This is a genomic window from Flavobacterium cucumis (assembly GCF_900148835.1).
GTDB lineage: Bacteria > Bacteroidota > Bacteroidia > Flavobacteriales > Flavobacteriaceae > Flavobacterium > Flavobacterium cucumis.
The window spans coordinates 1-57671 of record NZ_FRYK01000005.1; the positions used below are offsets into that span (position 1 = coordinate 1).

The window sequence follows — 57671 nt, forward strand, 5'->3', positions numbered from 1 at the left end:
CCTCTTCTAAATCTTTATCAAATCATATCGAAATCCCCATAGTGGATAGACAGTAATCGGTTCCGTTCAACAGGAGTTTCATTGTTGGCTTTGCACGCAACGAAACTCTAGCTATTATAGGGCGTTTTTCTGTCCGTCACGCTATTGTTCTGTTTCATTGTCTGCGTATAAAATGTCTTTCGGTAAAAGGTCGTTCTGTAAATATTTTATATCCGCTTTCGTCCAAAAATTAAAGTTCATTAAGCCCATTGTCCCGTTGTCAAACCAGTTGCCTTCTCTGTCTTGGATTTGCAATGTCCACTTATAAGCTTTACCATTTTTGGAAAACTCTTTCAGTCTTGCTATTCCTGTCAAACCGAAAACGAGTTGATTTAACATTTCATTTGTTTCGTCTTCGGTGTTGTCAAAGTGCCAATGAAAAGTTTCAAAATGGAGTGTGTTCTCTCGTTGGTCGGTCTGCAACAAAATATCAAATCCATTGTCGTCACGGCAAAATATTTCGAGCTCGCTGTCACTTTTCTTGTCGAATTTAATGTCAGGATACTTATTTAGTTTCTCAACTACTGTGTCTATAATATTTTGTTCTGTCATTAGTTTACGGTCGTCTTTTAAAATGCTCTATAACTCGTTTATATATACGAAACTTCCTGACTAATATCATCCCTTATTGGCAAGATAGGCGAAAGTTTTGTGCGGTTTTTTATTTTCAAATATAACTATTTTTTCAAGTTTTAATTGTTATTGTCGCATCAATTCATGTTGTGTAGGATTTTGATAATTTTTCTTGTTTCATTTTCCATTGTCTGCCCAGGGATTGATTGGCGAACTTGATTTTGTTTTTGCCGTAGTATTTGTTTAGTTTATCTACAACTGACATTAAAGGCTGATGTTTTGGATTTGAGGTGTTGCATAATAATAATTGGGTTTGGTCGTTTGGTGTTAACCCCATTACTAAACCAGCTGCACAAAGTCTTCTGACTTTGCGCTAAAACACAAACTGTACAAAGTATCTAGCTGTGTAATCCCAAAAGCTTTCAGGATTGCAGAGCTGGAGCATTAAATTCCAAAACCAGTCTCAGTAAAAAAGCCTAGTGTACTTCGTGTCTGCTTTGTGCTCCTAGTGGCTAAAATCAGACTATCCAAAAATCAGAAAATCAGAAAATCAGAACATCCAAAAAACCTACCTAAAACTTCCAATTTTAGCTTGCTCCAAAACAGTTCTAACTTCATCAATAATCGCCTCATCATCAATAGTGGATGGAATTTGAAAGGGTTCTCCATCTGCTATACTGCGCATCATTTTTCTAAGAATTTTTCCAGAACGTGTTTTTGGCAAACGCTGCACAAGTACTACATCTCGTAATGACGCTACGGCGCCAATTTGTTCCCGTACTAAATGTACCACCTCATATTGCAATTGGAAATGGGCAATATCTTCTCCAGATTTTGCTACCACCAATGCTAAAGGAACTTGCCCTTTTAGTTCGTCATTTATTCCAATAACCGCACACTCAGCAACTGAGTGATGGGATGCTACTATCTCTTCCATTTCAGCAGTGGAAAGACGATGTCCCGCTACATTAATCACATCATCCACTCTTCCTGTAATATAAATATAACCATCATCATCTTTAAATCCGCCATCGCCTGAAAAATAATAACCTGGGAATTTATTCAAATATCCCGCTTTGAAACGGTCATTATCTTTCCATAAATCCATTAAGGTTCCCGGAGGTAATGGCAATTTAACCACTACATAACCTTCTTCATTGGGACCCAATTCTTGTCCGTTTTCTCCAAAAATTCGAATGTCATAACCGGTTACCGCTTTTCCTACGGAGCCGGGCTTTATAGGTAAATACTCCACTCCCATCATGTTGGCTATCATGGGCCAACCCGATTCGGTTTGCCACCAATGGTCGATTGCTGGAACAGGAATGTGTTCGCGATACCAATCTAATGTCGCTACATCACAACGCTCGCCTGCTAAAAACTGAATTCGCAAACTGCTTAAATCATATTGTTTTATGAATTCCCCATTTGGATCTTCTTTCTTAATAGCACGAATGGCTGTTGGAGCGGTAAACATCACATTCACTTTATGTTCCGCAATGACCCTCCAAAACGTACTCGCATCGGAAGTTCGAATGGGTTTTCCTTCGAATAAAACGGTAGTATTTCTGTTTATTAATGGTCCATAAACGATATAACTATGTCCCACTACCCAACCCACGTCAGAAGCGGCCCAAAAAACATCGCCTTCTTTTGCATCGTAAATATGTTGCATTGAAAATTTAAGTGCGGTTGCATAACCTCCTGTATCTCTGACAATTCCTTTAGGTTTTCCCGTAGTACCTGAAGTGTACAAAACATACAAAGGATGCGTTGCTTCAACAGGAATACAAGGGGTTTCTTCCGAACCATAAACCAAGGCATCGTAATCCACATCGTATTTTTTAAACGGCACTCTAGCTCCTAATTTTCTATTGAAAACGACTACTTTTTCAGGTTGGTGATGGGCTAATTCAATAGCTTCATCGACTAACGGTTTGTAGGCAATTAATCGATCAATTTCTATTCCAGATGAAGCGGTGATAATCGCTTTGGGTTCGCAATCATCAATACGAATGGCTAACTCATGTGGGGCAAAACCTCCAAAAACTACCGAATGCGTTACTCCTATTCGAGCGCAAGCCAACATAGCAAAAGCGGCTTGTGGAATCATGGGCATGTAAATGATAGCCGTATCCCCTTTTTCTAAACCAAGTGATAATAATCCGCCAGCTAACTTAGCTACTTCGGTTTTAATCTCGTTAAATGTATACTTTTTAACAGTTTGTGTAACGGGAGAATCGTAGATAAGAGCTACTTGCTCACCATAACCATCTTGTATGTGTTTATCAACGGCAAGATAACAAGCGTTTAACTTTCCATCAGCAAACCACAAAGGATAGCCATTTTTATCAGTAGATAAAATGTTGGAAGGTAAATTATACCATTCTAATTGATTAGCCTGTTCTTTCCAGAATTCTTCAATAGAAGTGATGCTTTTATTATAAATATCGCAATAATTCATTTGTATTATTCCATTTATGTTATTTATTTTCTTTAGTAAATGTAGAAAATAAAATCATGCTAAATGAATTAATATTGCTAAATAGATATAGGTAAAATCTTTATTTAATTTTTAATTTATTCTTTAATTCTTCAAAGCCAAACCATTTTGGACAACTTTCAGAATATTCAAATTTATGATTGCCGTATTTTATGATGTTTTGAGAAAAAGCAGTACAATTTATAGTAGAAAATTCATTATCCAAATTGATTAATTCAATTTCATAATCTTTAAAATAATCTAATTCTTTATTTTTTAACTTGCGTTGAATATTATTAAAGATGAGATAGAATTTGTTTTTCTTTCTTCTAACTTTAATTTTATCACCACCTTGATTAAAACAGCCTGAGTAATTATGAATTATCGTCAACTCTTCACTATCTTTAATCGAATATATTCCAAGATTATAAATATCAATTGGTTCAGGATTTAATACATCTAAACAAAAATCAAGGTAGTAGGTGTTGTTATTTCTTAGAAAGAAAGCAAGAGTAGATTTCCATCCATAATAAGTTTTGTATTCTACTCTGTACTTACCATCAGATAAATTATGTGTATCTTCGTTTTCAAATTTGCTGACTATGCTATCATTAAAAATTAATCTATACTCGTTACCATAGTTAATATAATTATGCTCATAATTACACAAATTAAAACTGATATATAATTTGTTTTGAGAAAACAATGAAATAGAATAAAGACTTAGTATTATAGTTAATAATTTCATATCAATGATCTTAACTTAACAACTCCTCCACTTTCTCCACCACTTTCTTAATTGAAAACGGTTTTGTTAAATAAGCATCCGCACCAAGGGCTAATCCTTTTTCCACATCACTTTCTTTATTTTTAGCAGATAAAAACATCACTTTTGTATGGTGTAAATTGGCGTCTTTTCTAATTTGTTCTAAAGTAGCAAAACCATCAACCATCGGCATCATAATATCCAAAATGATGATATCTGGAAAATTGGTTTTTAAAATATCCAAAGCTTCTTGTCCGTCGCGCGCTATAAAGACTTCGTAATTGCTTTTCTTGAAAGTATATTCAAGCGTCATTACGATATTTGGTTCGTCGTCTACTATTAAAATCTTTTTCATCGTCTCTTAATTTTCAATATTATTTATCGGTAATGTAAATACAATACAAGCCCCTTTAACACTGGGTTCTACCCAAATTTTTCCTTTGTGATGCTCAATAATTTGCTTACAAATGGCTAATCCTAATCCGCTTCCTACCGGTTTTTTAAAATTCTGATTGGAAGCTTGATAAAATTTGTCAAATATAACGTCAAAATCGTTAGGATTTATCCCTTTTCCATTGTCTTGAACTGAAGTTTCAATAAAATTGTCTTTCTTTTTCACTTGTATCGTGATTAAACCATCCGTTTCTGGACAAAATTTTATGGCGTTTGATAATAAATTCGTTACAACTTGCACTATTCTATCTTCATCGTAATAAGCCAAAACGGTGTCTTTACTTTCCACATAAACACTAATATTTCGGTTCTTAATTAACTGTTTCAAAGGTTCAATAGAATTTTCAATGGTATCGATTACGTTATGCAGACTGGGATAGATCGTTTGTTTACCCGTTTCAAATTTTTCCAAATCTAAAATTTTATCAATCAAGCGATTCAATCTGTCCGACTCTGAAATAATATTTTGTAAAAACTGTTTTCGCAATTCTTCTGGAATTTCGTCATCATCGTGTAAAATCTCGCTCGCCGCACGAATTGCGGTAATTGGTGTTCGGAGTTCGTGCGTTACCGTATCTAAAAATTCATCTTTCTGAATATCTTTTCGTACCAACGTTTCATTGGCTTTTTGCAACTCGGAAGTGATTTTTTGGAGTTGGTTTGAGGTTTCAGTCAATTTTTTATTAATCGAAATGTTCTCTTTTGATTCTTCTAAAATTTTCAACACTTCTGGAAGTGTAATTTTCTCTTCTTTAACCACACTCGAAATCAGTATCCTTGCGGAAGCTGTTCCAATATGCCCCGTCAATAAATTTTCTGCAAATTTCACCAAACGCGCATCTGCCAATTCTTGATCTTTATCCACATTATATTTTGTATTAAAGATGTTCATGGCACGCTTGGTACGTTCTTCTCCTAAAAATCGAATTAATACTTTTTTAATATCACGTGTATAAGCTGTCCCTTTCCACACAAAAGCATTCTCATGATTGGTGCTATACTTGTCAATATCAACATACATTTCGGCATAATTACGCTCCCGATAATTTCCTTTAAAACTTACCGAAACCGCAAAATAGGTTATGGTATTAAAAAGCATACTCCAAAAAAAGGCATGCGGTACTGGTTGTAAATAATCCAATCCGAAAAGTTGGAACGGCTTTAACAAACCAATTTTCAGGAAACCTTCCGAGATAAAGGAACTTTCATTGTTGGTTAACCCAATAGCATAAGGTAATAATAAAGTGTAGATACAAATTAAAAACCCAATTAAAATGCCGTAGATAGCTCCTAATCTTGAACCTCTTCTCCAGAAAATGGCGCCGAAAAAAGCGGGTGCTAATTGGGCAATAATGACAAACGAAATCAATCCAATCGAAACCAAACTATAATCCAATGCAAAAAAACGATAAATGAAATATGCCGCTATAATCAGGGAAAAAATACCAATTTTACGAATATTGACAATTTTTTTGTTGTTGATGATTTGTTCTTCATTTTTTAATTTACCTAAGAATGTATACGGTATTAATAAGTTATTACTCAACATTGTAGACAAACTGATACTTGAAACTACAATCATGGAAATAGCGGCTGAAAATCCGCCCAAGAAAACCAAAACAGTCAAGGTTTGATTATCAAAAAACTGTGGAATTAACAAAGAATAGGTATCCGCATTTACATTTTTTCCTTCAAAGAGTACGTTTCCACCCCAAGCAATTGGATAGACAAAAATATTGAACAACAACAAGTATAACGGAAACAGCCATATTGCGGTTTTTATGTGACGCTCTCTGTTGTTTTCCACTACCGCCATTTGAAATTGTCTAGGCAATAAGAAAATTGCAAAAAGAGAAACCATACTCAAAAAGAACCAATTCAAACCTTGCTCTAGCCCACCAATGGTGTTTTTTTCTTTGAAATTTTTTAAGAGCGATGCTTTGGCATACAAATCATCGTAACCCTCAAAAACAAAAAAGGTTACGTAAATACCAACAATAATAAAAAAAACTAATTTTAAAACACTTTCTAAAGCTACGGCAGTAACAATTCCTTTACGCTTTTCGGAGGCATCTACATAACGGGTTCCATAATAGGAAGCAAACAAAGCTAAAGCGACCGCGACATAAGTAGTGGTATCATCAAAAATATAAGAACTTGAATTCGTTTGCGTTACAATGTGAAAAGTTTCGGATATCGCTTTTAATTGTAGCGCGATGTAAGGTATAATTCCAGCCAAGCAAACTACAGTTACAATTGCCCCAAGAAAACGACTATTACCATAACGAAGCGAAATAAAATCGGCAATACTTGAAATTTTATTCACACGAGAAATGCGAATGATTTTCTTTAAAATGATAATCCAAGCGGGAATGATAATGATGGGTCCAATATAGATGGGCAAATACCCCATACCCGTATTAGCCGCTACTCCAATACTACCATAATAGGTCCATGCCGTGCAATAAACGGCAAGCGATAATGCATAAATATAGGCATTATTCGTCCATTTGATGTTTTCTTTTTTTTCAGCCCAATGCGCAATAAAAAAGAGAATACCCAAATACCCTAACAGAATAAGTAATAAGACAGCACTATTCATAATAACGTTGTACTACAATCCACGACATTAAAACGGAAAACAACCAGACAGAAAAAATGTAAATATAAATGACTGGTAAACCCAATACACTATCAGCACTATCAAATAATAAAAGAATGGGGAGATTCAAAACCAATAGCAGTAATAACGATAAAACAACCAATTTTTGTTGATGTCTTTTTTTCATATTGAAGGCTTATTTGCATTAGAGATTCTAAAAATACAAACTCTGCTCCCGAAAAACAAGAGCAGAGTTGTAAAATAGTAGGTCAATGGTAGTTGATTTTTTGTCTAGTGTGCAGCACCTGCTTCACCCGCTCCAGAAGGAATACGAATATTTTCAACAATATCTTGTACGTCTTGTGGGGGTGCTGGAGTAAATTTACTTACCACCAATGCTACAATGAAGTTGGCCACCATGGCAACGGTTCCAAATCCCTCAGGAGAAATTCCAAACCACCATTCTGATTTATCTGGTAAATCTCCTATCCATCCTAATTTGTATTTCGCCATATAGTATAACATTAACAACATCCCAACAATCATTCCTGCCACTGCACCTTCTTTGTTCATACGCTTATGGAAAATTCCTAAGATAATCGCAGGGAAGAAAGATGCTGCCGCTAGTCCGAAGGCCAGTGCTACTACTGCCGCCACAAATCCTGGTGGATTAATTCCGAAATAACCCGCAATCACGACAGCTACAGCTGCTGAAATACGTGCCGACCATAACTCGCCTTTCTCCGAAATATTTGGGTTTACCATTTTCTTAATTAAATCGTGTGATACCGCAGCCGAAATCACCAATAACAAACCAGCAGCTGTTGATAAAGCAGCAGCTAAAGCGCCCGCAGCAACTAATGCGATAACCCAGTTTGGCAATTTTGCAATTTCTGGATTCGCCAATACCATGATATCATTATCAATGTATAATTCATTAACACTTTCTGGATTTGGTTGGTCTTTTTGTGGTTTTCCATCTTTCAATACAAAGGCATCGCCTTTAACATACTGAATTTTACCATCTGCATTTTTATCATTGAACATCAAAAGACCCGTTTTTTCCCAATTTTTAAACCATTGAGGCATCTCAGCATACTCTTTATTGCTTACGGTCTCAATTAAGTTCGTTCTAGCAAAAACAGCTATCGCTGGTGCAGTTGTATATAAAATGGCAATAAAAACTAAAGCTAAACCAGCCGATTTACGGGCGTCTTTTACGTTTTTAACGGTAAAGAAACGAACGATTACGTGAGGTAATCCTGCAGTACCAACCATTAAAGCTAAAGTAATAGCGAAAACATCTAACATAGATTTTGAACCATCTGTATATTCCGCAAAACCTAATTCTGTTGATAAACCGTTTAATTTATCCAATAAATAAACATCTTCACCTGCAACGGTACTACCCATTCCTAATTGTGGAATTGGATTTCCTGTCATTTGAATCGAAATAAATATAGCAGGAACCATGAAAGCAAAAATCAATACACAGTATTGTGCTACTTGTGTATATGTAATACCTTTCATCCCTCCTAAAACAGCGTAAAAAAGAACGATAATCATTCCGATGATTACCCCCGTATTGATTTCAACTTCTAAGAATCTTGAAAATACAACTCCTACTCCACGCATTTGACCCGCTACATAAGTAAAAGATACAATCAAAGCACAGAAAACAGCTACCGAACGTGCAGTTTTTGAATAATAACGATCTCCAATGAAATCAGGCACCGTAAATTTTCCAAATTTTCTAAGGTAAGGCGCTAAAAGTAATGCTAAAAGCACATATCCTCCGGTCCAACCCATCAAATACACCGCACCATCATAACCCGCAAAAGAAATAATTCCAGCCATTGATATAAAGGATGCAGCTGACATCCAATCGGCAGCAGTTGCCATACCATTTGCCATTGGTGAAACGCCTCCACCAGCAACATAAAACTCTTTTGTAGAACCAGCTCTAGTCCAAATTGCAATTCCAATATATATAGCAAACGTAATTCCTACGATAATATAGGTCCAAATTTTTACATCCATGATTTTTATATTTTAAATTAAATTAATCGTTGTCAAAGCCATATTTTTTATCCAATTTGTTCATCAAACGAACATAGACAAAAATTAAGATTACGAAAACATACATCGATCCTTGTTGGGCAAACCAAAATCCTAATGGAAATCCTCCTAGTTTAATTGCGTTCAATTGATCCACAAATAGAATTCCAGCTCCGTACGAACACAGAAACCAAATGCTTAATAAAATCAGAAGGTATTTTAAATTTTCCTTCCAATAAGCCGTAGCGTGTTTTTGATCACTCATAATGAATAGTTTTTTTTAGTTGTTATAAATAGATTTGTAATTGTATAATAAATTCTCCTTTATATGTATCAATATTGTCAACTGCTGTATACACAGGACGAGTAGAATATTGTGTAGTAATTTTAGCATGATGCCCATCCAAGAAAAAGTTGGCACCAATATCAAATTGATTACTAGCTTTATCCAAGGCCTCAAAGTTTTTATAGGTATAAGCACCATAAGGCTGAATTCTTACTTTTGGTTTTTCACTACTTGTTGGTAACAAAATACCCGCTTGTGTATACCATATATTTCCTGTTCCAATCATCGCTTGAAGATTACCTGCTCCAGCTAACGCAGGTGATCCTGTAAATGAAGGATCTGTGATGCTTTCATTCATAATACCAAGATTTCTTAAATAATTAGGTCCGAAATCATAATTATAAAAAACACTGTAAGCGGTAATAGCCATTTTTTTCTCTTTAGCCCCTATAGGCATATCCAAGAAAATATCTCCTGCAAATAAGTTAATGGCATGCTCTTCTATTACGCCATTCACTGAAGTTTGGGTTCCTTTTGGAGCATTGTAAAATCCAGCACCTATATTAAACATTTTTTTTGTGCCTAAATAAGTACCCACTTTATAAGGTAAAAAATTAGACTCTTTATCAAAGAATTGGTACTCCACATAACCTGCTTTTGACCATTGCGTCGCATTATTGTTGTCTACCGCTCTAGCTAAATTAGCATCCGTTACATTTGTTGGGTTTTGATTCGTTGCAAAAGGTTTATTGATGCTAAAACGATATTCCCATTTGTTGTATTTTCCTTTTGCAAAAATTCCAATTTGTCGTGCAAACTGATCCGAATTTTCAATTAAAGGCCAATTGAAAATAGGAGCATCTACTGTCAAATAATTTAAGGTAGAAGACATCGTCATACGAGATAATCCCATATAGTAATGCAATCCCGCTCCAACAGACAAACTAAAAGGTTTTGACTCTTGTGGTAAAACTACTGCATATTCATTCCATGCATCATGAAAAAACAAACCTGGCTTTTTACCTGCACCATAACCACCCGTTCCTGTCGAACCCGATGCACCGCCATTAATAAAAGTTTGGTTGTTGATCCCTATATGCGTTAAAATCATGTAACGAGGAGAAATTTGTGCATACGCTAACAGTCGTAAACGACGTAGACCTGCATCTTCATAGCGCGATAACGATTCATCTCCTATCTGGGAACCCGGATTCAAATCAGTGGAACGAAGCCATACTTGATTCCAAGCAATAAAACGCATGTATTTACTCCCTTCCGGATTTAAATTGAATTTTAAACCGCCACCATATTCAGGTGACCCCTGAGCGGATGCTAACAGGGTAATAAGTAATCCTGTAATTGTTAGTAATTTTTTCATATCTATAATTTGGTTAGTTGCGCATTTTGGCTTGACCAAATTCTAAAATTATGTTAATGAAAAAAATTACAATCTATATTTTTGTTAAGATGTATAGTTAATCTTTAAAACGTTCCCATTTTATAAGCATGAATTTATCGCCAAGCTCGGTAATAATCATACCGGCCCCCGACAATTGGTCTTTATTCTGAAGGTAGGCTACTAACTCATTATGCTTAAATATTTTATAAGTGGGATGGTAATTCGGATGGGGTGGTTTTTTAATCTTAAATTCTTTTACCCAATTGCTAATAGAAACATGAGAAACCCCTATAATGCGCTCAATTTCTCTGAAACTTAACCCTTCTAAATACAATTGCAAAGCTTTTGTCACATAATAGTCATCTATCTTTTTTCCTAATTTATTAACGGTGAAGTAATAACTACACGATTTGCATAAATAACGCTGCCTATCTTTGATGATACCGCTTTTTACAATCGCATCGCTTTGACATTTCGGACAGGATAAAATCTCCATATATATAAATTTTGCATAAATATACTAATTTTGCAAAATATACAAAAAACAATATCATAAAAAAAAGATTTTATTTTTTCACTTCTTTTAATTTTTAGGTTTTAAATTTAAGAATTACACAATTTTAACTACAATTGAATGCATTTTTAATTTTACTGTTTTACTAAAAACAGCCCTTTTATTTATAAAAATATAGCTATTTTGTGTACTTTTACTAAAAACACAAACAATGCAATTTGATACTAAAGAAACCGCGGCTGCGACCCTATACAAACTTTTAACTGGTACAATTATTCCAAGACCCATTGGATGGATTTCTACTATAGACAATCAAGGAATTAGCAATCTTGCTCCTTTTTCATTTTTTAATATCGTCTCGGAAGACCCACCTTATGTTATGTTTTCAACGGTTCGAACAGCGAACCAAAACAAAGACACGCTTAACAATGTGCTAGAAAACAAACAATTTGTAGTCAATTTGGTAACCGAAGATTGTGTAGTACAAATGAATACATCTGCTCAAAATGTAGCGCCAGATGTCGATGAGTTTGAACTTGCCAACGTAACTCCTATTGATTCTGTTTATATCCAACCGAAACGAGTTAAAGAGAGTCCGGTTCACCTTGAATGTGAAATGGTGCATCATTATTTCATTGAAAACCATCAAAATGGAGGTGCCTGTATCATTATTGGAAAAGTAATAACGATGCATATCGAGGATCGTATTCTTATGGAAAACCATAAAATCAACTTAGAAGTATACAAACCCGTGGCTCGTTTGTCAGGGTCTAATTATAGTAAACTTGGAGCACTATTCTCCATTAAAAGAGGGTAACAATGAATAAAGAGCAATTAGAAATCGATTGTGCAATGCAAATTCAAAAACCAATTCATGACGTTTTTGAAGCCATAATAAATCCTGTAAAAATGGCCAACTATTTTATTGCAACCAGCACCGGACCTATGGAAGAAGGTAAAAATCTGATTTGGAAATTCCCCGAATTTGATTTCAAATGTCCTGTTAAAGTTGGTCAAGTAATCCCAAATCAATACGTTTCGTTCTATTGGGAAAATGCAGGAATTGAGTTATTAGTAGCAATCACGCTATCAGAAAAAGAGAACAATTCCACTCTAGTTCGCATTACAGAGAAAAGCATGGAAAATAATGAAGAAGGTTTAAAATGGCTATCAGGAAACTCTTTCGGATGGGCAAACTTTCTCAGCTGTTTAAAAGCTTATTTAGAATATGGCATCAATTTAAGAAAAGGCGCTTTTGATTTTATGAGAACATAAAAAAGGGTGCTACATGAGCACCCTTTCCCTATCTATTAGTGTATAAGATTATCCTAAAACCTCTTTCACTTTTTTACCAATTTCAGCTGGTGAATCTACTACGTGAATTCCGTTTTCTCTCATGATGCGTTTTTTAGCTTCTGCTGTATCATCAGCACCACCAACGATTGCACCTGCGTGACCCATTGTTCTTCCTTTTGGAGCGGTTTCACCTGCGATAAAACCAACAACTGGCTTACGGTTTCCGTCAGCTTTAATCCAACGTGCAGCATCTGCTTCTAATTGCCCTCCAATCTCACCAATCATGATGATAATTTCCGTTTCAGGGTCGTTCATCAACAATTCAACAGCTTCTTTAGTAGTAGTTCCAATAATTGGGTCACCACCAATTCCAATTGCTGTTGTAATTCCTAATCCTTGTTTCACTACTTGATCAGCAGCTTCGTATGTTAATGTACCTGATTTAGATACAATTCCAACTGTTCCTTTTTTGAAAACAAAACCTGGCATAATCCCAACTTTAGCTTCTTCTGGAGTAATAACACCTGGACAGTTTGGACCAACTAAACGGCAATCTTTTCCTTTGATATAATCATACGCTTTAATCATATCTGCCACTGGAATACCTTCGGTAATACAAATGATTACTTTGATACCAGCTTCAGCAGCTTCCATAATTGCATCAGCAGCAAATGCTGGTGGAACAAAAATAATTGAAGTATCAGCTCCAGCTTTTTCAACAGCATCTTTAACAGTATTAAAAACAGGTCTGTCTAAATGCATTGTTCCTCCTTTTCCTGGAGTTACACCACCTACAACATTTGTTCCGTACTCAATCATTTGAGAAGCGTGGAAAGTTCCTTCGCTACCTGTAAATCCTTGTACAATTATTTTTGAATTTTTATTAACTAAAACGCTCATGATATATGAATTAAATTGTGTTTAAATTTGTGATGCAAAAGTAAGTTTTTTACCAAATAATCACGTCATTTTTATAGTATTTTTTTAATTAGGTTTGCTAATTTGATATCCTTTTTTGATTTTGTCTCCTTCAAATTCCCAAATCACCACAAATTTGGCAATCAAAACAAATTCTTTTGGATTTTCAATAGTGGTTACTTTGTGATTGTATCGCACAACAATTGTATTATCTGATTCTATAAAATGGGATATTTCCATGAAAGAATCTACATAATTTTGCTTTAACTCTTTAGCTAAATTTACAATATCAGCTTTGGTCATGATAAGGTTTCCTTGCGAACTGTCCCAATCCAAAATAAAATCATCATGCAAAAGTTCGCTTAAAAAAACAGCATCTCGAATACCGTCTTCTTTGTACAAAAATTCAATTTTCGCTCTATTTGTCATTTTGCTTTAATTTTTCAATGATTTCAGGAATGCGTTTAACGTTAGCCAATTGCTTTAATTTTTCACGCGACTCTTCAATTGGGGTTCCAAAGTAAGTTTTTCCCCCTTCAATTGATTTCGTAACACCCGTTTGCCCCATGACTACCGCTTTTGAACCAATTGTAATTCCACTAGTCGTACCTACTTGTCCCCAAAGTGTTACTTCATCTTCAATAACCACACAACCTGCAATTCCAGTTTGTGAAGCAATCAAACATTTTTTTCCAATCACAGTATCGTGCCCCACATGAACTTGATTGTCAATTTTAGTTCCGGCGCCAATAGTTGTATCACCCGTAACGCCTTTATCAATAGTACAAAGCGCCCCGATGCCAACATTATCTTCAATTACCACTCGCCCACCCGATAACAATTGATCAAATCCTTCTGGACGTTTTTTGTAATAAAATGCATCCGCACCAAGGATTGTTCCTGCGTGAATCATTACGTTATCACCAATTATAGTATTGTCGTAAATCGTTACATTGGCATGAATCAAACAATTTTTACCTATTTGAACATGATGTCCTATAAAACAATTGGGCTGAATAATTGTTCCTTCTCCAATAATCGCTGTATCCGAAATGGATACATGAGAAGCTTGAAAAGGTCTAAAATGTTGGGTGAGTTTATTGAAATCTCTAAAAGGATCATCTGAAATCAATAATGCCTTCCCTTCTGGACAAGCTACTTCTTTATTAATTAAAACAATAGTTGCTGCCGACTGAAGTGCTTTGTCATAATATTTTGGATGGTCTACAAATACAATATCGCCTGGTTCCACGACATGAATTTCATTCATACCATGAACTGGAAAATTGGCATCACCCACAAAATTACAATCGATAATTTGGGCAATATCTTTTAGAGGATAAACTTTTGAAAATTTCATTTAAAATGGATTTGTGTTCAGTCACAGTTTTTTAGTTCTTATCGGAAGCTGCCAACTGCGACTGTAAGCTGAAAACTATTCTTTAACTCTTTCCATGTAGTTACCAGTAGCCGTATCAATTTTGATTTTGTCACCTTCATTGATAAATAACGGAACGTTAACGGTAGCTCCCGTCTCAACTGTTGCAGGTTTTGTAGCATTAGTAGCAGTGTTTCCTTTTACTCCTGGCTCAGCATAAGTAACTTCTAAAACAATAGAAGCAGGCATATCTACTGATAACGGTGCCTCTGTTTCAGCATTAATTTGAATCATTACATTTGTTCCTTCTTTTAATAAATCTGGAGCGTCTAAAACATTTTTATTCAATGTAATTTGTTCAAAAGATTCATTGTTCATAAAGTGAAATTGATCTCCCTCAGCATATAAATATTGAAAAGTATGAGTCTCTACACGAACTTCTTCAATCTTATGTCCAGCTGAAAACGTATTGTCTAAAACTTTACCATTAGTTAATGATTTTAGTTTTGTTCTAACGAAAGCGGGACCTTTCCCTGGTTTTACGTGCAAAAACTCAATGATTTTATAAATATCATTGTTATACTTAATACATAATCCGTTTCTAATATCTGCGGTTGTTGCCATTTTTTTTATTTATGTTTGTTTACTATTTATTATTTTAAATTGAACTGGTATAACCTTTCATAATACCTCGTGATGAATTTCTAATAAAATCTAAAATTTCATCGCGCTCAGTAGTCGCTTCCATTTCAGCTTCGATAATACTAACCGCTTGTGACGTATTGTAATTTTTCTGGTATAAAATTCGGTATATATCTTGAATTTCTCTGATTTTTTCTGTTGAAAAACCTCTTCTTCTTAATCCTACAGAGTTGATACCTACATAAGAAAGGGGCTCTTTAGCCGCTTTTGTGTATGGGGGAACATCTTTACGAACAAGCGAACCTCCTGATATCATAGCGTGATCACCAATAGAAATGAATTGGTGTACGGCAGCTAATCCTCCAATGATAGCAAAATTACCCACAGTAACATGTCCTGCTAAAGCTACACCATTAACAATAATAGCGTTATCCCCAATATGACAATCATGCGCAATATGGGCTGTTGCCATAATTAAACAATTCTTCCCTATTTTTGTTTGTCCAGACGCAATTGTACCTCTGTTGATAGTAACACACTCTCTGATGGTCGTATTATCACCTATTACCGCTAACGATTCTTCTCCTCCAAACTTTAAATCTTGAGGAACAGCAGAAATCACAGCTCCAGGGAAAATATTACAGTTTTTACCAATACGTGCGCCTTCCATTATGGTAACGTTTGAACCAATCCAAGTTCCCTCACCAATCTCAACATTATTGTGTATGGTCGTAAAAGGATCTATTACAACATTTCTTGCTATTTTGGCACCGGGATGCACATACGCTAAAGGTTGATTCATATATTTTAAAATTTACTTTTATAGAACATTAGAAATTTGCTTTTCTCTAAGCAATACTAATTTAATTATTTTACTTTAACTATCTGTGCCATTAATTCTGCCTCTGAAACTAATTTTCCATTGGCATAGGCATAAGCTTGCATATGACAAATTCCTCTTCTAATTGGAGAAATTAAGTCGCATTTAAAAAATAGCGTATCACCAGGTAATACCTTATTTTTAAACTTAACATTATCGATTTTCATGAAATACGTTAAATAATTTTCAGGATCAGGAACGGTGCTTAATATTAAAATACCACCCGTCTGTGCCATAGCTTCAACTTGTAAAACACCAGGCATTACAGGAGCACCAGGAAAATGTCCAATGAAGAAATCTTCGTTCATCGTTACATTCTTTAACCCTACAACATGGGTTTCTGATAATTCCAAAATTTTATCAACTAATAAAAACGGAGGTCTGTGCGGTAATAAATCCATAATCCCATGAATATCCATTACAGGCTCTTTGTTAATATCATATTGAGGTACATTATTACGCTCCTCTAATTTTATAATTTTTGCAATTTTTTTAGCAAACTGAGTGTTCACATAGTGGCCTGGCTTGTTTGCAATAACTTTTCCCTGAATACGAGTTCCTATTAAAGATAAGTCTCCGATTACATCTAATAATTTATGACGGGCAGCCTCGTTTGGAAAATGCAAAGTTAAATTATCCAATATACCATTTTCCTTTACTGAAATCGTATCTTTATTAAAGGCTTTCTTTAAGTTCTCCATCGTTTCTGCAGAAATCTCTTTATCCACATAAACGATAGCATTGTTCAAATCACCTCCTTTGATTAGTCCGTTGTTTAATAAACTTTCTAATTCATGTAAAAAACTAAACGTTCTACAATCTGCAATTTCAGTTTTAAATTCCGTGATGTTTTTCATGGTTGCATTTTGTGTGCCTAAAACTTTAGTACCAAAATCTACCATAGTTGTAACACAGTAGTGATCACTAGGAATAACTGTAATTTCACTTCCTGTAGTCTCATCAACATAAGAGATTACTTCTTTTACAACATAAATCTTACGCTCCGCATCTTGCGATACAATACCTACTTTCTCAATAGCTTCAACAAAATACTTTGATGACCCATCCATGATTGGTAATTCAGAAGCGTTCAATTCAATTATCACATTGTCTAAATCACATCCCACTAAAGCAGCCAAGACATGTTCAGGTGTTTGAATCATTACTCCTCTTTTTTCAAGATTGGTGCCTCGCTGTGTATTAACTACATAATTGGCATCAGCCTCTATTATAGGTTGGCCTTCTAAATCGACTCTTACAAATGTAAAACCGTTGTTTATAGGGGCTGGCTTAAAAGTCATGGTGACTTCTTGACCTGTATGAAGCCCTACTCCAGTTAAGGTTATTTCACTGGCAATGGTTGTTTGTTTAATCATGATTTGGTTTTATTAATTGTTGTTTTTAATTCTTCAAAATCGTTTACAATCTTTGGTAAATTCTTAAAATGGACAAATGATTTAGCAAAATCACCATAATTAAAAGCAGGTGTTCCTTGAACCACTTCTCCATCAGCTAAATTTTTAGCAATGCCTGATTGTGCTTGAATTTTTACATTATCACCAACGGTTATGTGACCTGCAAAACCAACTTGCCCACCAATCATACAATTTTTACCAATTTTAGTAGTACCTGCAATTCCAGTTTGAGCAGCAATCACCGTGTTCTCTCCTATTTCTACATTGTGAGCCACCTGAATATGATTGTCAAGCTTTACGCCTTTTCGTATGATAGTAGCCCCTAAAGTTGCCCTATCAACGGTTGTACAAGCTCCTATTTCCACATCGTCTTCTATGATGACATTTCCAATTTGAGGTACTTTCTTGTAAGTGCCATCTTCTTGTGGTGCAAAACCAAATCCATCAGATCCAATAATAGTTCCCGAATGAAACGTACAATTGTTTCCAATTACGGTTTCGGAATAAATTCGAACGCCAGCAAAGAAAACACAATTATCGCCAATAGTTACGTTATCACCTATGAAGCTATTAGGATAAATTTTAACATTATTTCCAATCGTTACATTCTTTCCAATGTAGCAAAAACTACCCAAGTACATATCAGAACCATAAGTAACCCCCTCCGATATAACAGAAGGTTGTTCGATTCCAGATTTCATTAATTTTACTTGATTGTAATATTCTAACAGTTGAGAAAACGACTGATAAGCATCCTCTACCTTAATTAAGGTAACTGAAATTTCATTCTCAGGTTCAAATGTTTTATTGACAATAGCAATTGTCGCTTGTGTCGTATAAATGTAATTCGTATATTTAGGGTTGGCAAGAAAAGTCAAAGAGCCAACGGTTCCTTCTTCAATTTTAGCCAACTTATAGACTTCTGCATTAGGATTCCCAATCACTTCGCCTTGTAAGATTCCTGCTATTTGAGCTGCTGTAAACTTCATTTATTTGTTTTATTCGATTGAATCAGACCACATGAAACCACTTCATCTTGGCAAAAATATAAAATTTAATTAAAAATGTTAACGTTCTACCAATACTTTTGGAAAACAAATAAAATATTTGGTCACAGGTTTCGATAACGCTTTCAAATGCAATTGGTCAGATGCTTCCACTACATCTTCAATTGTTTTGTCCTTTTTCAAGATACGAATCGGTTCACTAGACTTACTGTAAGCCTGGTTTTTCAACTTTCCTTTGAAAACAAAATATTCCGCTTCTTTCTCAGTAATACCAGTAATAGAAATGTACTTGTTTTTTAAATCTAAAAGCTTCTCTTTTAATGGTTTATCATCACTCATTTGAATCTTTAGTAAATCACGATTCAAAATCATTTTACAAAGCGATTGCAATACAAAATCATCGTGAAATTGCCATGCTTTAATTGCCCCTAAAACATCATAATCATCCAAATAGGAAAACGTATCGAGAACACTTTTATCGAAATCAGTTAGCGAAATTTTATGTTGTAAAAAAAACTGCAATGGCTCACTACAGGGCAACACGATTCCTTTATGCGTTAATTCTTTGGCACGTTTTAAAATTTTAGTCAAAATTAATTCTGCTACAACACTTGTTTTGTGTAAATAAGCCTGCCAATACATCAATCTTCGAGCTACCAAAAACTTTTCAACCGAATAGATCCCTTTTTCTTCAATTACCAAATAATCATCCTGAACATGCATCATTTGTATTAAACGCTCACTATTGATGTTTCCTTCGGCCACTCCGCTGTAAAAACTATCGCGTTTTAAATAATCCATTCGATCCATATCCAACTGACTGGAAATCAATTGCAACATGAATTTCCTGTGGTATTCTCCTTTGAAAACCTGAATTGCTAAGGCTAATTTTCCATCAAATTCTTTGTTTAATTGTTCCATGAACAACAACGACAATTCTTCATGGTGTACTTCTTCCACTATACTATGCTCCATTGCGTGACTGTAGGGACCGTGACCTATATCGTGCAATAAAATCGCAATATACAGCGCATTTTCTTCGTCTTCCGAAATGGAAACTCCTTTAAATTTTAAGGTTTGAACTGCCTTCTGCATGATGTGCATGCAACCCAAAGCATGATGAAAACGTGTATGATGTGCTCCTGGATAAACCAAATAGGACATTCCCATCTGAGAAATTCTACGCAAACGTTGAAAATAAGGGTGCTGAATTAAATCGTAAATTAAACTATTCGGAATGGTGATAAAACCATAAATAGGATCATTAAATATTTTGAGTTTGTTGGTTTGGCTCACAATTTGATAATTTTGATAACAAATGTAGCGATTTTTTACAAAATGTTATCGTTAAAAACTATTGTAAAATTTATACAATATTTAATACAAAACACGTTTAATATACACTAACTTGCACACAAAATAAGATATATGAGTCAAATAAAAATACTTTGGGTAGATGATGAAATTGATTTATTGAAACCACACATCCTTTTTTTAGAAAAGAAAAATTACCACGTAACCACCTGTAATAACGGACAAGATGCTATTGATTTGTTTGAAGAAAACAATTTCGACATTGTTTTTTTAGATGAGAATATGCCCGGTTTAAGTGGTTTGGAAACCCTGTCAGAATTAAAAGAAAAAAAATCTTCCGTTCCAGTGATCATGATTACCAAAAGTGAGGAAGAATATATCATGGAAGAGGCTATCGGTTCTAAAATTGCCGATTATTTGATAAAACCAGTTAATCCCAACCAAATTTTATTGAGTTTAAAGAAGAATCTAGACCATTCTCGCTTGATTTCGGAAAAAACAACTTTAGACTACCAAAAGGAATTCCGAAAAATTGCAATGGATATGGCCATGGTGAATTCCTATGAAGATTGGGTGGAATTATACAAAAAACTATTGTTTTGGGAATTGGAACTGGAAAATATCGAAGACCAAAGCATGGTGGAAATTTTAGAAAGTCAAAAAACAGAAGCAAACGTACAATTTGGAAAATTCATCGAGCGCAATTATGAGGATTGGATTCAAGATCCTGCCGATGCTCCGGTTTTATCACATCAAATTTTTGGTCAATATGTGGCTCCTGAAATTCGTAAAAAAGATAAACCTATTTTATTCGTTGTTATTGATAACTTGCGATACGACCAATGGAAAGCTTTTGAAAGCATTGTGAACAACCACTACAAATTAGAAAAAGAAGTCAGCTACTACTCTATTCTTCCTACTGCAACCCAATACGCTAGGAATGCTATTTTCTCAGGATTATTACCTTTAGACATGGAGAAAAAGTATCCTCAATATTGGAAAAATGATGTTGAAGAGGGAGGTAAAAACTTGTTTGAAGGGGAATTTTTAACCGAACAATTAAAACGTTTGGGGTTAAATATCAAACAAGAATATTACAAAATAACGAATTTTAAAGACGGTAAAAAACTGGCTGAAAATTTCAAAGGACTAAAAAACAACGATTTAACTACGATTGTTTACAATTTTGTTGACATGCTTTCACACGCTAAAACCGAAATGGAAGTCGTGAAAGAATTAGCTGCCGACGATAAAGCGTATCGTTCTTTAACCATGAGTTGGTTTAAAAACTCTCCTTTATTAGACATCATCCAACAAGCACAAAAACAAGGTTTTAGATTAATTTTAACCACAGATCACGGAACTATTAATTGTAAAAATCCATCCAAAGTTATTGGAGATAAAAACACGAGTTTAAACCTACGTTATAAGACAGGAAGAAGCTTAACGTATGAAGACAAAGATGTTTTTGCAATAAAAGACCCAAAAAAAATTGGATTACCCGCACAAAACATGAGCAGCTGTTTTATTTTTGCTAAAAACGATTTATTTTTGGCTTATGTGAACAACTTCAATCATTACGTAAGTTATTACCGAAATACCTACCAACACGGAGGTATTTCCTTAGAAGAAATGATTATTCCGTTTTTAGTTTTAGAGCCGAGGTAAGAGTGTTCCGTATGCAGTAAAAGTTAGCGATAAATATGACGATAATTTACAGTTTAGAAGAAATTAATGCTATAGCCAAAGAGCTTTTGGCTACACCTTTATTAAAAAAAATCATCACGTTTCATGCGCCTATGGGGGCCGGAAAAACGACTTTAATTAAAGAATTGGTAAAAGAATTGGGAGTTAAAGATAATTCAAGTAGCCCAACATTTTCTCTAGTAAACGAATACAGAACTTTTGAAGGTGAAATCGTTTATCATTTTGATTTGTATCGCCTAAATTCAGAGGAAGAAGGATATGATATGGGATTAGACGAATATTTCTATTCGGATAATTGGTGCTTTATCGAATGGCCAGAAAAAACGCCAAATTTAATTCCGTTGGACCATGCTAGTATTACCATAAAAATTCTGCCAAATGGTAAACGTGAATTAACTCTTAAAAATTAAATGCGAAGAAAGTAACTTGAAGCACTATTCTCTTTTTTCATGAATCTATTTCCCAAGTCTAAAATTATTTCTAATTTAGAACCGCAAAAACAAAAGTAATGTCGATATACAGTCCTTTTTCTGCTTCTCAATTGCTTCCACAAGAAGAAAAACTTGAAGTAGCACGTCATAAAAGCGAACTATTCATAGGAATACCAAAGGAAACTTCCTATCAAGAAAGAAGAATTTGCTTAACACCCGACGCAGTTGCTTCGTTAGTTTCACATGGTCATCGTGTGATGTTAGAAGCTGGTGCAGGAGAAACTTCAAGTTATACCGACAAAGAATACAGTGATGCAGGTGCCGAAATCACACAAGACACCAAAAAGGTATTAGGCTGTCCTATGATTTTGAAAGTGGAACCGCCTACTCTTGCCGAAATCGAAATGATGCACCCACAAACCATTGTGATTTCAGCAATTCAATTGAAAACCCAAAGAAAGGAATATTTTGAAGCTCTTGGTAATAAAAGAATTACGGCACTAGCATTCGAATTCATCAAAGATGAAGATGGGTCTTATCCCGCTGTAAAATCGTTATCAGAAATTGCAGGAACGGCTTCAATATTAATTGCATCTGAATTGATGATCGGTGAAAATATTGGAAAAGGATTATTATTTGGGAATATAACAGGAGTACCCCCTACAAAAGTGGTCATCATAGGAGCGGGTACAGTAGCAGAATATGCCGCTAGAACCGCTTTAGGTTTAGGTGCTCATGTCAAAGTTTTTGATAATTCGATTACCAAACTCCGCCGCCTGCAAAATACACTCAACCAAAGAATTTTTACCTCTACCATTCAAGAGAAATCACTTCTGAAAGCATTGAGACGTTGCGACGTGGCAATTGGTGCTATGAAAGGAAAAAACAGAGCACCTGTTGTAGTGACTGAAACAATGGTAGAACACATGAAAAGAGGCGCAATCATTGTAGATGTGAGTATTGATACAGGAGGGTGTTTCGAGACTTCGGAAGTTACGACTCACGAGAAACCTACTTTCATCAAAAACGGAGTCATTCATTACTGTGTACCCAATATCCCTTCCCGATATTCTAAAACGGCTTCGATGTCGATTAGCAACATCATTTCCCCTTTTTTATTGCAAATCGCAGAGGATGGTGGTATTGAAAGCGCTATTCGTTGCAATAGAGGTTTAAAAAACGGAATTTATAGCTATCATGGTTTATTAACCAACAAGGCTATAGCCGATTGGTTTAATTTAGAGTATCGTGATATAAACTTGATAGTTTTTTAATATTTCCCAAAATATATTTCAATTTCAAATAGGCGTTAATTAGTGAAATTGGTGTTGATATTACATCAATTTAATTTACCTATTTATATAATTTAAACTAAATTTGCGGAAATTATATTTGTATGAAATTTCAGTTTCGCTTAGCTTATTATTTGTTTGGCTTATTTTTAGGAGGTGTTTTTGTGATGTGGTTTTTAAAAGCCAAAGCTTCGGATAAAGGAGTTGAATTTTGTTACCTACCCAATTGTCGTGTTTTAAAAGATTTACGCAGCAAATCCTTAGAAATTGATTCACCAGCACAAAAAGCTTTAGATGCAAAATGGGTTAATTTAGAAGATATACGCAACAGTTTACGCTATGGTGATGTAGATTTTTCCAAAAGTAATGAAGCTTATAGAAAAGGTAAAATTTATGTTATTGAAGGCAAAACTTCTAATAATGAAGAAATTACCATTACTATGGTCAATTATACCAATAAAGTCTTGCTTGAAAAGATTGAAAAAAAGTAATTTTTTATTCAAATTTACTTGCAGAAACAAATAATCCTTGTATATTTGCACTCGCAATACAGCAATAGTAATGCACATCTTTAGAGCGATTAGCTCAGCTGGTTCAGAGCATTCCGATACATCGGAAGGGTCGGGGTCAGAAAAATAAAAAATATTGGGGCGATTAGCTCAGCTGGTTCAGAGCATTCCGATACATCGGAAGGGTCGGGGTCAGAAAAATAAAAAATATTGGGGCGATTAGCTCAGCTGGTTCAGAGCACCTCGTTTACACCGAGGGGGTCGGGGGTTCGAACCCCTCATCGCCCACAAAATCCTACTTATAGTAGGATTTTTTTATACGCCAAATTATAATTTATATGCCATACACCGTTTACATCCTCCAGAGTCTTACAAAAGACAAATACTACATTGGCTATACGGCCGACTTAAAAGCACGAATCATTCGTCACAATCAAAAAAATAAAGGTTTTACAGGATCAACTAATGATTGGGTTTTAGTCTATCAAGAAGATTATGATACTCAAAGCGAAGCCATTCAAAGAGAAAAACAAATCAAAAGTTGGAAAAGTAAAATTAAGATCAAAGAATTAATTCAAAAAAAATAGCGATTAGCTCAGCTGGTTCAGAGCATCCCGATTCGTCGGGAGGGTCGGGGGTTCGAACCCCGCTCCTATTTCTATTCCTTTAAAAGAATTTTTATACGCCAAATTATAATTTATATGCCATACACCGTTTACATCCTCCACAGTCTTACAAAAGACAAATATTACATTGGCTATACAGCCGACTTAAATGCACGAATCATTCGTCACAATCAAAAAAGCAAAGGTTTTACAGGATCAACTAATGATTGGGTTTTGGAACACAGATTTTAGAAATTTTAGAAATTTTTAGAATTTTAATTGGGGAGGAATGGTTAAAATTTGGAACGCGGATGATGCGGATTTGCTTTGGCAAAACGCGGTTGGTGACGGATTCGCTAAAGCGAAGAGGATTGGCGCAGATTTTTTGAAACACGGATTCTAAAAATGGAAGTAATTTAAAAAATCATTGCGTTGCTTTGCGTAAATCTTTGAACCCGATAGCTATAGGGATTGCGGTTAAATTGGAACACGGATTGGGGAAATTTTGTGAGCTTTTAAAATTTTAATTTGGGAGGAATGGTTAAAATTTGGGACGCGGATGACACGGATTTAACGGATGGTCGCGGGTTTTTCTTTGGCTTGCTTTGTTCCCGATAGCTATCGGGATTACAGTTAAATAGGGTTCGCTAAAGCGAAGGCTGATAATGGCGGATTTTTTGGAACACGGATTGGAGAAATTTTGGGAATTTTATAAAAAATAGCATTACTGAATCATATAGCAACACCTTTTAATTTTTTGCGAACTAGTGAACTAATCCTATTTTAATTTAGGATTTTTGAATGGTTGTGGTATTATAAAAGTTAACAAATCAACATTTTGTAAAAACAAATTTTTTATCATTTAATATAATATTAATTTGCATATTTGAACTTTCATTAAATAAGGTATGAACTTGCTCTTCTGTATAATAGTCTATTAAAGAAAAATAAGGAGACATTGCTTTTAATTCGTAATTATTTCCTTCTATTTTAATTATTTCAAATACTTTGGTTTTAAAAAATTTCTTCTCATTAAAAACAACTTCTATAAGTCCATACTCTTCAATATATTTTTCAAATTCTTTCTCGTTACTTGTTAAAGAGAACGTTATTAAATCTGGTCCTGGTGATTCTAATTGCTTTTTAAAAGCAATTCTTGAAATACAATTATCTGTCGTTTTACAACTTAAAAATAAAAATATAGATAAAATGCTTATGAATATTTGCTTTTTTTTCATAACCCCTGTTTATTTACATTTTACTACTTGTTTAAAATATTTATGATATACATTTGGCGATAGTAAATAACCATACCAATAACTAAGATGACCTTTAAAATCTAAACTTGTTTTAGTCCAACTTGATGTTTTAATTTGATGAGTTAATGCTTTTCTCTCCCAATTTTCTCTTTCACTTTCACCTAAGTCCTTTTATCTCATCTTTTGAGTTTTCCACAAATTAACGTGGTCGCTGCCATGCTGAACAACTTCATGCTCCCATAAATTAATTAAATCATATCTGTTTTCAACCCAATCTCCTAATACTCTTTTATAAAAATTAAAAGTTAGCTTTCCTGTTTTTGGGTCAAAAGAAGTAGATAATTCGTTAGTAATAGAAACTTTATAAGGATTCGCTATTTTTTTATCCGTAAATTGAGAATAATACATTACGATTGCCTCAGCTACGAAATCAGTCATATTCCTTCCATCTTTTTCGTATTTATCCAAATTACCATTATCAAAATCTTTTTTATCGATAACTCTAATTTCATCTGTCCCGCCTTTACCTAAATACTTTCCAGTTTTTTTATCAAAATAGTCATCGCTTCCCTCACCACTCTCTTGATTACTTTGTCCCTCACGACCAGCATTATCAATAAAATCACCATAACTTACTCTCATCCCATCTGAGTCAATAAATCTCAGTGGACTATTCATAACATAGTTATATGGTGACCATCTACGATATTTTTCAGCCAGCGGGTCAATATTCATCCATCTACCAAGTGCTGGGTCGTAATTCCTAGCTCCATAATCATACATGTTAAGCCCTAGCTCGTCTTGATACTCTTTACCGTTGTATTTATACTTATACTTCTGTAAAAGACCAATATCATAACCTTCATGCTCCAATCCAAAAGGATAATAGTGGTTTTCTTCTAAAATTGAAGATGTGAAATAAGATGTACAATTTGAAAAACCATATCTATTTGGTGGACCACAAGAAACAATTTCCTCATCACCTAAAATACCATTTTTGTCAGTATCAGAATAACTCAATCGGTTATTCCCTAAATGATCAGTATAATTATAAACATAACCGTATTGATTATTTGAATATTTAACATACCCTTCTGCATGAGGAAAGAACTGCAAGTTCCCATTCTCATACTGATAACCCGATTGGTAATGATGTGTGGTTATAACACTGTTCTCGCTCACAATTTTACTCACTTTTTGGCCCGTAGCATTGTAAATGTATTTAATATTTCCAAGAGTACCAAATTGAATCTCCGTTGGCAAATTCAAATGGTTGTATTTGATTAACGTGATGTTCTTATTTTGATCTTTAGTCATGTTGCCATAAGCATCATAGCTATAATCATCATCGGTATTGATTCCATCTTTAAACCCGTCATCGGAAGGATTTCTTGGAAAATCCAATTGATTAAAACAACAAAAAAATCCTAACTTTTAACGGTTAGGATTTCTTGTTTTTACTATTAAAAAAACGGCATTTCTGAATCATATAGCAATGCCGTTTAATTTTTTGCGAACTAGTTAACTAATCCTATTTTAATTTACTTAATGAACTTCTACATCAAAAGAAAGTGTATCAGTAAAAACAGGTGTAACCTTATCGTTAAATTCATAACGAACAATACTTCTGATAGTATTTTTGCCTTTCTTGGTTAAAACCTCTTTTACATCAATTTGGCAAGGTTCAATTTTTTTAGTAACACGCTTGACTTTACCATTATCAATACCTACATTTTCTATAGTAAAACTTTGTTTTGCACTTGGAATATTAGCAACCAAATAAGTATATTTTAATGTGTCACCAACTTTTAAATATTGTTCTTCTTTAATATTAAAGCGCTCCTTGTGTGCAATTGGGTATTGATAAATTTCCATTATCGAATATCCTTCATAGCTTTTCATAATTTCTTGCTCATCAAATCTAACTATAAATGCCTCTAATCCAAACGGGTCAAACATTATATATCTCTTAACTTTCCCATTAGGATAAAATTCAGTAATCTCTTCTGTTATTTTACCATCCTTTCTGTAGCATATTGATTCTAATTCTCCATTATCATAATAATAAAGACATTTTCCTTTTACATGTCCATTAACAAAATTACCTTCAGCTATTTTTATACCGTCTTTGTTATAATTGATAAATCTACCATGCAATATTGTGTCTCCGTTTCTAAGATAATATTCATTTGTTCCTATTAACTGTCCTGAAGAACTGTATTCTTTTAGTACTTCAATTTTTTCGTCTTTAAAATAATAGTAAATTGCTATTAATCCAATTAGTAAAATTATTGTAATTATTATTTTATTTTTATTCTTCATCTTTTTTCGCTCTTTTTTCTTCTCTAATAATTTTCCCGCTATCTCCGTAGTATGTTGTTCTAATTGAGTCGTTTGCTGTTTGTTTTTTCTCTTCTTTATTACCGCTTTCAACAGCTCCAGCTGCCTCATTAGTTGCACCTGCTCCAGCACCAACAGCATCAACTCCATCATTAACCTTATCGATTTGTGTAGGAGCTCCTCCATTAGTCCCTTTGTCTACAGGTCCTTTTCTATTTGTAACTTTACCTAGCTCTCTACCAAGTAATAAATCAATTAAACCTAACATTCCTTTTAAAGTCTATCCATTCCACATCTCTTCCACCTTTCCTTAACTCACTTGGATTTTGATTATTACCCCCGTCAGAAAAGGCAAAACCACCATAACTACCACTTTTATCTTTGTTGTAATCATAAAGTACTTTTCCATTATACGTAATTTGCTTTGTATCACCGTCCATCTGAAACCTATTACCTCTAGCGTCAGAATGCCCCCAATGATGCCCTAAATTAACATAACCCAATTTACTACCTGTACCTTCTTTCCAAGTAACATTTCCTGTAAACTTGTTTAAATACCAGTCAACAGGTTTCATTCCATCAGGGTCAGTAAATCTCATCGGATTATTAAAACAATAAGCATATGTTGACCATCGTCTCATTTGTTCTGCTTTAGGGTCAATATTGTTTCTTCTTCCAATTGCTGGGTCATACATCATCATCCCGTAATCGTAAATATTAAGCCCTAGCTCGTCTTGCAGTTCTTTACCGTTGTATTTATACTGATAATTCCCAGTTTGTCCTGCTGGTAACAAAGCTACGTTATTTCCATTTGCAGGCGGTGTAAATTGATAATGGTCGTTGTTATACGGGGCGTGTTTTAACCCAAATGGGTAGTAATGGCTTTCCTCTAAAATGGTTAACTGCGTTTGTGAAGCTTGGGTTGTAGTGGCATAACTCAAACGGTTGTTCCCCAAATGGTCTTTATATTGGTATACATAATTGTAGGTAGGAACAGCACCACTTACCACATTTACATACCCTTCTGCATGAGGAAAGAACTGCAAGTTCCCATTCTCATACTGATAACCCGATTGGTAATGATGTGTGGTTATAACACTGTTCTCGCTCACAATTTTACTTACTTTTTGGCCCGTAGCATTGTAAATGTATTTAATATTTCCTAAAGTACCAAATTCAATCTCCGTTGGTAAATTCAAATGGTTGTACTTGATTGACGTGATGTTCTTGTTTTGATTTTGGGTTAGGATATCTTGTTTTTACTATTAAAAAAACGGCATATCTGAATCATACATCAATGCCGTTTATTTTTTTGCGAAATAGTTAACTAATCCTATTTTAATTTAGGATTTCTAAATGGTTGTAGTGATTATTCTGAAATTTTTAAATTAAGAGATACCATTTACTTTTAATTCAAAATATTCATTTGTTGTGAGATTAATTTTAATATTCCAATAACATTTACCTCCATCAGCAACATCTACCATCTTATTTTTCCAATCAAAAGGCACTAAATTATTTTCATTATCATATTCATCAAATAATTCACAAAAGGCATTTATATAAATTATTTTTTCACCTTTTTCATTTAGATAGCACAAATATTGTCTGTAATGTTTTTTTAATTCAGACATGTTTTCCTTTTTTAAAAAATGAAATTTCCCTTCATTTATTGCTTTTTCAAGGATTTCATTTACTTTTTCTAATTCAACATTATTTGGTTCAAAGGACTTAAAATCAGAGCCAGTAAACCATTTAACATAAGAGTGGTCTTTAATTATTGTCATTTTTTTATCATCTAAACCAGCTGACCTTTTACTGGAACAGCTAATAACAAAAACAGATAAAAAAATAAAACATAAAATTCTAATTATACTATTTTTCATGAGCTTACATTTTAATTGGGGTAAATAACAAAATTTTTCTAAGTGGGACTTTTTGTTCATCACGAATTATATTTTCTCTATCACGACTGTTAACTTCATCTTTATCACTAAGTACTGCATTACCTTGTCCCGGAATATCAGGGTTTGTTGTAGAAACAGGAGTTTTATCAACTTCCCCTTTAGCATTTGCATCAGCGTGAATTAACTCATGAGCTAAACCAATCTCAGGCGGTCTACCATATGTACCATCTTCATTTTGTATAGAATTTCCCTTTGTACCATCTGCATTATTTGTTGGGTCAAACTTTATTAAACTATCACCATTCTTAGATTTGTATGTAATGTTCTCGTGTCCCTCATCAACAGTCAAAGTAATTCTTTTATCTGATTTTATTAAATCACCAACTAACTTAGTACCTTCGGCAAGATTTTTACCTTCGTTAGCTTTACCATCAATAGTTTTCACTAAATATCCTCCTTTGGTTTCAACTAATTTGATTTTAGAATTTGTAAGCTTTTGTAGACTTGAAGTAAGTTGAGCTTTCTGTTTTCTGTTTTCTGAACTATTTGAGTTTCCTTTAAGAGGAATAAAAATTTCTTTTCCATCTGGGTCAATAGCTATTGTTGGCATGTTTGCAACATATACATATGGACTTAAATTGAAATACTTTTCAGCTTTAGGGTCAATATTCATCCATCTACCTAAAGCAGGGTCGTAATTCCTAGCTCCATAATCGTACATATTAAGCCCTAACTCGTCTTGGTATTCTTTACCATTGTATTTATACTGATAATTTCCATTTTGTCCTGCTGGTAACAAAGCTACGTTATTTCCATTTGCAGGCGGTATAAATTGATAATGGTCGCTGTTATATTGGGCATGTTTTAACCCAAATGGGTAGTAATGGCTTTCCTCTAAAATGGTTAACTGCGTTTGTGAAGCTTGGGTTGTAGTGGCATAACTCAAACGGTTGTTCCCCAAATGGTCTTTATATTGGTATACATAATTGTAGGTAGGAACAGCACCACTTACCACATTTACATACCCTTCCGCATGAGGAAAGAACAGCAAGTTCCCATTCTCATACTGATAACCCGATTGGTAATAATGTGTGGTTATAACACTGTTCTCGCTCACAATTTTACTCACTTTTTGACCCGTAGCATTGTAAATGTATTTAATATTTACAAGAGTACCAAATTGAATCTCCGTTGGCAAATTCAAATGGTTGTACTTGATTAACGTGATGTTCTTGTTTTGATTTTGGGTTAGGATTTCTTGTTTTTACTATTAAAAAAACGGCATTTCTGAATCATACATCAATGCCGTTTATCATTTTGCGAACTAGTTAACTAATCCTATTTTAATTTAGGATTTATAAATAGTATTAATGCTTAATTTAATTCATTACTACTATATAGCTCATCCTTTTAACAATTATTTTTATTCTTTATTGATTTTCAAACTTTTGAATACACAAAAAGTAATCATCACTAAATCTAAAACATTACCCTATTTTTTTTTACCATTTTTTATAATAAAAGGATTTACTATCTCTTTTGCACATAAATAAAAACTTATTTCTTTATCTGGATTTATTACCATATTGTAAAAGTTATTAAAGATTTCCTTCCTTTCATTACTATCTTTTAAAAAAACATAAAAGTTTACTTTATCGTCATAAAGCTGTATTTCTGTTTTATTAAATTCTATTTCATTTTTTATAGCTACATAATAATAAGAAAAAAAGTCCATAAATGAATTTGAAAAATCAATATCACTTTTATCTATTTTTGACATTATAGAATCTAAGTTTTTTAAACACTCAATACTATCGCTTTTAGATATTTCAATATTCATTGTATTTGATATATTATCTAATCTTAAAGGTATCATTTCTTCAAACTTATTAAAATCAATTGATATGTCAACTGTTTGATTTTCAACATCATCTAGCATCTTTTTATAATCGTCTATGGATCTATACAAAATAAAATCTTTTATATATTTATTATAAATAAGATAACCATTACTTGCACTATTATAGTACTTATGTTCGTTATCTTCAGCATTTACTTTACAAGTATAAAACCCTTCCTTTTTAATCAGATTTAAACCTTCTTTTTCGGTTAATATTTTATATTCCATCTTTTTTATAATATTTTTTTGAGCAAAAATAAAATTTGTGGATAATAAAAACACTAAAAACTTGATATATAAATTCATAAATCTAAAACTTTATTTCAGCTCCCCTAAATTGTGGTATACCCACAGGAGGACTTGCTGTTGGTCTTTTTGTATTGTTTGAAATTGTTAATGGCGGTGTAAAATATAGCAAATTGTTACTCATATATGCAACTGCCCATTTTAATGTAACCCTTTTACTTGCTGCATAGGATATAACATCAGGAGAGATTCTTGTATTACTTGTTGTATAAAGAGTTAATATTGACCTACCAGCTCCTCCACCTTCAGTAGAAGTAGCAACTGCATCTATCAAACCTAAAACTTGATATTCTGATGATCCAGTTTCTAAATTAAGCCAACCTGTTACTGCTTTAATCTCATGAAAATGACTATCTTTATGTGAAAATTTTTCAAATAATGTGTAAACATCAATATCAGATACTGCGTCAGGTATTACGTTTTTATATTTACCTCCTGTCCTTGCTGCTCTTTCTTTACTTCCGAATAATTTATTATTTGAATTTAGATTAAGATAATCTAATGCTGCTCTTTCAAAAGCATTACCTGCTTCCATTTTATCAGTAACCCCATTTTTAGCTGCTAAAGCAAATAAATCATCTGTAGAAAAAGGATTTATATCCATACCATTTGGATTTAAACCATGAGCTGCAAAAGCCTGTTCATAAGTTATTACATCTCCATTACTATTAACATATTCTCCTCTATCCCAATCATAACGCTCACCATCAGCTCCGCTAGGGTCTTTCCAAAATACTGGATTATTATCAAAAGTATTGTATGGAGACATATTATGATGAATAACAGGATCTTGGACAACCCAACGAGCAATTGCTGGGTCATATTGTCTCATATCCATGTCGTACATATTAAGCCCCAACTCATCCTGCCATTCATTACCATTTAGCTTGTACTGATAATTCCCACTTTGTCCTGCTGGTAACAAAGCTACGTTATTTCCATTTGCAGGTGGTATAAATTGATAATGGTCGCTGTTATATTGGGCGTGTTTTAACCCAAATGGGTAGTAATGGCTTTCCTCTAAAATGGTTAACTGCGTTTGTGAAGCTTGGGTTGTAGTGGCATAATTCAAACGGTTGTTCCCCAAATGATCTTTATATTGGTAAACATAATTGTAGGCAGGAACAGTTCCACTTACCACATTTACATACCCTTCTGCATGAGGAAAGAACTGCAAGTTCCCATTCTCATACTGATAACCCGATTGGTAATGATGTGTGGTTATAACACTGTTCTCGCTCACAATTTTACTCACTTTTTGACCCGTAGCATTGTAAATGTATTTAATATTTCAAGAGTACCAAATTGAATCTCCGTTGGCAAATTCAAATGGTTGTACCTGATTAACGTGATGTTCTTGTTTTGATTTTGGGTTAGGATTTCTTGTTTTTACTATTAAAAAAACGGCATTTCTGAATTATATAGAAATGCCGTTTAATCTTTTGCGAACTAGTTAACTAATCCTATTTTAATTTAGGCTTTTTGAATGGTTGTATCACTAAATCTTGAGACATTACCAAATTAACTTGAAAAAATCCAATCTTTGTTTTTATAAAAAGCTGCTAAAAACAATAGAAAAAGACTTAAAGAATAATATAAAAACAACGTAAGTATGGAAAGCCATATTCTGGGTACACCATTTAATTTAATGTATGATTCATATACTTTTTTGTAATTGTTATTAGAGTAATAATTGATAAAAATAATTATGCTAAAAAATATTATTGTAATAATTTCATAAATATTATCCTCATTTAAAAATTCAAAACCATCAAATGACCCAATAAAAAAGAATAATGATTGAATATTGAACATCAAACATAGAAAAATAATTAATCCTGATATAAACCATGGAGTATCATTATTACTTTTAGATTTTAATGCTAATGAGTATGTGTGAATATATAATCTTTTGTATAACATAATTCTTTACTTATCTCCAAATTCATTTTCAATGTAATTATAAAATTGGTCACTCCAAATTGCATCGGCTACACCAATTCCTAAGGCAATTCCCCAACCAACACCAGGGATAAATACACTTCCAGCAGCAATTAAAGCAACAGTTCCTCTTGCGCCAGCAGAATAATATCTTTGATTTTGTAATTCTCCTTTTATTTGATAAGCAGTAATTACAACTCCAACAGCTCCCATCGCTTTACCAGTGGCTTTCATAAATTTAGCTTTACCAACTAATTTAGATTGATTGGCAACAGATATTGGAGCATTTTTATAATTGCCTTGCCAATAAGATTGTCCATTAACAAAATATTGACTGCTTCCTGATTTTCTTAAACCTTTTTCAACAGTACTAAAATCAGCACCAAAAAATTGATAACTTTTAAGGTTTAAAGCCCCTCCACCCATAGCTAGTCCACCAGCAATAGAACCGCTAATTGAATAATCAGCGTCATACCAATTTGTATGATGAATATTATAGCTTATTTGGTTGGCTGCACCACTAATTACTGCGTCACTATAACTCCCTGTATTTATATCACCTATAACTGTAACACCTGGCAAATTATTAGCTCCATTTGGCGTTTGATTGAAATCTGTAAAATCACTTGTATGACCAACATACCCTCCATCACTTGTTTCAAATCCATCCGTACGATTATTTGTCCAAGTAGTTACATCGTCAACACTTCTTTTGAACATATCCATAAGAACACTCTTCTCAATCAGTCCTGTTGGGTCTGAAAACATTATTGGATTATTAAAACCAAAACGATATGGTGAAATACCAGGTGCCATCTCAGCCAATCTATCCATCCCATTAAATCTACCTATTGCACTATCATATTGCCTAAAGTCCATTGCTGTAACATTAAGCCCTAGCTCGTCTTGGTATTCTTTTCCGTTGTACTTATACTGATAATTTCCATTTTGTCCTGCTGGTAACAAAGCTACGTTATTTCCATTTGCAGGCGGTATAAATTGATATTGGTTGTTGTTATACGGGGCGTGTTTTAACCCAAATGGGTAGTAATGGCTTTCTTCTAAAATGGTTAACTGCGTTTGTGAAGCTTGGGTTGTAGTGGCATAACTCAAACGGTTGTTCCCCAAATGATCTTTATATTGGTATACATAATTGTAGGTAGGAACAGCACCACTTACCACATTTACATACCCCTCCACATGAGGAAAGAACTGCAAGTTTCCATTCTCATACTGATACCCCGATTGGTAATGATGTGTGGTTATAACACTGTTCTCACTCACAATTTTACTCACTTTTTGGCCCGTAGCATTGTAAATGTATTTAATATTTCCTAAAGTACCAAATTGAATCTCCGTTGGCAAATTCAAATGATTGTACTTGATTAACGTGAATATTTAGTTGGGATTTCTTGTTTTTACTATTAAAAAAACGGCATTTCTGAATCATACATCAATGCCGTTTATTTTTTTTGCGAACTAGTGAACTAATACTATTTTAATTTAGGAATTTTGAATGGTTGTATGACTAATTCTGATACACAAGGTTTCATTTTTTATCATTTTCTTTGATTTGAGCTCTTTAAACATAAAAAAAGATGAACTATATAGCTCATCTTTTTTACAATTATTTTTATTTTTTTATTGATTATCAATTTGTTAAATATACATTTAGCACTCATCACTAAATCTGAAACATTATCTATTTATTCATACCTATAAGGTTTTGTCTTTTTTTCTAATATAAATTTTTTGTTTTTTATTTTATAAATCCAAAACGAAGCCATCGTATCGCCTATAAATTGTTCTTTTATATAATACTCTTTAAAATCTTCGGTCTTCAAATTATCAAAAAAATATTCCTTTTTTCCAACCTTATCTCGAACATCATAAATATGTACAGGATTGTTTTTATATCGAAAACTACCCATATAAATGGGGTTTTGTGTTAACGCTAAACTTTTAATCCCTAATCTACTTTCTAAACTTTCAAAACTATTATCTGCGAAGAAATCAGTAGCGTAAAAAGGAATTCTCCCTATAATAGCAAGGGTGTCATTTTTTTTCCTAAAAAATGCTATTTCATAAGATTGCTTAGACAAATAAAAACTGTCTTTGTCCACTTTCTGTCTTAATTTATTTGCCGCTGCATATTCGTTCAAAATACGATCAAGGGAATGGGAAACATACCGAGGCGTTTTTTCGATTGCCGTTTTTTTACAACTTATTATCATAATGGTTATTAATAAAAACGCTATACATTTTTTCATACTTATTGAACTGTTATCTCTAATAAATTAAGCAGTAACAAAATTTATTATCTTTATTAAAACTAAAAAGGACCTCCCATGCTCATGACTACTTTTCTAACCAAATTCGAAATGCCGGAGTGTTACTTTGACTTACTATTACATGTTCTTTATATCCGAGAACTTTTACGGACAACGAATTTTTAGAGTAACGTTCAATCCGTTCTAAATATCGTTTAGCTACGATCTCGCCCCTATTTATCTTATAAAAAGCGTTTGGATCGAGTTGGGTTTCAATTGCTTTTAAAGTAGTTTCATGCAACAAATGTTTTTTTCCTGCAGTATCATACGCAAAAACTACGCCATCTTCGGCTAAAAAAAGGGTTATATTTTCGGTATCCAAAAAATACATACCCGTATTGGTTTGTATGATAAACCTTTTCTTAAATGCGACTTCGGATGGTTTGAACTGTAACAATTCCGATAATTTTAAGGTAATCGCAACATCATGAGTGGTTCGCAACTTTAAAAACTTTTGCCATGCCATTTCAAAACGTTCAAAAGAAAAAGGCTTTAATAAGTAGGCAATTCCATTGGTCTCAAAAGCATTCATCCAAAACTGATCATAAGCGGTAGTAAAAATTATCGGGCAATGGATTTCTACTTGGCTGTATATTTCAAAGGCCTGACCGTCTAACAATTCAATATCCGAAAAAATAAGATCCACTTCGGTTTTTTTTAAGAATGCAATAGCATTCGCTACAGTATCGATTTCCCCAACAATTTGAACCGATTCTTCCAAATCATTTAGAAAGCGTACCAATTTTTTTCTGGCCGGAATTTCATCTTCAATCAAGAGTACTTTAATCATGCTTACTGTTATTTAGGATGGGAATGGTTACTAAAAATTGCGTTTCTTCTTGCTTAATTTGAATTTCATGATCACACAACAACATATATTGTGTACTTAAATTTTTTAGCGCTTTACCTGAAACTAGTTTGGAATTCATTTTTGGTTTAAGCGGGTTAGATACCTGTATATTGGTATCGATTTCGATTCGAATTTTAATCGGGCTTTCCAATGAACCTACGTTATGCTTTATGGCATTTTCCAGTAAAAGTTGAAGGGTCATCGGAACAATAGAACCCGACTTGTTTTTAATGACAAACTCTAGTAAATAGGCATTGCCAAATTTCTGTTGCATCAAATGAAAATATTTTTGAGCAAATGCAATTTCCTCCTCCAATGGAATAAGTTTTTTGTCCGACACTTCTAAAACAAAACGATACAGTTCAGCAAAATTATTTAAAAAATCGGAAGCCATAGTTTTATCTTCCGCTATCAATTGGTCCAATACATTTAAATTATTGAATAAAAAATGAGGATTAATTTGACTTTTCAACTGTAAAATCTTGCTCTCTGCTAACGCTTGATTGTATTGCGATAGTGCTTCTTGTTGCACTATATTGTTATTGTAATAAAAGTACGTCAAATAAAAACTACCATAAATCAAAGCATTTAGGGCATACATAAACAAATTTAATACTAATGTTGTCGCATTAAAATTGCGATCAAAAGTATCAAATATAAGGGCGACGATTACACCTAAAAACAACATTGCTACATAGTAGATCAGCGTGGAAGCAAACAAAACATAAACCAGCTTTTTCAATCCAATAAATACTGATTTTTTCCATTTAGTAAGCAAATAACGTATGATTAAAAACAAGAAACAAGCACTTAAAAATTGGGCAACAGCCGCTTCAGGGGTAAAAAGATAAACATCAAATTCATTGCGATGTAAAAAACGCTCCTGAACGGATTGCACATAAGCAAAAAGCAAAACGAACGATAAAAAGTAACGATGCGTCTTTATTTTAGAAAGTAATTTTTGCATAAATTGTAAGTCTCATTGGGTACAAAAATAGCCTTATATTTGAATATAAGGCTAAAGATGTTTTATTAGTTATTTCTTTTCAGGAAACGAAGCAATTACATTGCCATTGTCGTCAAAAAAATCAAGTTTTGCATGATTTTCTTTGTCGACATAAAACATGGCTTTAGGTTTTCCTTTATCGTCAAAAAGAAACAAACCATTGTTTTGACTTCTAGTTTTTCCAAGCATAATTCTAGGAACTCCTCCTATTAATCCTTGTGCTTCATACGCCTTAATTTTTTCTTCCATTGCTTTTGGGTCTTTTTGACCAAGTGCGTCCAACTCTTTCATTATTTCGGCAGTTTTGAGTTGACTTTCTTTAGCAGGACGATCGTTAAAAGCGAGACTACTACTCACATAACGCTTATCCCCTTTTTGATAATCTTGGGTTAACAATTGCATTACCTGATCGCCATCATATTGATCATACGTTAACGACAAACCACTACTATGTCCTTTTTCATTCTTTTGACCATCATAAATAAAGCCACCACATTCAATACCGTCTTCATTAAAAAAAAGCATTCCAGAACGTTTTTTTCTATTCTCATTCGTAGGACGATTGTTGATAAGCGTATTTCCATTTGGAAATTTAGCCACGTTGGTAATCACCATTTTTACGGTTCCATCTTTTTCAACGATGTTAATTCGCTCCACATCAATTTCGGTAAATTTTCGATTCCCTGATTTTTTAAAAGACATAGATCCGATAGTTAAAATACCAATTGCAGTAGCTGCAGCAAAGGTTCTTAAAAAAATTAATTCTCTGTTCATAGTTTCATGATTTTAGGTGATACATTCTTGATTACAGAGCAAAACTAGTAGATACCTCATTCCTAAAAAATCAAAAAATAAGGAACTAAGGAAAAAAAAGAATGAGCCAAGAATTTTTAGGATAAATGATTTTAGAGATTCGAATCAAGAGCTTTTAAACTTTCTTGGACTCCAGCGAATTTTCAAAACCTTATAAAGTATTTTGTCTAAAATGATATTCTTTTTATGTTTTGGAAGGACAATTAAAAAAGAAAAAGTGAAACCCAACAACCATTTGAAAAAAAGAATATTTTTCTTTAATTTTGTAAAAAAGTTAAAAATGAGTACGATAGAGAAAATTCAGGAAGAAATTTTGGTGGAAGAGGCTGTTGGAGTGAATCATGAAATCGTGTTGCACAATGATGATGTAAATACTTTTGACCACGTTATCGAAACGCTAATCAGAGTTTGTCAACACGATGAATTACAGGCCGAACAATGTGCTATTCTCGTGCATTATAAAGGAAAATGTACCGTAAAAACAGGTGCTTTAGACCTTCTAAAACCACAATGTACAGCACTGCTAGATGCTGGCCTAAGTGCTGAAATAATTTAAAAGTCCCTCGAAAGGGACTTTTTTTTACTTGTATATTCGTTCAATATCACGAATTTATTTTTTGAGCTGCGAGTGAACGAACTAATTAGTGAGGTAATTTATCTTTAACCAAACCATAAATATAAGTACCTAATAAGGCACCAATTAAAACAACGGCTATAGCATAGGTTCCCGTTCCTAGTAAAATAAAGATTGGTCCAGGGCAACTTCCTACTAAGGCCCAACCCAATCCAAACAGACTACCGCCCAATAAATAGCGCCAGAACCCTTTTTCTTTTTCCACTACATGAATAGGAGTTCCATGGTAATCTTTTACTTTTTTTCTCTTAAACAATTGAAGTCCAATAACCCCAGTAAACAATGCTGTTCCAATAATTCCAAACATGTGAAACGATTGAAAATGAAACATTTCATAAATACGATACCATGAAACGGCTTCCGCTTTAGTTAAAACAATTCCGAAGAAAATTCCAGTAAGAAAAAATCGTGCTAATTTCATGATTATGTAGTTTTAAAAAGGATAGGTAAAAGAAAATGGGCCATAAGTAATCCTCCAATGAAGAATCCGATAACCGCAACTAATGAAGGTAATTGTAAGTTACTCAACCCAGAAATAGCATGTCCTGAGGTACACCCTCCAGCATAACGCGTTCCAAATCCAATTAACAATCCGCCTATTAATAAAATAGCAAAACCTTTAGGAGTTTGTAACGTTTCAATACTAAAAATCGCATCCGGTAATAACTTTCCATTTGGAGCTTCTATACCCAAAACTTCTAACTGCGCAATCGTATCAGGATTGATTTGGACACCACTCCCATTAGATAAAAACTGATAGGCTAGAAATCCTCCAACAATAGCACCTGCAACAACAGCCAAACTCCATTTTTGCTCCCGCCAGTCAAACTTGAAAAAATCACTAAACTTTCCTGCGCCTGCCATACTACACAGGGTTCTAAGATTAGACGACATGCCAAAAGTCTTCCCAAAATAAGTCAAAACAAGCATGGTAATTCCAATTAAAAAACCGGAAATAGACCAATGCCATGTACCAAAAATAAATTCCATTTTTTACAATTTTTTACAAAAATAGAAATTAAGATTGGTTTTAGTAACTATTATAACATTTTTGGTTATTTTTGAAATCATAAATGAAAAGACTATAATGAAAAAGTTCAAAATTGAATTCAAATGGGCAATCATCATGCTCTTCTTTTATTTAGCATGGATGACTCTTGAAAAGCAATTAGGGTTTCACGATGAAAAAATCAAATGGCAAATGATTTTCACGATGTTGATCATTTTCCCAAATTTTCTACTTTATTATTTCGCTTTATCAGATAAAAAGAAAAACTATTATAAGGGCGAAATGAATTGGAAACAAGGATTTATTGCTGGTGTCGTTATATCGTTTATAGTGGTAATTTTAAGCCCTATAACACAATTCATAACGCATGAATTTATTACCCCTAACTATTTTGAAAAGTTAATTGCGCTCTCAGTAGAAAGCAAAAGGCTAACACTAGTGGAAGCACAGCGTTATTTTAATTTATCCGCCTATATATGGCAAAATATTTCGGGCGGACTTTCTTTTGGGGTGGTTACAGGGGCAATTGTTGCATACCTACTAAGACCTAAAACACCAACTACAATTCCTAATACAAAATGAAAATGAGAAAACTGTTTTCTGCAATTGGCTTTCTTTTACTAACAAGCTGCGTAAGTACCAAATCTACAATTAAGAACATCGACAATACCGCTGTTCGTCCTGCCGTAAAAGACAAAGCTTATGTCATAACAGAATATGCCGATGACAATAATTATGGATATGATCAGGATTATCCAATAAACATTGGATACATTCACGAGCGTCAGGAAGATATAAACATTCAGTATTATTTCAAGGGATTAGAAGGACCTAAAGGACAAAAAATAAGCTATAAAAAAATAGATACCTGTTGTCCTTTTCCTACCAAAAATAGCCTAATGGGTGCAGGAACTATCGGAATTTATGAAGTTACTTTTGAAGGAAATAATAAACCCATTATCCTGTATTTTAATTGTTATGAGAAAGGTAAAATCTTGTGTCCAAAAGGATTTACTATCAAAAAGACCAAATAAGAATTCCAAAACCCATTGGAAAATTAGTAGTTACTCCCATAGCATTATAAAAATATTTTTTATTTTAAGTAACATAAGTAACCTTTTAAACCACAGTTTGAAAGGTTTTTATTTTTATCTTTGCAACTTCAAAATCAACACATAATGAATTTAAACAACATTCCACAAATAAAGCATACCGATAGCGGAAACTTTTTTTTACTAGCAGGTCCTTGTGCCATCGAAGGAGAAGAAATGGCCTTACGTATTGCTGAAAAAATTGTTACGGTTACAGATAAACTTCAAATCCCTTACGTTTTCAAAGGTTCTTTCAAAAAAGCAAACCGCTCTAGAGTAGACAGTTTTACTGGAATCGGAGACGAAAAAGCATTAAAAATTCTTCAAAAAGTTTCCAAAGAATTTGGCGTTCCTACTGTAACAGACATTCATACCAATGAAGATGCTGCCATGGCTGCTGCTTATGTTGATATTTTACAAATTCCGGCATTTTTAGTTCGCCAAACCGACTTAGTTGTGGCTGCTGCCAATACAGGTAAAACGGTAAACCTGAAAAAAGGACAATTCATGAGTCCAGAAAGCATGAAACACGCGGTTCAAAAAGTAATCGATAGCAACAACCAAAATGTAATGGTAACCGACAGAGGTACCATGTTTGGCTATCAAGATATGATCGTTGACTTCAGGGGCATTCCTACTATGCAACAATATGCAACTACTGTATTAGATGTTACCCACTCTTTGCAACAACCCAATCAAACTACTGGAGTAACAGGGGGTCGTCCAGATATGATTGAAACCATAGCAAAAGCAGGGATTGCTGTAGGAGTAGACGGAATCTTTATCGAAACACATTTTGATCCTGCAAACGCTAAGAGCGATGGTGCTAATATGTTACATTTAGACTATTTTGAAGGTTTAATGACGAAATTAGTCGCAATCCGAAAAACCATTAATCAATTTTAATTTATCTTTTTAAAATCCCAAATGAAACATCCATTTTTAATGGCTGTACTATCTTTTTGTGTTTTTTCACAGTACACCTTTTCGCAAGAAACAGTTGAAAATCCTGAAAAATACACGAGCAAAAACAAAGGAAAATTCTTTATATTCTGGGGAGGTAACCGAGAATCTTATTCGAAATCAGACATTCGATTTAAAGGAGCCGATTATGATTTTACCTTGTATGACGTAACCGCTCATGACAAACCTAAAGGATGGCATATCGATTATTTTAATCCAGCGCGCATGACCATTCCTCAAACCAATTTAAGAATCGGCTACTTCATTTCTGATCATTACAACATCTCAATTGGTGTGGATCATATGAAATATGTTATGGATAATGATAGAAGGGTTAATTACAGTGGAAATTACCCAAATCCTGGAAGTTATAACGAAAATCCTGCTAATGGTCAATTAACTCTAGATGAAGCTTTTTTATTGTTTGAACACACTGATGGCTTAAATTATATCAATACCGAAATTGCACGTGTAGATGATATTTCCCATCTTTTTGGATTACCAAACACCGATAAATTTCAAATCAATTTAACCGAAGGTCTAGGTGCTGGTATTTTATTGCCGAAAACCAACGTTACACTTTTAGGAAAAGAACGTCACGATGATTTTAATGTTGCAGGTTTTGGTCTGTCGGCTAAAGCGGGTCTGAATTTTACTTTCTTCAAGCACTTTTTTGTACAAACCGAACTAAAAGGTGGTTTTATTGAAATGAATAATATCAGAACTACTCAAAGTAAAGCGGACAGCGCTGAACAGAACTTCTGGTTCTTCCAACAAATTATTACTGTGGGGGGAATCTTTAGATTATAAACAATCTTACTTGTTATAAAAGTTTTCCAAAAAAAAAGTCACGACATCTAAAATTAGCAGTCGTGACTTTTTTTATTTCCTGAATTTAAATTTATTGGTAAACGCGAATATAATCCATTACAAAATCCTGCGGAAAAATCGTATCATCAATTACTGGTCCCCCAAAATTACCACCAATAGCAACATTGATAATAAAGTAGAACGATTGATCATATGGCCAAGTAGCTTCATTCTTCTCCTCTGGCTGAAACGTATACACCAAAGCATCATCTACAAAAAAAGCAATTTTATCTGAGTTCCATTCTATGGCATAAACATGAAATCCTTCTTCAATAGCTTCAATTTTTGTTTTTTTAGTATTGATTGTATTCCCATGACTGGCTTGGGTATGCAATGAGGTAAAAATAATATCGGGCTCCTTACCCACATATTCTAAAATATCGATTTCACCACATTGGGGCCATCCCACTTCTGAAATATTGGCTCCTAACATCCAAAAAGCAGGCCATAAACCACTCCCAATTGGCAATTTTGCTCGAGCTTCGATTTTACCATATTGGAATTCTTTTTTGTCTTTTGTAGTGATACGTGTAGACGAATACACATTTCCTTCTTTCTTGGTTGTAATGGTTAAAAATCCGTTTTCTAATTTATGGTTGGTATCGGTGTAAAGCTGAGCTTCATTATTGCCCCATCCACATAAATTAGGACATCCGTCTCCTAATTCGAAATTCCAAATTTTCGGATCCAATTGGTTACCATCAAAATTTTCCTCCCAAACCAAATCATACTGTTTTTTTTGACCCAAACAAAAACCTGTTACCAGTAATAATCCCATTAAAACTTTCATAGTCCTAGTTATTAGTGTATTGGAAATTAGATGTTAAATTTTGATCCGAGCTTCCTCCTACAAATACCGTAAATTCTCCTTCCTCAGCTTCCCAACGATTGTTGGCAGTGTAAAAAGCAAGGGTACTCTCATCTATCGTAAAAGTAATCGTTTTAGTCTCATTAGCCGCTAGACTGACTAACTCAAACCCTTTTAGCTCCTTAACAGGACGTATATAACTACCTACTAAATCTCTAATATATAATTGCACTACTTCTTTTCCTGGAACATTGCTATTGTTTTTTAGCGTGACACTTACCTGAATGGAACCGTTTTTAGAAAAAGTAGTAGACGATAATTTTAAGTCTGTATACTCAAATTTGGAATAACTTAATCCATGACCAAAGGCATACAGCGGTGTGTTTTTTTCATCGATATAATGCGACCAAAAAACACTCTCAGGCTCATTCATTACAGGTCTTCCCGTATTTTTATGATTGTAATAAATAGGAACTTGACCGATATTTCTAGGAAAAGTCATTGGTAATTTTCCACTTGGATTATAATCTCCATACAATACCTGCGCAATGGCATTTCCACTTTGTGTACCCAAATGCCATGCCTCAACAATGGCTGGAATGTTTTCTGCAGCCCATGGAATTGCTAAAGGACGTCCATTCGTTAAAACCAAAACAATATTAGGATTTACTTCAGCAACTGCTTCTAATAATTGTTGTTGTACTCCGGGAAGTCCAAGATCAGCTCTACTTCTACCCTCTCCAGATTGCAAACCATGCTCTCCTAGAACCATTACCACAACATCTGCTTTTTTAGCCGTTTCTATTGCTTCAGCAAAGCCCGAAGTATCGGTCATGTTGATTTTGGTTTCCCACATAAATTGGGTTCTTCCAACAGCAACATCAGCTCCTTTAGCATACAACAATTCATTGTTGGGATATTTTTGCATTCCCTCCAATACCGAAACAGCAGTGTTATCATCAGCAGCAATACGCCAACTGCCTAGCGGACTTGTTTTGTCGTTTGCTAAGGCACCAATTAACGCAATTTTTTGTCCTGATTTTTTTAAGGGCAAAAGATGCGACTCATTTTTCAATAAAACGATTGATTTTTTCGCCATATCAAGAACACCCTCATGAAAATCAGGTTTTCCAACAGTAGCTTTTTCATAAGCTTCATCGCAATATTTATATGGGTTTTCAAAAAGGCCCAATTCAAATTTGGTTCGTAAAATTCTTCTCGCTGCATCATCAATATGTGCAACAGCTACTTTTCCTTCTTCCACTAAAGTGCGCAAGTGCGCAACATAAGCATACGATTCCATGTCCATATCCGACCCTGCATTTATAGCGATTTCAGCGGCTTGCTTGCTATCTTTTGCATAGCCATGAGGAATCATTTCATTGATCGAACCCCAATCGGAAACCACAAAACCATCAAACTTCCAATCCTCTTTTAACAAATCGCGTTGTAAAAAAGCGCTACCAGTAGCAGGAATTCCATTCAAATCGTTAAAAGAATTCATAAACGTTTTTACCCCAGCGGCAACAGAGGCCTTAAACGGTGGTAATATAACATTATGTAATATTTCGTCGCTTACAAAAACGGTATTGTAATCCCTACCCGATTCTGCAAAACCATAACCTGCAAAGTGTTTGGCACATGCCAGTATGCTTTTATTGGAAGATAAATCGCCTTGAAATCCTTCAATTCGAGCTATCGCTATTAAACTTCCCAAATACGGATCTTCTCCAGCTCCTTCCATGGAACGCCCCCATCTTGCGTCACGTGAAATATCAACCATAGGAGCAAATGTCCAGTTAATTCCCACCGCAGCTGACTCTTCAGCAGCAATAGCTGCCGATTTTTTTATCGCTTCTAAATCCCAGCTAGCAGCTTCTGCCAGAGGAATTGGACTTATTGTTTTATAGCCATGAACAACATCAAATCCAAAAAGCAAAGGAATTCCCAGTCGGGTTTGCTCTACTGCGATTTTTTGTAACGCATAAACATCTTTAACTCCCTTAACATTGAGCATAGAGCCTACCAAGCCATTCTTTAAATCTTCATACTTTTTGGCTGCTTGTCCTTCTTTAGGAGCAGGACCCGTAACATCCCAAAAGCCATTGTACTGATTCAATTGGCCTATTTTTTCCTCTAATGTCATCAATTGCATGACAGAATCTACTTTTTGATCAATACTATCAAATTCTTTTGAAGCCATAACTCGTTTAGGAGCATTACAAGCAAAAGACAGCAAAAGTAGTAGGATTAAACTGTAGTATATTGGTTTTTTCTTCATTATAATCATTTCAGAAGTGTAAAAAATCAAATAACAAGAAGGTAAACCTTACTATTTACCTTCTTGCAAATGAACTAACTATATAAAAAACTATTGGTAAACTCTCACATAGTCAATCTCCATTGTAGATTGCGCAAAAGCAGGATCAATAGCGCCTCCAAAAGTTCCTCCCATAGCCACATTAAAGATTAAGAAGAAATCACTATTAAAAGGCAAGGTGTTGTTGTTTGCTATGGAATGAAACAATACGTCATCCACATAGAATTGAATTGTAGTAGGACTCCAAATTGCCTTATAAACATGAAACGCTGAAGATGCATTAGCGACCGTGGTAGTATTTGTTGGTCCATTACCTCCAAAGTTACCTGGATAATGAACAGTTGCATGAATCACATTTGGTACATTCCCCTTGTGTTCCATAATATCAATTTCACCACAACCTGGCCATGTATTGGTAGCGTAATCCTCGCCCAACATCCAAATAGCAGGCCAAGTACCGCCTCCAGAAGGCAATTTTGCTCTTACTTCTACTTTACCATAGGTGAATTCAAATTTGTTTTCCGATTTAATACGTGCTGATGTATAGTTTGAACCACTAAAATTCTCCGCTCTAGCAGTTATTTTTAAACTTCCATCTTCTACAATTACATTAGAAGCTCTATCTGTGTAGTGTTGGGACTCACTATTGCCCCAACCCCCAGCACCTAAATCATAACCCCAATTGGTTGCACTAGGAGCACCATTGGTATTAAATTCGTCTGACCAAACTAAATTAGTATAATCAGTTGCTGGTGTCTGAACCGGACGTGTGGTTGTGAAAGTATGGTACCAAGCCAAATCTGGATTTCCTCCCATTACGGCACGAACCGTCATTCTATTTTCTGTAATTGATAATATTTCATAAGAACTTTGTCCAATGTAATAGCCCATAAAGCCATTATCTGAAAAATTCAGCATCGTTCCTCTAGTTTGATTAGGAACACCATTTGCAACGACAACCGATTCAGACGGACTCAACAATACTGTCTTTTGACCCGATGTATCATAATTGTAACAAAAATCGGTTCCCGCACTACCACCAGCCACGCCTTGAAAATCAACATTGAAAAAGGTTTGTCCTCCATTGTCCAATTCATATTTCAAATCTCCATTTGCATCCAATGAAAATGTCAGTACATTTTCATACAAACAACTGCTATCTGGACTTCCCGCTTTCTCCCAAGCGGTAGCCTGATAATAAGCGGCATAATAGTTTTGTGATGCATCCCCATTGTTTGGACCCACTCCCAAATGTCCTGGCTCTGAAGCAGACCAGTACCAGTTTTTCTGAGTACCTCCCGTTAAAAAGGCTACTGCCTGTGCATCCGTAAAATCACTTCTAACTTCAATGGTTAGTGTCGTTATTGACGTTAATCCTCCTCTACCAGAAGCAATTACGGTTACATCGTATTCATTAATGCCCGTACGAGTAAATCGCTTGTTATAGGCTCCACTAGGAGCATTTTGTGAAGTACCATCATTGAAAATGTATTTGTAGGAAATAGCATTATCTGCTTTTGCCGAAAAGGCTACAATTCCCGATCCATCTCCATAGGGATTCGAAGCGTCTTGACCTTGAATCTCAAAATCTACCACAAAATTAGAGGGTGCTGACAAATCCCCTATCGATTTATCATCTTCTTGACAATTTACTAAAAACAACATTGTTGTAATCAGTAAAAGTATTTTATTTATTTTTTTCATAACTGTTGTTTTTTTAATTATGGAAATACACATTATCCACATAAACGGTATTATTTCCTGTAGGCGCACCAACAAAAATCAATTGTGCTATATTCGCTCTCGATGTCAGTCCTGTAAAATCAGACAACGGAATATCTAAACTAATCCAACTGCCTTGGGCTGGTGCTGCAATTGTAATCTCGTGCTCGGTATCATCTCCTCCTTGAAAAACTCCATTAGGACCAAAATCGACCAATTTAATTTTAAACTCTGTAAAATCAGCCGACCATACATCTACATGAAAATGCGTCATTGCTGTTGCATTGATTTGACTAGAAGTAGTTTCAACCCCTACAAAGTTTAATTCGCTGTATTTTTTTACTGCATTTCCTGCTACTGAAACCTCTTCTAAAGTAGCTGAAGACCAACTGGTTCTCCAAGTATCTACCGCTACATTGGTATACGCATCACTAAACATAGCAATTACATTTGCAGCAGGTAGCGTTGGTGTTGGTGCCGCTGTAGTTAAAGTTGGCAATTCATTATAAAAATATACGTTATCTACATAAACAGTAGTGTTTCCTGAGGGTGCTCCCACAAAAATTAATTGTGCAATATTGCTTCTAGTAGTTAAACCTGTAAAACTACTTAAAGGAATATCCAAAGGCACCCACTCCTCTTGTGCTGGGGAAGGTATTGTAATTTCATGTTCAACATCATCTCCTCCACCAAAAGAACCATCAGCACCAAAGTCAACCAGTTTTACTTTGAATTCGGTAAAATCTGAAGACCAAATATCCGTGTGAAAATGAGTCATAGCAGCAGCATCAATAGGAGTTGTAGTAGCTTCAATACCAACAAAATTCAAATTGCTGTATTTTTTAGTAGCATTTCCCGAAATAGAAATCTCTTCCAAATCCGCACTAGACCAAGAAGTTCTCCAAGTATCTACAGCAACATTTGTATAGGCATCACTAAACATTGAAATGACGTTAGCCGCCGGTAATGTAGGCGTTGGCGCAGCAAATAAATTTGTAATCACCACATTTTCTGTATATTCTGTTGTGGCAACTCCACCACTCAAAGCAACTACACGAATAGGATAGGTTCCTGGAGCAGCATATGTATAAGTGATTGTTTCATTTTCCATAAAATCAACAGGAACTTCATTAGCTACTTCACCAAAATAAACTCTGAAAAAAGTTTCCAAGTTCGCTTCAGCTGTAACACTTACAGTTAAATTAGGACCAGGAACAATCGTAACATTCAAATCTGTAGGAGGAAGAAAAGAGACTGTTAATTGTTGGATCGTTTCGGTTTTAGTTCCATCCAATGTTACCCCAACAATTTTAACTTCATATACCCCTTCTTCATAAGTGTGTGTATACGTATTTCCTACACTAACAATTGCAGGTGCAACGGTTCCATCTCCAAAATAAATCTCAAATTGGGTTACGCCATTTCCTTTGGGTAAAAAAGTAACGTCCCCAGAATTATCTTGCTTAATGGTCATCAAAGCGCCAATATCGGTAGGAGCACTGATGCTGTCTAAATTAGTACCATCATCTTCGTTACTACATCCTGCAAAAAAGGAAATAACAAAAAGAAGGAACAGGTGTTTAAAATTCTTCATATAGCTATTTTTTTAGTAATTATTATTTTGTTGCCAATTGCCATTCGAAAACTGTATCTCTTCAAACGGGATTGGAAATACTTCGTGTTTGTTTGGTGTAAAGCCCGTAATAGCAGCTGCTGCTCTATTGGTTCTAACCAAATCAAAAAAGCGATGGCCTTCTCCAATAAATTCATATCTTCTTTCCGCTAAAATAAAATCTGTTAAAGCCGCACCTGATGCCGCGATATCATGATTTAAATCCCCAAAAGCTCTTCGTCTCACTTCATTAAGATAGGTTCTGGCTTTTCCATCATCAATTCCTCCTCTATTAAAAGCTTCTGCTGCCATTAACAAAACATCAGCATAGCGAATCGCTCTATAGTTGTTTGGATTGGTCAAGTTTTGATCCCCAAGATTGGCATCTCCATCTCTTGGTAAATATTTTCTATTGTAAAATCCTGTATGTTTATACCCTACTCCAAAAGTAGCTCCTGTAGCCAGTGCCCATGCTTCAATGTCTAGGATGGCAACATCTCTTCTATTGTCGCCAATCTCAAATGCATCATAAGCAGCTTGTGTAGGCAAATTAAAACTAAACCCTGAATCAAATAAAGGACCATTGTAATTACGGATTCCATTAAATCCTACCGCTACATTTCCTTCACTACATTGCAAACAACCAAATCCTGCACCTTCAGCATCCGAATATTGTACTTCAAATACCGATTCTGGTCCGTTTTCTCCTGCATTTTCAAATATGCTATTGTAATTAGAAACTAAAGAATAATTACCCGATTCAATAACATCTTCTAAAACATTAGCAGCATCCACAAATTTATTTTGATACAAATAGGCTTTTCCTAACAAAGCTTGAGCAGCTCCTTTAGTAGCACGCCCCGTTTCAGAGGCAACTTCATTTAAATTATTAATCGCGTAAATTAAGTCCGACTCAATAACCGCATAAACATCTGCTACTGGCGAACGTGGTATTGTTTTTTCATCGCCTAATTTAAAACGTGCGTCACCTTTTAATGGAATTGGTCCAAACCATTTTACCAATTCAAAATGATAATACGCACGTAAAAATCGAGCTTCAGCGATGACTTGCTCTTTTCCTTCGAAATCGGTTTTATCTTTAAATTCTAAAATGTAATTGGCTCTGTTTACACCCGCAAACATCCAATTCCAAATGTCTTTCAAATTACTATTTACGGGATTGTGAATCATTTCATCAATTTGCTGAAATCCAATGACATCATTAGCACTCTCACCACCTGAAACGGTATTATCAGACGCAATCTCACCCAACAATACATTCACATAACTCGATTGCAACAGGTCGTAAGCTGCGATTAACGCCTTGTTATAATCCTCTTCCGAATTAAAATAATTTTCCGAATCAATCGAATATACGGGTTCTCTATCTACAAAACTATCCGTACAAGAAATAAGGATTACCGATAGAAGGAATAGTGTTACACTTGATTTTATAATATACTTTTTCATGATTTCATTTTTAAAAGTTAACATTCACACCTAAAATAAATGTTCTGGGAACTGGATAGAATCCGGGATCTATTCCACCACCTATAGGAGCACCATTAGTAGCAGCAGGATCAAATCCTCTGTATTTTGTAAACGTATAAATGTTGTTAACACTGGTATACAAACGAAGTTTGCTAATGCCTACTTTTTGAGTAACGTCTACTGGTAAAGTATAGCCCAATTGTACATTTTGAATTCTCAAAAAGGAAGCGTCTTCCACAAAATAGCTAGAAAATAAATTGTTGTTACTAGCGCCAGTTGTTACCCTTGGTACCGAATTGCTGGTTCCTTCTCCTGTCCATCGGTCCAACACATAATTAAGTCGGTTTACGTCGGTTAATGAGCGTTCGTAATTGCGCACCATATCATTACCCAGAGATGCATAAGAATACGCTGCAAAATCAAAGTTTTTATAATTTAAAGTGAAATTAAAACCCATAGTAACATCGGCAATAGGATCTCCAATGTTGGTTCTATCTCTCAAATCGATTACACCATCGTTGTTAACATCTTTAAATCGAATATCTCCAGGTGCCGTTGCAGATCCAAGTGCGGCTTGAGATGGATGCGCATCGATCTCCGCTTGGTTTTGAAATATTCCATCCATTTGTAGTCCGTAAAAATAACCTATAGGCAATCCTTCTTGCATTCTTGCAGGAGGTAATTGTCCCACACCAAAACCACCACCTTCTAAAAAGCCGCTATCATTGTTAACTTCCAAAACCTTATTTTGAATAGTAGTTACGTTGTAGCCCACTTTAAATCTTAAATTGTCATTTATTTTGTCTTCGTAATCGATAGCCAATTCCAATCCTCTATTTTCAACTGCACCAGCGTTTATGGTAGGTGAACCAGAACCAGGAGCAAATACGCCACTTATTCCTGAGACAGGAATGTTTCCAATCAATAAGTTATCTCGTTTATCTATAAAATAATCAGCTATAATATTCACTTTGTTTTCAAACATTTTCACGTCTAACCCCACGTCAAACTTCTTTGCCTCTTCCCATTGTAATTTAGGATTAGGCAATGCGCCAACCGCGACACCATTTACTAGAGTTCCGTTAAATACATACATTCCTTCCCCACTTAGAGAACCTACATAGCCATTATTTCGGATTTGGTCGTTTCCTAAGACCCCATAACTAGCTCTTAATTTTAAGAAATTTAAAGTTTTTGATTCTTTAAAGAAATTTTCGTCTGAGATTACCCATCCCGTGGTTATGGAAGGAAAAATCGCAACACGATTATCGGGTCCAAATTTGGTGGATAAATCTCTTCTAATAGCAGCTGTTAACAAATATTTGCCTTTGTAAGCATATTCTAAAAACCCGAAGAAGGACAAACGTCTTTCGTCATAAGCATAAGCACTTACATCTCTACCCCCATCCGGACTAGTTCCTAAAGCCAAACTAAGATCTGCGTTGGCCCAAGAATTATTTGGTACATCAAAACCGGTTGCAAACAAACCTGTTCCATATTGTTTGTAAACGGTTGTTCCTAAGGTAGTTTTGAATTTATGTGCCTCGAAAAGTGTTTTAGTATACTCTCCAAAAAAATCAAAAGTGTAGTCGTTGTCATTAATTCGGTTTTGAGAAACACTGCTTCGGGTTACATCAAAAACTTTTCCTCCATAAGACACTTCTTTTGCAAAAGATTTACCATCACTGTTTGCGGTGTTGAATCCCATTCTTGCAATGACTTTTAAATCACTAAACACCTCATAATCAAAACGAACATTACCATTAAATTTCTTTAATTTGTAGTCGTTATAGGTGTTCTCTAGCTGTGCTAAAGGATTAATAATTTCAATTCCATATCCGGTGTTGGGAATTAACGTAAAATCGCCATTAGTATCATAAACCGAAAAAGTGGAAGGGATATTGATTGCATTGAATAAAACAGAACCTAATCCTGCATCATTAAAAGCATCTCTATCTAGATAGGTGTAAATTAAATTGGTAGAAAATTTGATTTTATCGGACAAATCTGCATTCAATGAAAATCGAGCCGTATTTCGTTTATAATCAGCTTTTGATCCTCCAATAATACCTTGTTGATACAAATCGGAAGCACTAAAAGAATAAGCCATTTTTTCAGCTCCACCCGTAAAACTAAATTCATTACTAGTAATTGGGGCTTGATTGAACAATTCATTTTGCCAATCTGTTCCTGTTCCAAGACCGCTTACATTTGGATAAGGAATGGTTTGGCCTCCATTTGCGTAACTTTCATTCAAAAGTAAAGCATATTCAGTGGCATTCAACAGATTTAATTTTTTCGTAGTCTCTTGAAAACCAGTATAACTATTTAATGTAACTTTAGTTTTTGCATTTCGCTTGCCAGACTTTGTAGTAACTACAACAACACCATTTGCTCCAATTGTACCGTAAATAGCAGCTTGTGCATCTTTCAAAATAACTATAGATTCTATATCATCTGGACTTAAAACACTTAAATCGCCTTGATATCCATCAATAATTACATAAGGACCATTGACTCCATTAGAGGAAATTCCCCTAATTCTTATATCAAAACCAGCACCAGGAGCACCAGATTGTTGTGTAACTACAACTCCCGAAACCGTACCTTGAAGGGCTTGTTCTGCTTTTATGGGCTTTAATTCTTCAATTGTTTTACTTGATAACACCGCAACAGCTCCAGTTATATCTCTTTTCTTTTGTGAAGTATAACCTAGAACAACCACTTCTTCAAGCCCTTTAGTCTCTTCTTCTAGTCGAATGACTACAGAAGGATTATCTGAAACTAAAAACTCTAAGGTCTTAAACCCTACATAACTAAAAACTAAGGTTTGTCCCTTTGAAACTTTGGGAAATTGAAAATTACCATCAAAATCTGATGTCGTTCCCGTTTTTGAATTTTTCAAGACAACACTCACTCCTACTAGAGGATCGCCTGAGTTTGCATCTTGAATAACTCCTTTTAAATCAAACGTTTGAGAAAACCCCAAACCTGATAATAATAAGAGTGAGAGTAATACTAATTTAGATCTCATAATTTATTTTGTTTTTGGTATTATAAAAATATGAGTATCCTTTTTATTAAAATCAAAATTAGCCTCAACAAAAAACATACATTTTCAAAAAAAGAAGACAAAATTTTAATTATTCATAAAAAAGAGCCGTATTTACAATTAATTTACAATTCGGCATTGTTAAAAAAAACTTATCTTTTAGGGTTACGAAAACGTTGTTGTATAGGTGTTGTATAGGTAAATAATCCTTTTGTTGTACTGTTAAAATGCTAAAATGTATTCCACCAGACCTTTTTCATGAGGTAAATCCATTTTTTTTCGCAAACGATATCGTTTAATCTCTACACTTCTAACCGATATGTTGAGTAAGGGAGCAATCTCTTTTGAAGATAAATTCAAGCGCAAATAGGCACAAAGTCGCAAATCGTTTGGAGTAAGAGAAGGATGCGCTTGTTTCACCTTTTTCAAGAAGTCTTTATCGGCATTGTCAAATGCCTCTCTAAAAACGGTCCAAGTATCTTCGTCAGAAATGTTCTTATTAATAGTCGTAATGACCGACTTAATACTTTTATTCGTTTGATCTTCTGCAGTCTTTTTTAAATCTTCTTTGATAAGGGTTAGTAACTCGTTTTTCTTAATCAAACTCATAGTAGAAACCGCTAATTCTTTATTTTTACTGTCTACGTCTAACGAAAGTTGCTCGTTCTTAATCTTCATTAATTGTTGCTCACTTTCTAAAGCCGCAATTTCTAGGAGTAAATTATTCTCTTCAATCAGCTTTTGTTCTTTCTCTTTATAATATTTTTTATAGGTTCTGTGAATGTAAAGTGCCAAAATAATACCCAATATCAAATAAATAAACAAAGCAACAGTAGTTAAATACCAAGGCTTTAAAACTTCAAAACGGTAAATTGCTATGTTTTCTGGTTTTGAATTGGCAATTTTAGCTCTTACTTGAAACGTATAATTCCCAGGAGGTAAGTTTTTAAAATTAGCGAAAGTACGGGAAGACCATTCCGTCCACTCTTCTTGCAAACCGTCTAATTTATACTGAAATTCTGCATTGATATACTTGTTGTATTCGGGAACCGTAAATTGAATGGTAATGTTGTTTTCATCATATTCAAAAGATCCAGCTGCTTCTATAGAACAATTTTTTAATTTTTCATCCAATTTATTAATGGTAACGCCCGATATTGAAACACTATAGTTCTTAAAACTCAAATCATTAATATTAATGGTATAATACCCATCGGTAGTTCCTATCAAATACAAGGAGTGCGTCAATTGGGTGATATTTTCGTAACCCAACATCGAATTCCGAAGTGAGGCAGGAATAGGAATAGAATTATCTTTCAGTTGGTTACTCAACTTGCTCAAGGTAAAATAATGGACATAATTTTTAGTAAAAAGCCATAACTTATTGGAGCTGTCCACAATTAACTTTCCCGAACTGTATTCATCGTTTTCAAAAACAAGACTCAGCAGACTATCTTTTTCAAATGTTTTTGTCGATTCGTTTAACTTAAAAACACCTTCTTTATATGCATAATAAATGGTGTTATTAAAGGATTTCAAACCCGCATGCTTCCCCTTTGTAGGGCTTTTGTAGGCGTATACATGCTTCGCTTGCTGGAAGTTGGGATCCAATTGAAATCGGAAAACACCTTTGTATTCGTGACTCACATAAACTTCTTTCGACTTGGTAACTTCAAAATACTTAGAAGAATAATCAAAACCTGTAATCTTATTTCGGAATTTCCATTGGTTGTTTACTTTTTGTAAAACCGAAATACCGTAATAATTGCCTTGTAACAAAAGGTCTTTTCTACCAGCTAGGGTTTCAAACTTCCATGTACCCGACGCATTAAATACCGGTGTTGCAATTCCGTTATCAATCACAAAGGTACCCGAATCATGTCCGCAAAATAAAGTGCCCTCAAATGCAAATATGGACCAAACCTGTCCTTTTGTTCCGCGTACAAATTGAAACGAATCGGTTCCGTTGAATTTTTTATAAAAAAGTCCTTGATTGGTTCCCACATACAAAATCGAATTGTGTAATAAAGAAGTATAAACGGTTCCTAAAATTCCCGTATCATCTGAAAAACTGCGCACGGGCGACTGTAAATTAATACAATTGATACCGTTGTCTAATCCTATCCACAAATTTTGATCGGTATCTTCAAATAAAGAGAGCGCTGTGTTATTACTCAACCCCTTATTTTGTGTGATGTGGTAGCGTAACGTTCCATTGTTTGATAAAATAAAAATACCGTTCGAAATAGTTCCAATAGCATAACCGCCATCGGATAATTTTTGAGCACTGTATACACTACTAGCCGAAATTTGAGCATCCACCTCTGTTGTAAAACGAGAAAAAAAGCCATTTTCATAACGATACAATCCATTAGCTTGTGTCTGCAGCAACAAGCCCTCTTCATTAGAAAAAAGATCCACAATCTTGTTGTTGATAAAAAAGGGATCGTCCGAAATTAATTTACTTTTCCCGTTTTCAATTTCATACAATCCTTCATTGACAACCTGAAAATAAATCGAATTGGTCGTTTGAAATGCTTTTAAAATGGAATTTTTTGGACTTAGAATGGTAAATTGTTCGGTCTTCGTGTCATAAATATAAATTTGATTTAAAGATTGAAAAATGATCCATTGCTCGTAATGCAAGATGTTCCAAAATTGCTCATCATCAACAATTTTAGATTTGATTTTTTTTGTTAAGGAATGGTATTGTAAAAGATTATTGGATTGGCGCGACCAGTATCCAAATTCCATATAACAACCTGTATATACCCGATCCCCTACTACTTTAACCGATCGTATTATGGTTTCGTTTGGAGAATTGTATAAATTCCATGTAGCACCGTTGAATTCCAACAAGCCTTCGTTATTGGCAAAATAG

At 34.4% G+C, this 57671-nt stretch carries 55 protein-coding genes and 1 tRNA gene (1 of these 56 running past the window's edge); 14 read left to right on the top strand and 42 right to left on the bottom strand.

What is annotated here, in order from left to right; genetic code table 11:
- Positions 1 to 141: 141 nt before the first annotated feature.
- The 11 genes from BUE95_RS11365 to BUE95_RS11415 all read right to left on the bottom strand — a co-directional run bounded on the left by BUE95_RS11365 (position 142) and on the right by BUE95_RS11415 (position 11154).
- Positions 142 to 591: a hypothetical protein gene (locus BUE95_RS11365; protein ID WP_073584601.1), complete on the bottom strand. Its 450-nt coding sequence runs from the start codon at positions 589 to 591 to the stop codon at positions 142 to 144.
- A 163-nt stretch (positions 592 to 754) separates the two neighbouring features.
- Positions 755 to 949: a DUF4113 domain-containing protein gene (locus BUE95_RS13930; protein ID WP_317041537.1), complete on the bottom strand. Its 195-nt coding sequence runs from the start codon at positions 947 to 949 to the stop codon at positions 755 to 757.
- 231 nt (positions 950 to 1180) lie between these two features.
- Positions 1181 to 3076, bottom strand: coding sequence for an acetate--CoA ligase (locus tag BUE95_RS11375; protein WP_073584603.1), 1896 nt, complete (start codon positions 3074 to 3076; stop codon positions 1181 to 1183).
- 100 nt (positions 3077 to 3176) lie between these two features.
- Positions 3177 to 3842, bottom strand: coding sequence for a hypothetical protein (locus tag BUE95_RS11380; protein WP_073584605.1), 666 nt, complete (start codon positions 3840 to 3842; stop codon positions 3177 to 3179).
- Positions 3843 to 3852: 10 nt separating this feature from the next.
- Positions 3853 to 4215, bottom strand: coding sequence for a response regulator transcription factor (locus tag BUE95_RS11385; RefSeq protein ID WP_073584607.1), 363 nt, complete (start codon positions 4213 to 4215; stop codon positions 3853 to 3855).
- A 6-nt stretch (positions 4216 to 4221) separates the two neighbouring features.
- Positions 4222 to 6915 carry an ATP-binding protein gene (locus BUE95_RS11390; protein ID WP_073584609.1) on the bottom strand — a complete coding sequence of 898 codons (2694 nt, stop codon included), beginning with the start codon at positions 6913 to 6915 and terminating at the stop codon, positions 4222 to 4224.
- Positions 6908 to 7102 (bottom strand): hypothetical protein, encoded by a 195-nt coding sequence (locus tag BUE95_RS11395; protein ID WP_073584611.1) that lies wholly within the window; start codon positions 7100 to 7102, stop codon positions 6908 to 6910. The genes BUE95_RS11390 and BUE95_RS11395 overlap by 8 nt, the downstream gene beginning before the upstream one ends.
- Before the next feature lie 104 nt (positions 7103 to 7206).
- Entirely contained in the window at positions 7207 to 8955 is a 1749-nt protein-coding gene (locus BUE95_RS11400) for a sodium:solute symporter family protein (protein WP_073584613.1), read from the bottom strand.
- A 22-nt stretch (positions 8956 to 8977) separates the two neighbouring features.
- Positions 8978 to 9238: a DUF4212 domain-containing protein gene (locus BUE95_RS11405; protein WP_073584615.1), complete on the bottom strand. Its 261-nt coding sequence runs from the start codon at positions 9236 to 9238 to the stop codon at positions 8978 to 8980.
- Between the two features lie 22 nt (positions 9239 to 9260).
- Complete coding sequence (locus tag BUE95_RS11410) at positions 9261 to 10637, bottom strand: porin (protein ID WP_073584617.1); 1377 nt, start codon at positions 10635 to 10637, stop codon at positions 9261 to 9263.
- A gap of 97 nt (positions 10638 to 10734) precedes the next feature.
- Entirely contained in the window at positions 10735 to 11154 is a 420-nt protein-coding gene (locus BUE95_RS11415; protein WP_073584619.1) for an IS1/IS1595 family N-terminal zinc-binding domain-containing protein, read from the bottom strand.
- A 229-nt stretch (positions 11155 to 11383) separates the two neighbouring features.
- Here BUE95_RS11415 and BUE95_RS11420 point away from each other — a divergent pair, with 229 nt between their 5' ends.
- Both BUE95_RS11420 and BUE95_RS11425 read left to right on the top strand, forming a co-directional pair.
- Positions 11384 to 11989, top strand: coding sequence for a flavin reductase family protein (locus BUE95_RS11420; RefSeq protein WP_073584621.1), 606 nt, complete (start codon positions 11384 to 11386; stop codon positions 11987 to 11989).
- 2 nt (positions 11990 to 11991) lie between these two features.
- A complete protein-coding gene (locus BUE95_RS11425; protein ID WP_073584623.1) occupies positions 11992 to 12447 on the top strand; it encodes an SRPBCC domain-containing protein in 456 nt (151 codons plus the stop codon).
- 48 nt (positions 12448 to 12495) lie between these two features.
- Here BUE95_RS11425 and sucD read toward each other — a convergent pair whose 3' ends face one another.
- The 8 genes from sucD to BUE95_RS11465 all read right to left on the bottom strand — a co-directional run bounded on the left by sucD (position 12496) and on the right by BUE95_RS11465 (position 20004).
- Complete coding sequence (sucD, locus tag BUE95_RS11430; RefSeq protein ID WP_073584625.1) at positions 12496 to 13368, bottom strand: succinate--CoA ligase subunit alpha; 873 nt, start codon at positions 13366 to 13368, stop codon at positions 12496 to 12498.
- A gap of 84 nt (positions 13369 to 13452) precedes the next feature.
- The gene (locus BUE95_RS11435; protein ID WP_073584627.1) at positions 13453 to 13815 is read right to left on the bottom strand and encodes a nuclear transport factor 2 family protein; all 363 of its coding nucleotides are present in this window, start codon (positions 13813 to 13815) and stop codon (positions 13453 to 13455) included.
- Complete coding sequence (locus BUE95_RS11440; protein ID WP_073584629.1) at positions 13805 to 14746, bottom strand: UDP-3-O-(3-hydroxymyristoyl)glucosamine N-acyltransferase; 942 nt, start codon at positions 14744 to 14746, stop codon at positions 13805 to 13807. The genes BUE95_RS11435 and BUE95_RS11440 overlap by 11 nt, the downstream gene beginning before the upstream one ends.
- A 75-nt stretch (positions 14747 to 14821) precedes the next feature.
- Entirely contained in the window at positions 14822 to 15388 is a 567-nt protein-coding gene (gene efp, locus BUE95_RS11445) for an elongation factor P (protein ID WP_073584631.1), read from the bottom strand.
- A 34-nt stretch (positions 15389 to 15422) separates the two neighbouring features.
- Positions 15423 to 16208 carry an acyl-ACP--UDP-N-acetylglucosamine O-acyltransferase gene (lpxA, locus tag BUE95_RS11450; RefSeq protein ID WP_073584633.1) on the bottom strand — a complete coding sequence of 262 codons (786 nt, stop codon included), beginning with the start codon at positions 16206 to 16208 and terminating at the stop codon, positions 15423 to 15425.
- Between the two features lie 65 nt (positions 16209 to 16273).
- Positions 16274 to 17662 (bottom strand): bifunctional UDP-3-O-[3-hydroxymyristoyl] N-acetylglucosamine deacetylase/3-hydroxyacyl-ACP dehydratase, encoded by a 1389-nt coding sequence (locus BUE95_RS11455; protein WP_073584637.1) that lies wholly within the window; start codon positions 17660 to 17662, stop codon positions 16274 to 16276.
- The gene (gene lpxD / locus BUE95_RS11460) at positions 17659 to 18690 is read right to left on the bottom strand and encodes a UDP-3-O-(3-hydroxymyristoyl)glucosamine N-acyltransferase (protein ID WP_073584641.1); all 1032 of its coding nucleotides are present in this window, start codon (positions 18688 to 18690) and stop codon (positions 17659 to 17661) included. The genes BUE95_RS11455 and lpxD overlap by 4 nt, the downstream gene beginning before the upstream one ends.
- A gap of 78 nt (positions 18691 to 18768) precedes the next feature.
- Positions 18769 to 20004, bottom strand: coding sequence for an HD domain-containing protein (locus tag BUE95_RS11465; protein ID WP_073584644.1), 1236 nt, complete (start codon positions 20002 to 20004; stop codon positions 18769 to 18771).
- 132 nt (positions 20005 to 20136) lie between these two features.
- On the opposite strand from BUE95_RS11465, the gene porX reads away from it, so the two are divergent.
- The 7 genes from porX (at position 20137) to BUE95_RS11505 (ending at position 24818) form a co-directional block, all read left to right on the top strand.
- A complete protein-coding gene (porX, locus tag BUE95_RS11470; RefSeq protein WP_073584647.1) occupies positions 20137 to 21690 on the top strand; it encodes a T9SS response regulator signal transducer PorX in 1554 nt (517 codons plus the stop codon).
- A gap of 35 nt (positions 21691 to 21725) precedes the next feature.
- Complete coding sequence (tsaE, locus tag BUE95_RS11475; protein WP_073584649.1) at positions 21726 to 22139, top strand: tRNA (adenosine(37)-N6)-threonylcarbamoyltransferase complex ATPase subunit type 1 TsaE; 414 nt, start codon at positions 21726 to 21728, stop codon at positions 22137 to 22139.
- A 98-nt stretch (positions 22140 to 22237) separates the two neighbouring features.
- Entirely contained in the window at positions 22238 to 23434 is a 1197-nt protein-coding gene (locus BUE95_RS11480) for an alanine dehydrogenase (RefSeq protein ID WP_073584651.1), read from the top strand.
- A 122-nt stretch (positions 23435 to 23556) separates the two neighbouring features.
- A complete protein-coding gene (locus BUE95_RS11485; protein WP_073584653.1) occupies positions 23557 to 23943 on the top strand; it encodes a DUF4258 domain-containing protein in 387 nt (128 codons plus the stop codon).
- 231 nt (positions 23944 to 24174) lie between these two features.
- Positions 24175 to 24249: transfer RNA gene (locus BUE95_RS11490), tRNA-Val, on the top strand.
- A gap of 50 nt (positions 24250 to 24299) precedes the next feature.
- Complete coding sequence (locus BUE95_RS11495; protein ID WP_073584655.1) at positions 24300 to 24548, top strand: GIY-YIG nuclease family protein; 249 nt, start codon at positions 24300 to 24302, stop codon at positions 24546 to 24548.
- 114 nt (positions 24549 to 24662) lie between these two features.
- Positions 24663 to 24818, top strand: coding sequence for a GIY-YIG nuclease family protein (locus BUE95_RS11505; RefSeq protein ID WP_084530291.1), 156 nt, complete (start codon positions 24663 to 24665; stop codon positions 24816 to 24818).
- A gap of 578 nt (positions 24819 to 25396) precedes the next feature.
- Here BUE95_RS11505 and BUE95_RS11510 read toward each other — a convergent pair.
- The 14 genes from BUE95_RS11510 to BUE95_RS11580 form a co-directional block, all read right to left on the bottom strand.
- Positions 25397 to 25804, bottom strand: coding sequence for a hypothetical protein (locus tag BUE95_RS11510; RefSeq protein ID WP_073584657.1), 408 nt, complete (start codon positions 25802 to 25804; stop codon positions 25397 to 25399).
- A 192-nt stretch (positions 25805 to 25996) separates the two neighbouring features.
- Positions 25997 to 27229, bottom strand: coding sequence for an RHS repeat domain-containing protein (locus BUE95_RS11515; RefSeq protein WP_073584659.1), 1233 nt, complete (start codon positions 27227 to 27229; stop codon positions 25997 to 25999).
- 141 nt (positions 27230 to 27370) lie between these two features.
- On the bottom strand, positions 27371 to 28147 hold the full coding sequence (locus BUE95_RS11520) for a toxin-antitoxin system YwqK family antitoxin (protein ID WP_073584661.1): 777 nt from the start codon (positions 28145 to 28147) through the stop codon (positions 27371 to 27373).
- Positions 28137 to 28433, bottom strand: coding sequence for a hypothetical protein (locus BUE95_RS11525; RefSeq protein WP_073584663.1), 297 nt, complete (start codon positions 28431 to 28433; stop codon positions 28137 to 28139). Before BUE95_RS11525 ends, BUE95_RS11520 begins: the two co-directional genes overlap by 11 nt.
- A complete protein-coding gene (locus BUE95_RS11530) occupies positions 28417 to 29364 on the bottom strand; it encodes an RHS repeat protein (protein ID WP_073584665.1) in 948 nt (315 codons plus the stop codon). The genes BUE95_RS11525 and BUE95_RS11530 overlap by 17 nt, the downstream gene beginning before the upstream one ends.
- Positions 29365 to 29553: 189 nt before the next feature.
- A complete protein-coding gene (locus BUE95_RS11535; protein ID WP_073584667.1) occupies positions 29554 to 30051 on the bottom strand; it encodes a hypothetical protein in 498 nt (165 codons plus the stop codon).
- 4 nt (positions 30052 to 30055) lie between these two features.
- Positions 30056 to 31270 (bottom strand): RHS repeat-associated core domain-containing protein, encoded by a 1215-nt coding sequence (locus BUE95_RS13830; protein WP_073584669.1) that lies wholly within the window; start codon positions 31268 to 31270, stop codon positions 30056 to 30058.
- A 294-nt stretch (positions 31271 to 31564) separates the two neighbouring features.
- Entirely contained in the window at positions 31565 to 32278 is a 714-nt protein-coding gene (locus BUE95_RS11545) for a hypothetical protein (RefSeq protein ID WP_143165287.1), read from the bottom strand.
- 4 nt (positions 32279 to 32282) lie between these two features.
- The gene (locus BUE95_RS11550; RefSeq protein ID WP_073584673.1) at positions 32283 to 33533 is read right to left on the bottom strand and encodes an RHS repeat-associated core domain-containing protein; all 1251 of its coding nucleotides are present in this window, start codon (positions 33531 to 33533) and stop codon (positions 32283 to 32285) included.
- Positions 33534 to 34207: 674 nt separating this feature from the next.
- Positions 34208 to 35584, bottom strand: coding sequence for an RHS repeat protein (locus tag BUE95_RS11560; RefSeq protein ID WP_073584677.1), 1377 nt, complete (start codon positions 35582 to 35584; stop codon positions 34208 to 34210).
- A gap of 341 nt (positions 35585 to 35925) precedes the next feature.
- A complete protein-coding gene (locus BUE95_RS11565; protein ID WP_143165288.1) occupies positions 35926 to 36489 on the bottom strand; it encodes a hypothetical protein in 564 nt (187 codons plus the stop codon).
- An 88-nt stretch (positions 36490 to 36577) separates the two neighbouring features.
- Complete coding sequence (locus BUE95_RS11570) at positions 36578 to 37339, bottom strand: LytR/AlgR family response regulator transcription factor (protein WP_073584681.1); 762 nt, start codon at positions 37337 to 37339, stop codon at positions 36578 to 36580.
- A complete protein-coding gene (locus BUE95_RS11575) occupies positions 37332 to 38366 on the bottom strand; it encodes a sensor histidine kinase (RefSeq protein ID WP_073584683.1) in 1035 nt (344 codons plus the stop codon). The genes BUE95_RS11570 and BUE95_RS11575 overlap by 8 nt, the downstream gene beginning before the upstream one ends.
- A 69-nt stretch (positions 38367 to 38435) precedes the next feature.
- Positions 38436 to 39179 (bottom strand): hypothetical protein, encoded by a 744-nt coding sequence (locus BUE95_RS11580; RefSeq protein ID WP_073584685.1) that lies wholly within the window; start codon positions 39177 to 39179, stop codon positions 38436 to 38438.
- Between the two features lie 319 nt (positions 39180 to 39498).
- Here BUE95_RS11580 and BUE95_RS11585 point away from each other — a divergent pair, with 319 nt between their 5' ends.
- Positions 39499 to 39774: an ATP-dependent Clp protease adaptor ClpS gene (locus tag BUE95_RS11585; protein WP_073584902.1), complete on the top strand. Its 276-nt coding sequence runs from the start codon at positions 39499 to 39501 to the stop codon at positions 39772 to 39774.
- Positions 39775 to 39859: 85 nt separating this feature from the next.
- Here BUE95_RS11585 and BUE95_RS11590 read toward each other — a convergent pair whose 3' ends face one another.
- Together BUE95_RS11590 and BUE95_RS11595 are read right to left on the bottom strand one after the other, a co-directional pair.
- Complete coding sequence (locus tag BUE95_RS11590; RefSeq protein WP_073584687.1) at positions 39860 to 40273, bottom strand: DUF6691 family protein; 414 nt, start codon at positions 40271 to 40273, stop codon at positions 39860 to 39862.
- Positions 40274 to 40275: 2 nt separating this feature from the next.
- Complete coding sequence (locus tag BUE95_RS11595; RefSeq protein ID WP_073584689.1) at positions 40276 to 40842, bottom strand: YeeE/YedE family protein; 567 nt, start codon at positions 40840 to 40842, stop codon at positions 40276 to 40278.
- A 97-nt stretch (positions 40843 to 40939) separates the two neighbouring features.
- Here BUE95_RS11595 and BUE95_RS11600 point away from each other — a divergent pair, with 97 nt between their 5' ends.
- From BUE95_RS11600 to BUE95_RS11615, 4 genes are all read left to right on the top strand, one after another.
- On the top strand, positions 40940 to 41443 hold the full coding sequence (locus BUE95_RS11600; protein ID WP_073584691.1) for a DUF4199 domain-containing protein: 504 nt from the start codon (positions 40940 to 40942) through the stop codon (positions 41441 to 41443).
- Entirely contained in the window at positions 41440 to 41895 is a 456-nt protein-coding gene (locus BUE95_RS11605; RefSeq protein ID WP_073584693.1) for a 2-dehydro-3-deoxyphosphooctonate aldolase, read from the top strand. The genes BUE95_RS11600 and BUE95_RS11605 overlap by 4 nt, the downstream gene beginning before the upstream one ends.
- Before the next feature lie 144 nt (positions 41896 to 42039).
- The gene (gene kdsA / locus BUE95_RS11610) at positions 42040 to 42858 is read left to right on the top strand and encodes a 3-deoxy-8-phosphooctulonate synthase (protein ID WP_073584695.1); all 819 of its coding nucleotides are present in this window, start codon (positions 42040 to 42042) and stop codon (positions 42856 to 42858) included.
- A gap of 21 nt (positions 42859 to 42879) precedes the next feature.
- A complete protein-coding gene (locus BUE95_RS11615; protein ID WP_073584697.1) occupies positions 42880 to 43725 on the top strand; it encodes a hypothetical protein in 846 nt (281 codons plus the stop codon).
- Between the two features lie 91 nt (positions 43726 to 43816).
- Here the strand turns inward: BUE95_RS11615 and BUE95_RS11620 are convergent, their stop codons facing one another.
- The 7 genes from BUE95_RS11620 to BUE95_RS11655 form a co-directional block, all read right to left on the bottom strand.
- Positions 43817 to 44575, bottom strand: a complete 759-nt coding sequence (locus tag BUE95_RS11620) for a glycoside hydrolase family 16 protein (protein ID WP_073584699.1) — start codon at positions 44573 to 44575, stop codon at positions 43817 to 43819.
- A 4-nt stretch (positions 44576 to 44579) separates the two neighbouring features.
- Positions 44580 to 46874 (bottom strand): beta-glucosidase BglX, encoded by a 2295-nt coding sequence (gene bglX / locus BUE95_RS11625; protein ID WP_073584701.1) that lies wholly within the window; start codon positions 46872 to 46874, stop codon positions 44580 to 44582.
- 90 nt (positions 46875 to 46964) lie between these two features.
- A complete protein-coding gene (locus tag BUE95_RS11630; RefSeq protein WP_073584904.1) occupies positions 46965 to 48617 on the bottom strand; it encodes a glycoside hydrolase family 16 protein in 1653 nt (550 codons plus the stop codon).
- Between the two features lie 13 nt (positions 48618 to 48630).
- Positions 48631 to 50229 carry a hypothetical protein gene (locus tag BUE95_RS11635; RefSeq protein WP_073584703.1) on the bottom strand — a complete coding sequence of 533 codons (1599 nt, stop codon included), beginning with the start codon at positions 50227 to 50229 and terminating at the stop codon, positions 48631 to 48633.
- Positions 50230 to 50241: 12 nt separating this feature from the next.
- Positions 50242 to 51717, bottom strand: a complete 1476-nt coding sequence (locus BUE95_RS11640; RefSeq protein ID WP_073584906.1) for a RagB/SusD family nutrient uptake outer membrane protein — start codon at positions 51715 to 51717, stop codon at positions 50242 to 50244.
- 10 nt (positions 51718 to 51727) lie between these two features.
- Positions 51728 to 54772 (bottom strand): SusC/RagA family TonB-linked outer membrane protein, encoded by a 3045-nt coding sequence (locus tag BUE95_RS11645; RefSeq protein ID WP_073584705.1) that lies wholly within the window; start codon positions 54770 to 54772, stop codon positions 51728 to 51730.
- A gap of 240 nt (positions 54773 to 55012) precedes the next feature.
- Positions 55013 to 57671 carry the 3' portion of a helix-turn-helix and ligand-binding sensor domain-containing protein gene (locus BUE95_RS11655; RefSeq protein WP_084530295.1) on the bottom strand. The gene runs 161 nt beyond the window's last position, so the window shows 2659 of its 2820 coding nt (coding positions 162–2820); the start codon falls outside the window, past its right edge; the stop codon is at positions 55013 to 55015.

Excerpts from the sequence above, each read along its gene's own strand:
- BUE95_RS11365 (WP_073584601.1), bottom strand. The coding sequence starts at position 591 with ATGACAGAACAAAATATTATAGACACAGTAGTTGAGAAACTAAATAAG.
- BUE95_RS13930 (WP_317041537.1), bottom strand. The coding sequence starts at position 949 with ATGGGGTTAACACCAAACGACCAAACCCAATTATTATTATGCAACACC.
- BUE95_RS11375 (WP_073584603.1), bottom strand. The coding sequence starts at position 3,076 with ATGAATTATTGCGATATTTATAATAAAAGCATCACTTCTATTGAAGAA.
- BUE95_RS11380 (WP_073584605.1), bottom strand. The coding sequence starts at position 3,842 with ATGAAATTATTAACTATAATACTAAGTCTTTATTCTATTTCATTGTTT.
- BUE95_RS11385 (WP_073584607.1), bottom strand. The coding sequence starts at position 4,215 with ATGAAAAAGATTTTAATAGTAGACGACGAACCAAATATCGTAATGACG.
- BUE95_RS11390 (WP_073584609.1), bottom strand. The coding sequence starts at position 6,915 with ATGAATAGTGCTGTCTTATTACTTATTCTGTTAGGGTATTTGGGTATT.
- BUE95_RS11395 (WP_073584611.1), bottom strand. The coding sequence starts at position 7,102 with ATGAAAAAAAGACATCAACAAAAATTGGTTGTTTTATCGTTATTACTG.
- BUE95_RS11400 (WP_073584613.1), bottom strand. The coding sequence starts at position 8,955 with ATGGATGTAAAAATTTGGACCTATATTATCGTAGGAATTACGTTTGCT.
- BUE95_RS11405 (WP_073584615.1), bottom strand. The coding sequence starts at position 9,238 with ATGAGTGATCAAAAACACGCTACGGCTTATTGGAAGGAAAATTTAAAA.
- BUE95_RS11410 (WP_073584617.1), bottom strand. The coding sequence starts at position 10,637 with ATGAAAAAATTACTAACAATTACAGGATTACTTATTACCCTGTTAGCA.
- BUE95_RS11415 (WP_073584619.1), bottom strand. The coding sequence starts at position 11,154 with ATGGAGATTTTATCCTGTCCGAAATGTCAAAGCGATGCGATTGTAAAA.
- BUE95_RS11420 (WP_073584621.1), top strand. The coding sequence starts at position 11,384 with ATGCAATTTGATACTAAAGAAACCGCGGCTGCGACCCTATACAAACTT.
- BUE95_RS11425 (WP_073584623.1), top strand. The coding sequence starts at position 11,992 with ATGAATAAAGAGCAATTAGAAATCGATTGTGCAATGCAAATTCAAAAA.
- sucD (WP_073584625.1), bottom strand. The coding sequence starts at position 13,368 with ATGAGCGTTTTAGTTAATAAAAATTCAAAAATAATTGTACAAGGATTT.
- BUE95_RS11435 (WP_073584627.1), bottom strand. The coding sequence starts at position 13,815 with ATGACAAATAGAGCGAAAATTGAATTTTTGTACAAAGAAGACGGTATT.
- BUE95_RS11440 (WP_073584629.1), bottom strand. The coding sequence starts at position 14,746 with ATGAAATTTTCAAAAGTTTATCCTCTAAAAGATATTGCCCAAATTATC.
- efp (WP_073584631.1), bottom strand. The coding sequence starts at position 15,388 with ATGGCAACAACCGCAGATATTAGAAACGGATTATGTATTAAGTATAAC.
- lpxA (WP_073584633.1), bottom strand. The coding sequence starts at position 16,208 with ATGAATCAACCTTTAGCGTATGTGCATCCCGGTGCCAAAATAGCAAGA.
- BUE95_RS11455 (WP_073584637.1), bottom strand. The coding sequence starts at position 17,662 with ATGATTAAACAAACAACCATTGCCAGTGAAATAACCTTAACTGGAGTA.
- lpxD (WP_073584641.1), bottom strand. The coding sequence starts at position 18,690 with ATGAAGTTTACAGCAGCTCAAATAGCAGGAATCTTACAAGGCGAAGTG.
- porX (WP_073584647.1), top strand. The coding sequence starts at position 20,137 with ATGAGTCAAATAAAAATACTTTGGGTAGATGATGAAATTGATTTATTG.
- tsaE (WP_073584649.1), top strand. The coding sequence starts at position 21,726 with ATGACGATAATTTACAGTTTAGAAGAAATTAATGCTATAGCCAAAGAG.
- BUE95_RS11480 (WP_073584651.1), top strand. The coding sequence starts at position 22,238 with ATGTCGATATACAGTCCTTTTTCTGCTTCTCAATTGCTTCCACAAGAA.
- BUE95_RS11485 (WP_073584653.1), top strand. The coding sequence starts at position 23,557 with ATGAAATTTCAGTTTCGCTTAGCTTATTATTTGTTTGGCTTATTTTTA.
- BUE95_RS11495 (WP_073584655.1), top strand. The coding sequence starts at position 24,300 with ATGCCATACACCGTTTACATCCTCCAGAGTCTTACAAAAGACAAATAC.
- BUE95_RS11505 (WP_084530291.1), top strand. The coding sequence starts at position 24,663 with ATGCCATACACCGTTTACATCCTCCACAGTCTTACAAAAGACAAATAT.
- BUE95_RS11510 (WP_073584657.1), bottom strand. The coding sequence starts at position 25,804 with ATGAAAAAAAAGCAAATATTCATAAGCATTTTATCTATATTTTTATTT.
- BUE95_RS11520 (WP_073584661.1), bottom strand. The coding sequence starts at position 28,147 with ATGAAGAATAAAAATAAAATAATAATTACAATAATTTTACTAATTGGA.
- BUE95_RS11525 (WP_073584663.1), bottom strand. The coding sequence starts at position 28,433 with ATGTTAGGTTTAATTGATTTATTACTTGGTAGAGAGCTAGGTAAAGTT.
- BUE95_RS11535 (WP_073584667.1), bottom strand. The coding sequence starts at position 30,051 with ATGAAAAATAGTATAATTAGAATTTTATGTTTTATTTTTTTATCTGTT.
- BUE95_RS11545 (WP_143165287.1), bottom strand. The coding sequence starts at position 32,278 with ATGAATTTATATATCAAGTTTTTAGTGTTTTTATTATCCACAAATTTT.
- BUE95_RS11565 (WP_143165288.1), bottom strand. The coding sequence starts at position 36,489 with ATGAAAAAATGTATAGCGTTTTTATTAATAACCATTATGATAATAAGT.
- BUE95_RS11570 (WP_073584681.1), bottom strand. The coding sequence starts at position 37,339 with ATGATTAAAGTACTCTTGATTGAAGATGAAATTCCGGCCAGAAAAAAA.
- BUE95_RS11575 (WP_073584683.1), bottom strand. The coding sequence starts at position 38,366 with ATGCAAAAATTACTTTCTAAAATAAAGACGCATCGTTACTTTTTATCG.
- BUE95_RS11580 (WP_073584685.1), bottom strand. The coding sequence starts at position 39,179 with ATGAACAGAGAATTAATTTTTTTAAGAACCTTTGCTGCAGCTACTGCA.
- BUE95_RS11585 (WP_073584902.1), top strand. The coding sequence starts at position 39,499 with ATGAGTACGATAGAGAAAATTCAGGAAGAAATTTTGGTGGAAGAGGCT.
- BUE95_RS11590 (WP_073584687.1), bottom strand. The coding sequence starts at position 40,273 with ATGAAATTAGCACGATTTTTTCTTACTGGAATTTTCTTCGGAATTGTT.
- BUE95_RS11595 (WP_073584689.1), bottom strand. The coding sequence starts at position 40,842 with ATGGAATTTATTTTTGGTACATGGCATTGGTCTATTTCCGGTTTTTTA.
- BUE95_RS11600 (WP_073584691.1), top strand. The coding sequence starts at position 40,940 with ATGAAAAAGTTCAAAATTGAATTCAAATGGGCAATCATCATGCTCTTC.
- BUE95_RS11605 (WP_073584693.1), top strand. The coding sequence starts at position 41,440 with ATGAAAATGAGAAAACTGTTTTCTGCAATTGGCTTTCTTTTACTAACA.
- kdsA (WP_073584695.1), top strand. The coding sequence starts at position 42,040 with ATGAATTTAAACAACATTCCACAAATAAAGCATACCGATAGCGGAAAC.
- BUE95_RS11615 (WP_073584697.1), top strand. The coding sequence starts at position 42,880 with ATGAAACATCCATTTTTAATGGCTGTACTATCTTTTTGTGTTTTTTCA.
- BUE95_RS11620 (WP_073584699.1), bottom strand. The coding sequence starts at position 44,575 with ATGAAAGTTTTAATGGGATTATTACTGGTAACAGGTTTTTGTTTGGGT.
- bglX (WP_073584701.1), bottom strand. The coding sequence starts at position 46,874 with ATGAAGAAAAAACCAATATACTACAGTTTAATCCTACTACTTTTGCTG.
- BUE95_RS11630 (WP_073584904.1), bottom strand. The coding sequence starts at position 48,617 with ATGAAAAAAATAAATAAAATACTTTTACTGATTACAACAATGTTGTTT.
- BUE95_RS11635 (WP_073584703.1), bottom strand. The coding sequence starts at position 50,229 with ATGAAGAATTTTAAACACCTGTTCCTTCTTTTTGTTATTTCCTTTTTT.
- BUE95_RS11640 (WP_073584906.1), bottom strand. The coding sequence starts at position 51,717 with ATGAAAAAGTATATTATAAAATCAAGTGTAACACTATTCCTTCTATCG.
- BUE95_RS11645 (WP_073584705.1), bottom strand. The coding sequence starts at position 54,772 with ATGAGATCTAAATTAGTATTACTCTCACTCTTATTATTATCAGGTTTG.